Genomic DNA, 55,862 nt, shown 5'->3' with positions numbered 1-55,862 from the left:
ATAACCAGCCCGAACGCTTGCTCAATTCGCTGCGGCGATCAGCTGCGGCGCTTCGTCGCCGATCAGATCGTAGGCCTTTTCGTACCAGTCGCTGCCGGGATAGTTGCGGCCCAGCACGGCGGCGTATTTTTTCGCTTCCTGCGGCACGCCGAGAGCGAGAGTGGTTTCGACGAGGCGATACAGTGCCTCCGGCGCGTGGCTGGTGGTCTGGTGTTCTTCCACCACGTTCTGGAAAAGCAACTGCGCGGCGAGCCACTTGCCCGAACGCTGGTAATAGCGGCCGATTTCCATTTCCTTGCCCGCGAGGTGATCGTTCACCAGATCGACCTTCAACTTGGCATCGGCGGCGTATTCGGTCGCCGGATAGCGGCGCTGCAGTTCGGTCAGCGCGGTCAGCGCCTGTTCGGTCACGCTCTGGTCACGCTCCACATCGCTGATCTGCTCGTAATAGCTCAGCGCGACGAGGTAGTAAGCGTAAGGCGCATCCTTGTTACCCGGATGGATGGACAGGAAACGCTGGGAGCTCGAGATCGCCTTGTTGTAATCCTTCGCGACGTAATAGCTGAACGCACTCATCAGCTGTGCGCGGCGGGCCCAGGGCGAATAGGGGTGCTGGCGTTCCACCTCGTCGAACAGCGCAGCGGCGAGTTTCGGGTTGCCGGCATCGAGCCGGTCCTTCGCCGTCAGGTAAAGCGTTTCCACGTCGCGCGCGACATAGGCGGTGTCCGAAGGACCGTTCGCTCCCCCGCCGCCGCCCGCACAACCGGCGGTCAGCGAAATGGCTGCCGCGCAAGCGGCAAGGATGGCGGGCCTGACTGGCAGGCGAATGGGAAGCAGAACCATGGCCGAGCCTATAGCCAGCCGTCCGCTGAACGCCAAGTGAAAGGCGCAAGAGGAAGGCCGCTCCTCCACCGCCGCGTTTTAACGCGAAATTGACCTAACTTGGCTAACGCTGTGCCGGTTATTGGTATTGGGGGGTAAGGCCGGTGCGAAAGTTTCTCGAAGCGATCCGCGACGATCAACGCGGCGCTGCCGCCATAGAATACGGTATGCTTGCCGTGCTGATCGGCGTCGGCCTGATGGGTGTGCTGATGTCGACCGGCGACGGCGTAGAAGCCAAGTACGACGACGTGGCGACCAAATACACTGCCGCCAACAACGTCTGATCGCCGTCAGGCGGACCGCAATTCCCCAAGGAAGTCGTCCGTCCAGCGAGCGATGTTCTCCTCACGCACGCTTGTGTTGAGGATTTCCCACCGGCGTTTTCGTTCGTCGAGCGGCATGTCGAGCGCGGTGCGGATCGCATGAACGATATCGTCCGGGCTGTGCGGATTGACCAGCACCGCTTCGCGCAATTGCTGCGCGGCGCCGGCGAATCGCGACAGGATCAGCACGCCGGGATCTTCGGGATCCTGCGCCGCGACATATTCCTTCGCCACCAGGTTCATCCCGTCGCGTAGCGGCGTCACCAGCCCGATCTTGGATGCGCGGTAGATCCCGAACAATTCGGCCATGGAATGGCCCTGATTGACGTAGCGGATCGGCACGAGGTCGATGCGCGAATAGGCACCGTTTATTTGCCCCGTCTTCTGCTCCAGCGTCGCGCGGATCAGCTGGTAACTGCCGATATCCTCGCGGCTCGGCGGTGCAATCTGGACGAAGACGAGATCCTGTACCCGTTCCGGATAGCGATCGAAGAAGCGTGCGATGCCGTCGAGCCGTTCGGGCAGGCCCTTGGAATAGTCGAGCCGGTCGACACCGATCATAGAAACGCGGCGCCGTGTGCTCGACCGCATCCGCTGTTCGGCCTGACGCCCCTCGCCCGTCTCGCCCTGAGCCATGAAGTGCTCGTAGTCGATCCCGATGGGAAACGCCTTGGCCAGCACGGTGCGGTCGCCCAGCGTGATGCGCCCGGTCGCCTCGTCCACCTCGGCCAGCAATTCCTTGCGGCAATAGTGCAGGAAGCTCTCCAGCCACTCGTCGCATTGAAATCCGATGACGTCGTATTCCAGCAGCGTGCGAACCAGCCGCTCGTGATAGGGTAGCGATACCAGCAGGCGGGTCGGCGGCCATGGGATATGCAGGAAGAAGCCGAGCTTGTTTTTCACCCCGCGCGACCGCAGGCGCTCACCCAGCGGAATGAAGTGGTAATCGTGCACCCAGACCAGGTCGTCGTCGCGGATCAGTGGTGCTGCGGCGTCGGCGAACAGGTCGTTCACCCGTTCGTAGCCCTTGCCTGTTTCGCGGCTGTATCGGGTCAGGTCGATGCGGTAGTGGAACAGCGGCCAGAGCGTCGAATTGGCATAGCCGTTGTAATATTCCTCGACGTCCTGATGCGGCAGATCGATCGTAGCGGTGGTGACGCCGTCGGCGGTCTGGACGTCGGGTTCGCCCGGCGTTTCGTTCTCTTCCCCGCTCCACCCGATCCATAGCCCGTCGTTGTTCCGGAGCGCGGCCTGCAAGGCGCCCGCCAATCCCCCCTGAGCACCCGCCGCGCCGCGCGCCTTGGGTACGGCGACGCGATTCGAGATGACGACGAGGCGGCTCATGCAGAGGTCAACGGATCGTGTTCCAGCTTTTCGAAAGGAGTCCGGCGCAATTGATTATACCCACCAGCGAGTAGGTTTGCGGGAAGTTCCCCCACAGTTCCCCGTTCTCGAGGTCGAGATCTTCGGAAAGAAGGCCCGATCGCGTGCGGTGCGACAGCATGGTATTGAAAAGCCCGCGGGCTTCCTCGTCCCGGCCAACGAGGTGCAGCGCCTCGATCAACCAGAAAGTGCAGATGTTGAAGGCTGTTTCCGGTGCACCGAAGTCGTCTTCCGCAGCATAGCGCAGCATGTTCTGGCCGCGCCGCAGCTCCTTTTCGATCTGGGCGAAGGTCGACTGGAACTTGGGATCGTCGGGCGAGACGAAGCGCAGCTCGACCAGTTGCAGCAGGCTGGCATCGAGGTAGTCGCTTTCGAAGGAGGCGGTGAAGTGCCCTTCCCCGCCGTTTTCCTTCCACGCCCTTTTCAGCACGGTTTCGCGGATCATGTGCGCCCGTTCGCTCCAGTATTGCTGCCTGTCCGCCTTGCCGAGATGGCCCGCGACATTGGCGAGCCGGTCGCACGCAGCCCAGCTCATCACGGCAGAATAGGTATGGACTTCCTGCCGCGTGCGGAATTCCCACAATCCCGCATCCGGCTGATCGTGCATCGACCAGGCCATTTCCCCGACCTGTTCGAGACTGGCGAAATCGCCTTCGTCTGCAATCCGCAGAAGGCGCCGGTCGAAGAAGCCCTGGACGGTCGGCAGAACGATCTGGCCGTAGCAATCGTGCTGCACCTGGTGATACGCCGCGTTGCCGACGCGCACCGGCCCCATGCCACGATAGCCGGCGAGGTTTTCCGCGAAGGTTTCCTCAAGCTCGGCGATGCCCATTACCGAATAGAGCGGCTGAATCTGACCACCTGCGGCCTGATCGACAATGTTGCGCAGGTATCCGAGATACTTTTCCAGAACGTCGAGAGCGCCCAGTCGGTTCAGCGCCTGCACCGTGTAGTAGGAATCGCGGATCCAGCAGAAGCGGTAGTCCCAGTTGCGCTGGCTGCCCGGCGCTTCAGGTATGGACGTCGTCAGCGCGGCGACGATCGCGCCAGTTTCCTCGTGCTGGCAGAGCTTCAGCGTGATGGCGCAGCGAATGACCTCGTCCTGCCATTCCAGCGGCGTGGCGAGCCCCCGCGCCCACAGCTGCCAGTATTTGCGCGTGCTCTGTTCCATCGCGCGCACTTCTTCACGCAGATTGCCGGAGAACGGCTCGTCCGGGCCGAGGAAAAAGTGCGTGTCCTCTTCGATGCGGAAAGTCCGCCCTTCTAGGATGTATCCCACCGGCGCATCGGTGGACAGGCGCATCGCCTGATCACCGACGAGGTAGCGGATGTGGTTCGTACCGCTGGTCGTCTCGGCAAGGTGCGCGCCATATTCGCGCATCGGTTTCAGGCGCACGCAAATACGCGGGTTGCCGGATATGGGCCGCACGATCCTCACGAAGGCGATCGGGCGATACATCCGGCCGGACCGTTCGAAGCGCGGGCAGAAATCGAGGATTTCGACCGCGCTGCCGTCCGCTGCTTCCAGCGTGGTGACGAGGTTCGGCGTGTTGCGGATGTATTCCTGCCGCGCGCTGACCTGCCCTTCCAGCTCGAAGCGCCATACCCCGGTGTCTGAGTTCTCCCCGTTCAGCAGGGCGCAGAACACCGGATCGCCATCCACGCGCGGGACGCACCCCCAAACGAGACCGCCGGTTGCGTCGATTAGGCCGGAAACCTGGCAGTTGCCAACCGGGAAGAGTTCGAGGCTGGATCTGGGGGGCAGCATTGCGTTTTCTGGCATTACAGGCCCAGCCAATCGCGGACATCGGCCGGCGTTGCAAGGCGGTAGCGAGCGTTTTGTGTGGGCCGTCCCCCCACTGCGATGGCGAAACCGCCGCGGCGATTGGCGGCAGCGAAGCCGTCTTCATCCGTCACGTCGTCTCCGATAAACACCGGTTTCGCGCCGGAGAACGCGGCCTCTCCCATAAAGGCATCGACCGCCCCGCCCTTGTCTGCACCGGGGCGCACCAGCTCGACCACGAACTTGCCGCGCTTCGTTACCATTCCAGCTTCGTCCGCGACCTTGCGCGCGTGGGCTAGGACCTGCTCCTCCAGCGATGGCGCGGCGCGGTAATGCAGAGCGGCACCGTGAGGCTTGGTTTCGAGCGTGAGTTCGGCATGTCCCCCGACGAATTCCTCCAGCGCGGCGGCGACATCGCCGGGCAGAGCGACCGCCTCGCTGCCTATGCGGGAGCCGTCCGCCAGCCGCCGGTCGATCCCGTGCGATCCGGCCTGCGCCACGGCACAGGGGCCGAGGTGTCCGGCCAGATTGTCGAGAGAACGCCCACTGACGAGCGCCACGCGCCCATCAAGCCGCTGCGACAGCGCCTCCAGCCCTCCGGCCATATCGGGAGGCACCTCGATCGCATCGTGCGTCGGCGCAATGGCAACCAGCGTTCCATCGAAATCGAGGAACAGCGAAAGCGGCCCCTCTGCGGCGAGTTGCTCCAGCGAAGGCGGGGCGGCTAGCGTTTGCGTCATTGCCCGCGATGCTTACTTGTGCACCGCAGCAACGCAAGGGCGGATGCCGTGTTTGTCGCGCAAAGTCGGGCGGTGCAGGCTTATTCTTCGCCCATCCGCAACGCGGCGATGAAGGCTTCCTGCGGGATGCTCACATTGCCGTATTCCCGCATCCGGGCCTTGCCCTTCTTCTGCTTTTCCAGCAGCTTCTTCTTGCGCGAGATGTCGCCGCCGTAGCATTTGGCGGTCACGTCCTTCCTGAGCGCGGCAATGGTTTCGCGGGCGATGACCTTGCCGCCGATGGCGGCCTGGATGGGAATCTTGAACAGGTGGCGCGGGATCAGGTCCTTCAGCCGCTCGCACATTCCCCGGCCACGCTCCTCGGCGACGCCGCGGTGGACGATCAGCGACAGCGCGTCGACAGGCTCGTTGTTCACCAGGATGTTCATCTTCACCAAATCGCCTTCGCGAAGGCCGATCTGCTCGTAATCGAAGCTCGCATAGCCCCGGCTGATGCTCTTGAGACGGTCGTAGAAGTCGAACACCACCTCGTTCAGCGGAAGCTCGTAGGTCACCTGCGCGCGGCCGCCGACATAGGTCAAGTCGGTCTGGATGCCGCGGCGGTCCTGGCACAGCTTGAGGATGGAGCCGAGGTATTCGTCGGGCGTGTAGATGACCGCCTTGATCCACGGTTCCTCGATGATTTCGATGCGGTTCACATCCGGCCAGTCGGCGGGATTGTGGATTTCGATCGTCTTGGCGTCCTCGTTCTTCGTGTGGCCGAGCTGCACGCGGTAGACCACAGACGGCGCCGTGGTGATCAGGTCGAGATCGTATTCGCGCGAAAGGCGCTCCTGAATGATCTCGAGGTGCAGCAGGCCGAGGAAGCCGGCGCGGAAACCAAAGCCCAGCGCGGCGCTGCTTTCCATTTCGTAGGAGAAGGAGGCATCGTTCAGACGCAGCTTGCCGATACTTTCGCGCAGCTTCTCGAAGTCGGCGGCGTCGACGGGGAAAAGACCGCAGAACACCACCGGCTGGACTTCCTTGTAGCCCTTCAGCGGTGCTTCTGCCCCGCCCTTCACCGTGGTGATCGTATCACCCACGCGGGCCTGCTCCACCTCCTTGATCTGCGCGGTGATGAAGCCGATTTCGCCCGGCCCGATCTCCGGCAGGTCGACGCGCTTGGGGGTGAACGCTCCGACCCGGTCGACGAGGTGCTGCGTACCGCCCTGCATGAACCGCACGTGCAGGCCCTTTTTCAGCCAGCCATCGATCACGCGGACGAGGATGACGACGCCGAGATACGGGTCGTACCAGCTATCGACCAGCATGGCCTTCAGCGGCGCGTCGCGATCGCCGGTCGGGGGCGGAATGCGCGCGACCAGGGCTTCGAGCGTTTCCTCGATCCCAATGCCGGACTTGGCGCTGGTCAGCACCGCGTCGCTCGCATCGAGGCCGATGATATCCTCGATCTCCGCCTTCACCTTCTCCGGCTCGGCGGCGGGCAGGTCGATCTTGTTGATGACGGGGACGATCTCGTGGTCATGCTCGATCGACTGGTACACGTTGGCCAGCGTCTGCGCCTCGACCCCTTGCGCTGCATCGACGACCAGCAGCGCGCCTTCGCAAGCGGCAAGGCTGCGGCTGACTTCGTAAGCGAAATCGACATGGCCGGGCGTGTCCATGAGGTTCAGCTCATAGGTCTCGCCATCGCGGGCCGTGTAGTTGAGGCGCACGGTCTGCGCTTTGATGGTGATGCCGCGCTCCTTCTCGATGTCCATGTTGTCGAGCACCTGCTCGGACATCTCGCGCTCGGTCAGGCCACCGCAATGCTGGATCAGACGGTCGGCAAGCGTGGACTTGCCGTGGTCGATATGCGCGATGATGGAGAAATTGCGGATCTTGGAAAGGTCGGTCATTATGCGGCGCGCTTTAGCGATGCCGCGCCGCCCTGTCAGTAGCTAGAATGCGCTCTAGCGCGTGACCTGCACCTGCATGAACTTGGGTTGGGTCTTTGGACCGTCGTTTGCAGGCATCTGGTACTGCCCCGGCGGAAGCTGCGCGAGCGGCATTCCGGCAGCGGCGAGCGCGTATGGCGACACGCGGTGGCGCGTCACCAGCCCGCCCGAACCATCGCTTGTCAGCGGCGTTTCGAACTCGACACCGATCACCGCGTCCTGGCTGCGGGTGACCTGGCACACGGCAAGCTGACCTGCGCCGAGATCGAGCACCAGCGTCGTGTCCTTGGGCACGCCCAGCAACCCTTCGATCCGCGCCCCCGTCTTGGAAAGATCGCGCATGACCGCCTGGTAGCAGTGATCCTCGTGAATGACGCCGATGCGGCGGAACACGCTGCGCCGTTCGGGGCGGTGGCGGTCCGGTCCGTCGGGCTTGATCGAGAACTCGCCCGAAGTGATGCGCTGCTCGACCTGGGCCAGCGGCAGGGGCTTGGAGTAGATGTAGCCCTGGATCAGCTTGCCGCCCTTGGCGCGAACGAGCTCCAGCTGGTCGAATGCCTCGACCCCCTCGATCGTGACTTCCATCTGCAAGGCATTGGCGAGGCCGATGATGGCGGTAATGATCTTGGCGTTCTTGTTGCCCTTTTCCGTGCAGCTTTCCACGAAGCTGCGGTCGACCTTCAGCTTGTCGAAGGGGGCGCTGCGGAGGTAGCCGAGCGAGGAATAGCCGGTCCCGAAGTCGTCGAGCGCGAGGCGCACGCCGAGACCCTTCAGCGTCTTGAAGGTCTCGTCGAGAACTTCGTTGTCGCCCATGAAGACCGTCTCGGTCAGCTCCAGCTCCAGCCGGTCGGGTTCCAGCCCGGACTGCGCCAGCGCGTTCGCGACCACGGTCGGAAATTCCGCATTGGCGAACTGCACGGCGGAAACGTTGACCGCCACGCGCACCGATTTCGGCCACTTGGTGGCATCGTGGCACGCCTTGCGCAGCGCCCATTCGCCCAGCTGGACGATGAGGTTGGATTCCTCGGCCACCGGAATGAACTGGCCGGGGCTGACCATCCCGCGTTCCTCGTGCTCCCAGCGCATCAGCGCCTCGAGACCGACGACCATGGAATCCTCGATCCGCACCACCGGCTGGTAATGGAGATCGAGTTCCCCTTCCTTCAGTGCCTTTCGCAGGTCTTTTTCAAGCGTCTCGCGCTCTTCGGCCTCGTCCTTGAGGTCGGAAGAATAGAAGCGATACTGCCCGCGCCCGCCGTTCTTCGCAGCGTAAAGCGCTAGGTCGGAGCTGTGGATGATGCCTTCGGGATCCAGCCCGTCATAAGGCGCGACGGCTATACCGACGGACGCGCCGATGATCGCACGCTTGCCTTCGATCGTGTAGGGTTGGGACAGCATCTGGATAATCTTGCCGGCCAGTTCCCCCAGCTTTCCGCGGTCGTCCATGTCGGGCAGGATGACCTGGAATTCGTCGCCGCCCAACCGACCCACTTCGCCGCGACCGGACAGCACCTGTTCCAGCCGCTGCGCGACCTGCCGCAGCAGCTCGTCGCCCGCGGGGTGGCCCATCGTATCGTTGACCTGCTTGAACCGGTCGAGGTCCAGCATCAACATGGCGCAGCTGCGCTTGGCCGCCTTGTAGGAGGTCAGGATGGCATCGAGCCGCTGGTTCATGCGGTGGCGATTGGCGAGACCGGTCAGCGAATCGAATTCTGCCAGTTTCGAATCGACCAGCTGGCGCTGGTATTCCACGGTCACGTCATTGGCGGAGCCAGCGTACCCGTTGAAATTGTTCTCCGCATCGAACTGCGGATGGCCCGACATCGACCAGAAGGCATGGCCTCGCGCGCCATCGCCGCGCTTTAGCACGCGCACCACCATGTCATTGATCTTGCCATGCGCGCGCAGCTGGAATTTCAGCGGACGGTCTGACTTTTCGTTGGGATTGTCAGGATCGGTTTCGAACAGGTCGACCAATTGCTGGCCGAGCATGTCCTCGATGCCGACCGACAGCCCCTTCGCCGCGCTTTCGGAAAGGTAGATCAGGCGGCCGTCCGCGTCGGAGGCCCACAGCCACCCGATCCCAGCTTCTTCCACCGCGTCGAGCACGGCGAGGCGCCGCTGCCCGTCATCCCGCGAAATCGCCCCGGCCACGCGCACCGGTTCGGACACGGCAACGGCAGTCTGTGCCTTACTACCGAAGCCCTGAAAGATGCCCATGACTGCCCTTGTCTCCCCTCAGCGGATTGCTGTTCAGACGTCAGCGCAAACTAGGGATATGTGGTTACCGTTGTCTTAAGGCTTGATCAGGATTTGGCGGATTTTCGCTTCATCCGGTCGCTTTCATCCGGCCTTGCGAAGCGGTTCCGGCTGCGGCTTCGTCGTCACCGGTTTTCCCGAGATTGCCGGGATGCTTCCGTCGGCGGCAATCTCGATCGGCTTGGCGAATTCCACGCCCATGCGGTCGCCTTCGGACCAGCGCGTTGTCACCAGCAGAACCACATCCTGTGACAGATACACCTCGAAGATCGTGCCCACGGGGACGTTCCACAGCCCTTCGATCATGGCGCCGTTGCGCGAAATATTGCGGACGACACCGTCGTAATGCTGGCCGCTATGATCCAGCAACACGCGGCGGAACAGCTTGTGGCGTGGCAGGCGGGCGGATTTCGGCCCGCTCGGCGTTGCCTGCAAACCCTTCTGAAGTCGCTCGCTCGCCTTGTCGGCCTGCAATGGCCGTTCGTAGATGTAGCCCTGCACATGGCTGCACCCGGCGCTGCGGACCAGCTCCAGTTCGTCCAGCGTTTCCACGCCCTCGGCAGTCGTATCCATGCCCAGCGAAGCCGCCAGGTTGGCGATAGAAACGATGATCGCGCCGTTGCGGCTGCCCGGCTCTGTGGCCCCGTTGATGAAACCCTTGTCGATCTTGATCTTGTCGAACGGCGCACTCTTCAGATAGCCGAGCGAGGAATAGCCTGTGCCGAAGTCGTCGAGCGCGAGACGCACGCCGATGCCCTTCAACGCGGCGAACATCGCATCGGTCGAGGGATCGTCGTTGAGGAACACGCTCTCCGTAATCTCCAGCTCCAGCCGTGACGGGTCGATCTGGTGCTGCGCGATGGCATTGGTCACCACCGAGGCGAGCTTGGGATTGGCGAACTGCAACGGCGACACGTTTACCGCGATGCGGATTTCCTCCGGCCATTGCGACAGCTGGTAGCAGGCCTGACGCATTGCCCATTCGCCGATCGCTTCGATCAGGCCCGATTCCTCGGCAATGGAAATGAACTTGTCGGGCGAGACGAAGCCATGCTTCGGGTGGTTCCAGCGCATCAGCGCCTCGAAACCGCAGATGCGATCGCTCTCCAGCTTGACGAAGGGCTGGTAGTATAATTCCAGGCCGCCGTTCACCAGCGCCTGACGCAAGTCGTTTTCGAGCGCGAGACGTTCGCGCGCCTGATCGTGCAGGTTCTCCGAATAGAAGTGATACCGCCCGCGTCCGCCATCCTTTGCGGCGTAGAGCGCGAGGTCGGCATTGCGGATCAGTGCCTCGCTGGTGGATCCGTTGTCCGGGGCCATCGAGATGCCGACTGAAGCGCCGATCATCACCTGATGCCCGTCGATCGAGTACGGTTGCGAAAGGTGGTGGATCACCTCCTGCGCCAGATGCGACAGCTTCGCCTTTTCCTGCCGGCCGGGAAGGATGATCTCGAACTCGTCACCGCCAAGACGCCCCACGCGGCCTTGGTCGCCCAGAGTCCGCTCCAGCCGCCGTGCGACCTGTTTCAGCAGGTAATCGCCCGCCGGATGACCCAGCGTATCGTTGACCTGCTTGAAGCGGTCGAGGTCGAGCAGGAAGATCGAACAGGCCCGGTTCTGCTGCTGCGGCGCGGCAAGCAGCTTTTCCAGCTCCTGCGACATCTGCAACCGGTTGGCTAGGCCGGTAAGCGAATCGTACATTGCCAGGCGCGAGGCCTGGTCCTGGGTCCGTTTGCGCTCCGTCAGGTCGGTGCCGGACCCGCGGAAGCCCATGAAATTGTCGAATTCGTCGTAGATCGGGCGACCGCTGACCGACCACCATCGTTCCTCCGCCTCCGCGCCCTCGCCCTCTCCGCCAGCGTTTCGGCCCGCGGCGCGCACGGGCAGTTCGAGGAATGCCGAGCGGGCGGACAGGTGGAACTTGAGCGTTCGCTCGTATTCCACCGAGCTGTCCTTCAGGTCGAACAGCGCCGTCATCGGGCGGCCCATCAGTAGCGATGCGCGAGTGCCGATGGCTGATGCGGCGGATTCCGAGATGTAAGTGAGGATCGCGCGGCGGTCGGTTTCCCAGAACCACCCCTGCCCCGTTTCCTCGTAATCGCGCAGGATGTCTTCGGCGCGGGTGCGGCGCCGTGCCTCATCCAATTCGCGTTCGGCGACTTCCTTTTCCCAAGCAATCTGGCGCCAGCCGAAATAACCCGCGATCAGCAGGCAGCTGACGAGCGAGAGCAGGCTGGCCGCGCGCCCGTCCACTGCTGCGAAACTGCCCCAGCACGCGCCCATGCTGAGCAGCATGGAGTGCGGATTTCGCAGGTGAAGCATCGCAGTGATGACCGAAACGCAGGCGACGACGCCGAAGACTCCGCGCGCGCTTTCCGGCTCGACCGCGATCCACCAGCCCATCGCCGTCCCGAAAAGTGCCATGGCAAGGCCCGGGCTGGCCGCGTAGATTGCGATTCGACGCAGGATGCTCTGCCCCGGCGCGCGTTCGAATTCCGCTGCGCGCGGGCTGGCTATGGAAATGGCACAAGCCCCCGCGACGAGCACGGTAACAAGGCCCGGCGGCAACGCCCAGGCGATAGCTGCCGGAAGGATTAGGCCCAGAGCGAAGATCGGCAGCATGAGGCGAAAATGCCTCGGAATCAGGTATTTGCGTTCGGCCAACTCTGGCGATTGCACCACGCGGGCGCGTTCCTGATTGGTTTTGCGGGCCGCGCGGGAATGCTTCGGGATAGCTCCCGCGTCCTGAGCGGGCACCCCCGCTTCGACCTCCTCCGGCCGAACTTGCTTTGACTGGACCGCACCCATGACGCCCGCCTTCGCACGTGCGGCTTTGAGAAAGGGTAAACCTTCGCCGGAATTCCTCGATGCTTGCCAACACCCGGCGCGCTCGTCACACTCCCCGCAAAACAAGGATAATAATGGAGAGCAGGATGGCCAAGGGACCGACCCTGGAGAACGAGGCCGCGCAGTCGACCACCGCGCTGGGCCCGCTGGTCGGTCTGGCGCGGGAGGATTTCGTCGGCGCTATCGCCCTGCTGCTTCGCGAAACGGCAGGCAATCCCGCCCGCACATTGCGGCACGCGCAGGCGTTTGGCGAAGACGTCGTCCAGATCATGACCGGCAAGTCGGAACTGGAGCCGAACCCGCGCGACAAGCGCTTCATGGACCCGGCCTGGCGTTTCAACCCCTTCTTCCGCGCCGGAGCGCAGTACTATCTCGCCGTGCAGAAGGGTATGCACAGCTGGCTCAACGAGCTGGAGCTAGACGATCTGGAACGCGATCGCGCCCATTTCATCTCCAACATCATCATCGACAGTCTCGCGCCCACCAACACGCTCGCAGGCAACCCGACCGCGCAGAAGCGCCTGATCGACAGCGGCGGCCTCAGCCTCGTGAAGGGGCTGAAGAACGCCTACAGCGACATGGTTCACAACAAGGGCATGGTCAGCCAGGTCGACAAGAAGCCTTTCAGGCTGGGGGAGAATGTCGCCACCTCCAAGGGCAGCGTGGTGCTGCGGACCGAGATGATGGAGCTGATCCAGTATGCGCCGACGACCGAGAAGGTCCGCGCCATACCGCAGCTGACCATCCCGCCGCAGATCAACAAGATGTACATCAACGATCTCTCGCCAGAGAAATCGGTGGTGAAATATCAGCTCGACAACGGCATCCAGACCTTCGTCATCTCCTGGCGCAATCCGACAAGGGAACAGGGTTGCTGGGGCATGGCGGACTACGTCGATTCCTGCCGCGAAGCGATGGAAGCGGTTGCTGCGATCACCGGGGCAAAGAAGGTCAATGTCTCCGCAGGATGCTCGGGCGGGCAGACAGCCGCCGTGCTCGCCAGCAAGCTGACGGCCGATGCGGCGAAAGGCCACAGCCTGCTCGGCGCGCTGACGCTGATGGTATGCGTTCTCCACCCCAAGCAGAACGATATCGAAGCGGGCAGCTTGATAAGCGAGAACGGCATGGCCCTCGCCCGGCGGCGCGCCAGCAAGGCGGGCGTGATCAAGGGCGATGACCTCTCGCGCGGTTTCGCCTGGCTACGTCCGAACGACCTGATCTGGAACTACGTCATCAACAATTACCTGCTGGGCGACGATCCCCCGGCGTTCGACGTGTTGTTCTGGAATGCGGATGCGACCAACCTCTCCGCCTCACTGATGGGCGACTTCCTGACCATCTTCGAAACGCTGGCCTTTACGAAGAAGGGCGAAGTGGACATGGCCGGCCACGGGATCGACCTGTCCAGGGTGACGTCCGACCTGTTCATCCTGGGCGGAGTGACCGACCATATCACGCCCTGGCGCGCGACCTATCGCTCGACGCAGTTGTTCGGATCGAAGGACGTGACCTACGTGCTCAGCCAGTCGGGACACATGCAGGCGATCCTCAACCCGCCCGGCAATCCCAAAGCGAAGTATTTCGTGCAAAAGGACGATGGCGCGCTTCCCGCGACGGCAGAAGAGTGGCTCAAGGGGGCGGAGGAAGTCGCAGGCAGCTGGTGGCCGTTCTGGATCGACTGGTTGCAACAACGCTCGGGCGAGGAGAAAACCGCGCCGAAATCGCTCGGCAGGGGCAGGTTCAAGCCGCTCGATCCGGCGCCGGGCCTCTACGTCGTGGAAGAAGTCTGACAGATACAACAGGTCGCAAGGAATTGTAGTTGGCGAAGAAAACCAGTCCGAGAACCGCTTTCCTGCGCGAGGCGCTGAAAGACGCGACGATCACGATGGAGACGGTCGGCGGACGCACCCTGCGTGTCGCGCGGTGGGGCTTCGAAAAGCCCAGCGATCATCTGCCGATACTGTTCTTCAACGGCATCGGCGCCAATATCGAAGCGGTCGCCCCGCTACCCGAAGCGCTCCACGAACGGCCCTTCATCATGTTCGATATGCCCGGCGTCGGCGGATCGCCCGAGCCGGTGGTTCCGTATAACACTGTCACCATGGCGTGGACGACGACCCAGCTGCTCGACCGCTTCGGCATCGACCGGGTCGACGTGATGGGCGTCAGCTGGGGCGGCGCCATGGCGCAGCACTTCGCCCTCCAGCACGCCAGTCGCACCCGCCGCCTGATCCTGTGCGCCACCAGCGCGGGAATGCTGATGGTGCCGGGCAATCCGGCTGCGCTCAGCAAGATGGCCAATCCACGCCGCTACGTCGACGCTGCGTTCATGGAGAAGCATTTCCAGACGCTTTACGGTGGCGCGCTGGGGCAGGCGGCAGGCAAGGCGGAGCACATCCATCGTCTGAAGCCGCCGACGCGGCGCGGCTATCTCTACCAGCTCATCGCCATGATTGGCTGGACCAGCGCGCCCGCCCTGCCCTTTATGAAGACGCCGACGCTCATCCTGATGGGCGATGACGACCAGATCGTCCCGCTGGCCAACGGGACCATTCTCAACAAGCTGATACCGAACAGCGAACTGGTGGAGCTGAAAGGCGGCGGGCACCTCTTCCTCCTCAGCCATAGCGGGGAATGCGTTGCCCATATCCGCGCGTTCCTCGATCGCGGCGGCGAAACGCGCAAGGCAGCCTGACAGGAGCGGAAATGCGGCATATCGCGATCATCGGCTCCGGCCCGGCCGGATACTACACCGCCGAAGCCGCCCAGAAGCAGTGGGGCGACGATGTGCGGGTAGACATCTTCGACGCCCTGCCCGTTCCTTACGGCCTGATCCGCTTCGGAGTCGCGCCCGATCACCAGTCGATCAAGGGCGTCTCGCGCCGCTACGAGAAGACCGCATTGTCCGAAAACGTCCGCTTCGTCGGCAATGTGCTGGTCGGCAAGGACGTAAGCATCGCTGAACTGGGCGAGCTATACGACGCCATCGTCCTGGCGACCGGCGCGCCGAACGACCGCACACTGGACATTCCCGGCAATGACTTGGGCAATGTGTTCGGCAGCGCGGGCTTCGTGGGCTGGTACAACGGGCACCCGCAATTCGCAGACCTCGACCCCGATCTGTCGGGCAAGTCGGCAGTCGTCATCGGCATGGGCAATGTTGCGCTCGACGTGGCGCGCATCCTCTCGAAGACACCGGCGGAATTCGAAGGCGCCGACATCGTGCGCCACGCGCTTGAAGCGCTGGCCCGGTCCAATCTTCGACAAATCACTATCGTGGGTCGGCGTGGGCCGCACCAGATCGCGATGACGCCCAAGGAACTTGGCGAGCTGATGCATCTTGATCGTGCTTCGCCGCGCGTCGAAAACGCCGATTTGCCCGCCGAGGACGAGGACATGCTGCTCGAACCGGGTCTCAGGAAGTCGGTCACTCACCTTCGCAGCTTCGCCGCCATTCCGGAAAGCGAGCGCGCCGACAAGCCGATCGAAATCGCCTTCGATTTCTTCGCCAGCCCTGTCGGGCTTCATGGCGAAAACGGCCATGTCCGCGAGATCGAAGTGGAGCGCACCGAGGTTATCAAGGGCCGCGCGCAAGGATCGGGCGAGACCTATTGCATTCCCGCCGACCTGGTGGTCAGTTGCATCGGCTATCGCACCTCGCCCATCCCCGACGTTCCGTTCGACGAGCGCATGGGCCGCTTCGCCAATGATCAGGGACGCATCCTGCCAGGCCTTTACGCAGTCGGCTGGGCGCGGCGGGGGCCGACCGGGACCATTGGCACCAACCGGCCCGACGGCTTCGGCGTCGTGGAACTGATCGCAGCCGACATGCAAAGCCGGGCCTGCCGAAGCGGCGGAAAGAACGGGCGCGAAGGCTTCGACGTTCTGGCGCAGGAGCGCGGCCTCGACATCGTGACCTTCCGCGACTGGAAGAAGATCGAAGACGCCGAAACACAAGCGGCGCGCCACGGCGCTCCGCGCGAGAAATTCGTCGATATCGAGAGCATGATTAGGGCGCGCGGCGAGTGACAGAACGGACCTTGGCCGAGCGGCCCACCACCGGCTTCGGCGGCCCGCTCGATCGCACGGGCTTTGCCTGGGCGGTCTTCGAATGGGCGCGCAATCCCTATTACATCCTGATCGTCATCTACATCTTCGCGCCATACTTCGCGCGCGACATCATCGGGGCGGATCTGCTGGCGGGCGGGACGTTGTCCGAACTCTCGCCGGAAGAGGCGCTGGCAACAGCCAATGCGCAGGGGCAGGCGACGATTGCCTCAGTCACCAAATGGGCAGGCATCGTCGCCGCGCTGACCGCGCCGTTCCTCGGTGCGGCGCTCGATCGCGGGGGTCGGCTGAAACCGGTCCTCGCAGTGTTTCTCGGCACGATTGCCGCGTCATCTGCCCTGCTCTGGTTCGCGATCCCCGGCGGGGCGGGCCTGAGCACAGGCGCGATCATGGCGCTGCTTATCGTCGCCTACGTCAGCTACACCTATTCGGAGGTGACGCATAACGCCATGCTGGGCGTAGCGGGCGCGCCGGGGCGGTTGTCGATGATCTCGGGCCTTGGCCTCGGCCTCGGCAATCTGGCTGCCGCGCTGATTTTCATAGCGATGGTGGTGCTGTTCCTGCTGCCTGCCGCCGTCGGCTGGCCATTCGCAGAAGTGCCGTTCGGTATCGACACGGAGCGGTTCGAGCATATCCGGCTGGCTGGACCGATCTGCGCGGTCTGGCTGGTGGTGTTCGCCGTTCCGTTCTTCCGCCACGCCCGCGATCCGGGCATCGCCGGGGCCAGCTGGCCCGCAGCCTTCGTTTCGGGTGCGCGAAGCGTGGCGCGCACATTGCGCGAGGCGGCAAAGTATCGCGAGCTGATGAAATTCCTGATCGCGCGCATGTTCTATGCCGACGGGATGGCGGCGCTGCTGGCGCTTGGCGCGGTCTATGTCGCGCTGTTCCTGGAGTGGAGCTTTCTGGAGATGGTCTGCTACGCCATCTTCTCCAGCATCTGCGCTTTCGGTGGCGGGCTGCTGGGTGGCTGGCTGGAAGGCAAGGTCGGCGTGAAGCAGGCGCTCGTCTTGGAAATCATGGCCATGGTCGCGGCAATGGTCGTGCAGCTCAGCATCACGCAGGAAAGCCTGCTGTTCGGCCTCGTCGCGAATTACCAGGTGTGGGACGGCCTGGTGTTCCAGACCTTGGCCGACCTCACCTATTTCGCGCTCATCAGCGTGGTTGCGATCGCGGTCACGGCGAGCATTTCGGGCAGCCGCACGATGCTCGTCACTCTCGCTCCGCCGGGCCGGAGCGGAGAATTCTTCGGCCTTTATGCCATTGCCGGAACGATCACCGTCTGGATGGGCCCGTTGCTGGTCCAGTACTTCACACTGTGGTTCAACGACCAGCGGATCGGCTTCGCGTCGATCTCGCTACTGTTCACCATCGGGCTGGCGATATTGCTGAGTGTGAAAATGCCCCACCGCCGCGCCGCCTGATCGCGGCAGCGCGGGTGGCAGGGATGGCGGGTCAGACCCGCATCGGCATCAGCACGTAGAGCGCCGGGCTCTTGTCATCCTTGCGGATCAGCGTCGGCGCGCCGGCGTCGGCGAGGTGGAGTTCCACCGTATCGCCTTCGATCTGGCTGAGGATGTCCTTCAGGTAATTGGCGTTGAAGCCGATTTCGAACCCCTCGGCCTTGTATTCCGCAGAGACTTCTTCCGCCGCCGTGCCGTTATCGGGCGATGTGACCGACAGGGTTACCCGGTCGTTGTCGAGCCCCATCTTCACCGCGCGGGTTTTTTCCGTCGCGATGGTCGCCACGCGGTCAACACCGGCGTAGAAGCTCTTGGGATCGAGCTTCAGCAGCTTGTCGTTCCCGGTCGGAATGACGCGGCTGTAATCCGGGAAAGTGCCGTCGATCAGCTTGCTGGTGAGGACGACCCCGCCCTCTCCGCCCAACGTGAAGCGGATCTTGCTGGCGGAAAGGTCCACCTGCACATTGCTGTCGAGCGCTTCTTCGAGCAGCTTGCGAAGCTCGCCCACGGCCTTTCGCGGGACGATGACGTCGGGCATCCCTTCTGCGCCGTCAGGACGGGGCAGCGTGAAGCGCGCGAGGCGGTGACCATCGGTTGCGGCCGCCTTCAGCACCGGCGTATCCTCGTCCGAAACGTGCAGGAAGATGCCGTTGAGGTAGTAGCGCGTTTCCTCGGTCGAGATGGCGAAGCGCGTGCGGTCGATGATCTCGGCCAGCGTCTTTGCCGGAATCTCGAAACTGGTCGGCAGGTCGCCTTCGACGATCACCGGGAAATCGTCGCGCGGCAGGGTGGGCAGCTGGAATCGGCTGCGTCCCGCCTTCACCGTCATCCGGTTGTCGGCGGTTTCAAGGCTGACCTGGCTGCCGTCCGGCAGTTTGCGGGCGATGTCGAACAGCAGGTGTGCGGACACGGTGACCGCGCCGGAATCCTCCACCGACACGGCGGACATGCTTTCCACGACCTGCAGGTCGAGGTCGGTCGCCATGATCTTCAGCGTGCCGTCGCTCGCCGCTTCGATGAGCACGTTCGACAGGATCGGAATGGTGTTGCGGCGTTCGACCACCGACTGGACGTGAGACAGGCAACGCAGCAGCGTCGCGCGTTCGATAGTGGCCTTCATGGTTCCCTTCGGTCCCCCTCAGCGCGCCTCCAAGCGGAATCGCCCGATAGCGCGGGTGAAATCGTCCCCAATCCTTAGCGTTGAGGGCGTATGCGGCAAGGCCAATGGCCGCCCTGCCCGGCGTTTCTGGGGATAAACCCCCGAATATTCCGCCTAACTGATCATCGCCATGCCGCCGTTGACGTGCAGCGTCTGTCCGGTGACGTAAGCCGCCTCGTCGCTGGCGAGATAGGCGACTGCCGCGCCGATTTCCTCGCCCTCGCCCATGCGGCCCATCGGAATGCGCGAATTAATCGCGCTCTTCTGGTCGTCGGTAAGCGCATCGGTCATCGCGGTGCGGATGAAGCCCGGTGCCACGCAATTGACGGTGATGCCGCGGGTGGCAAGTTCCTGCGCGAGGCTCTTGCTCATGCCGGTCAGCCCGGCCTTGGCGGCGGTGTAATTCATCTGCCCCGGATTGCCCGTCGCACCGACCACGCTGGTGATCGAGACGATGCGTCCGTGCCGGGCCTTCATCATCGGGCGGGCGGCGGCGCGCATGAGACGGAAGCTGGCTTCGAGGTTGATGCGGATCACCTCGTCCCACTCCTCGTCCTTCATCCGCATGGCGAGATTGTCGCGCGTGATGCCGGCGTTGTTGACGAGGATGTCCATCTTGCCGAGCGTGTCGACGGTTGCGGGGATCAATTCCTCGACCTGCGTCGTGTTCGACAGGTCGCAGGTGATTTCCACATGGTCATGGCCGAATTCGTCGTTAAGTTCCTCGCGAAACGCGCGCAGCTTGCCTGCGTTGGAGCCGGACAGCGCCAGCCGCGCACCCTGCCGCGCCAGCGCGCGGGCGATCGACGAACCGATCCCGCCGCTGGCGCCGGTGACGAGCGCGGTCTTTCCTTCGAGCAAAAACATCATCCGATCTCCTTCGCCAGCGCTTCGATCTGTTCCATCGTGACCACGCTGGTCGCCGTGGAATCGGGTGCGGTCCGCCCGATCATGGGGCCGAGCACCTTGCCGCCCAGCTCGACATAGTGATGCACGCCGGATTCGGTCATCGCCAGCACGCTTTCGCGCCAGCGCACACGGCCGCAAATCTGGCGCACGAGCAGGTCGCGCTCTTCGTCCGGGTCGGTGACGGCGGCAGCCGTCACGTTGGAATAGAGCGGCAGGTGGAAAGCCTGCGGCGCCGTCCTGCCCAGCGCGTTCTCCATCGCTTCGGCCGCGGGGACCATCAGGTCGCAGTGGAACGGTGCGGAAACCGGCAGCAGCACGCCGCGCTTGATGCCGTGGTCCTTCGCCTTGGCGACCGCGCGCTCGATCGCCTCGCGATGGCCGGAAAGGACGACCTGCGAAGGATCGTTGTCGTTGGCGATCTGGATGATCTGGCCGTCCGCGGCAGCGTCGGCGAGTTCCTGCGCCTTCTCGGTATCCGCGCCAAGCAGCGCGCACATCGCGCCTTCACCCACCGGAACGGCGGCCTGCATCGCCTGGCCGCGCAGCTTGAGCAACCTCGCCGTGTCAGAGAGCGAGAACGCACCGATCGCACAAAGCGCGGTGTATTCTCCGAGGCTGTGCCCCGCGACGCACGCGGCCTTGTCGGTCAGCACGATGCCGCAATCCTTTTCCAGCACCCTAAGCGTCGCGATCGCATTGGCCATGATCGCAGGCTGCGCGTTCTCCGTAAGGGTGAGCTGGTCTTCCGGTCCGTCGCGCATGATCTGCGACAGCTTCTGCCCCAGCGCGTCGTCGACTTCCTCGAAAACTTCGCGCGCAGAGGCGCTTGCTTGCGCCAGATCGGCCCCCATGCCGACCTTCTGGCTGCCCTGACCGGGGAAAACGAATGCGCGCATAAATTCTCTCTGTGACCCGTAAATGCTTCTGCCGCGCGCCTAGGTAGCGGGCGAAGGGCTGGCAAGTCCGAAGGGGACAATCTTGTTGGCCGGATGGTGGCCGATGTCTGCAAAACCGAGGTAGGGTATCCCCGCGCGGTCGCACCAGAATTGCGCCATCTGTTCCGGTTCCTGTCCGAAGTCGCGATCGTTTTCGGGCACGGCGGTGATGCGGCCCAGCCGCAGGCCCGCGATGCGCGGCAGGGTCTGCGTCAGGTGAAACAGCAGGCGGTCGACGGCGTAGTGATGCTCCGACACTTCCTCCACCATCACGACATGGCCGGTCAGGTCGGGCATCAGCGGCGTGTTCATTATCATCGCCAGCGTATATAGGTTGAACGCGACCGCAGGTGTCTTGCCGTCGAGCGACGGTTCCAGCCCGCCCCGATCCCCCGCGAACCAGCCCAGCACCCGTCGCACGCCTTCACGACCGCGCTCGCTGATCGCGCTGACCGGCATCGAGCCATGGACCGGCTGACCGATGCCGTTGCGGTAAAGCGCGCCGAGCAGGTAGCCGCAGTCGGAGAAGCCGACGTAGGTCTTGGCCCGCGCCACCTCGTTCATTCGCGCGATTGCCGCCTCGGCAATGCGGTTGGAGCCATAGCCGCCCTTGGCGAACCACACGGCGTCGAATTCCGGGTTGTTGGCGCATTCCACCAACGCGCCCAGTCGCACGATGTCCTGTCCCGCGAAGTGCCCTTCGCTTTCGAAGCACTGCTCGTGAAACCAGACGGAATGTTGCGGATATTCCTCGGCCACCAGCGCTTCCAGCGCTGCGGCATGGTCGCGCGTGATCGGGGTGGCGGGCGCGCAGATCGCGATACGGGTCATGGACAAGGCTTCTAGCCAGCTTGTGTTCGACTGCACAACTGCATAGCGAAGCCGCCATGCCCGATTCCGTGACCGACCCCACTGCCCGCCCCTGGTTCTTCTGCGGCATCGGCGGCTCTGGAATGTTGCCGCTGGCGACGATCCTGAAGGGTCTGGGCGCGCAGGTCGCCGGGTCGGACCGCAGCTTCGATCAGGGCCGCACGCCGAAGAAATTCGCCTGGCTGGAACGTGCAGGCTTCGAACTCCATCCGCAGGACGGCAGCGGCATCACCAGCGCGGAGCAGGTGCTGGTCGCCAGCGCCGCTATCGAAGACACCGTGCCCGAAGTCGCGCGCGCAAGGGAACTCGGCTGCACGCGAATGACGCGGGCCGATTTGCTTTCGACACTGTTCAACAGCGCGGACCACGGCATCGCCATTGGCGGGACGAGCGGCAAGTCGACGGTCACCGGCATGATCGGCTGGATCATGGAGGCGGTCGGTCGCCAGCCGACCGTGATGAACGGCGCGGTGATGAAGAACTTCGTCTCCCCCGACGTGCCCTTCGCCAGCGCGCGGGTTGGCAGCGGCGGCACCTTCGTGAGCGAGGTGGACGAAAGCGACGGTTCCATCGCGCTCTACCGGCCCGAAGTCGCAGTGCTGCTCAACGTCAGCCTCGACCACAAGAGCATGGACGAATTGCGCGCACTGTTCTCCGGCTTCCTCGCCGCGAGCGAGGTGGCCGCCATCAACGCCGACGATGTCGAGGCGCTGGCCTTGCTGCCCCATGCCAGGCGCGCGCTGACCTTCGGCATCGACCAGCCGCGCGCGCAAATAGGCATTGTCGAAGGCAGCATTGCGGACGGACCGGTGCTTCAGGCGGCGATGGTGATCGACCGCCATGACGACAGCGAGCATCCGCTGACGCTGAACCTGCCGGGTCGGCACAATCTGTCCAATGCGCTGGCCGCGATCGCGGGCGCGGTTGCGGCGGGCGTGCCCACGGCGCAGGCGGTCGCAGCGCTGGCTGGTTTCGAGGGACTGGCGCGGCGCTTCGACATCGTGGGCACATCGCTCGGCGGCGTCACGGTGATCGACGATTTCGGCCACAATCCGGAGAAATGCGCGGCCACTCTACGGACGCTCAAGGCGCATCCGGGACGGGTGATCGCTTTCTTCCAGCCTCACGGTTACGGACCCTTGCGCCAGATGGGCGAAGAGCTCGCCGAAACTTTCGCTCGCGAACTGGGGCCGGATGACGTCACCATCATGTGCGACCCGGTCTATTTCGGCGGAACCGTCGACCGCAGCGAAGGGACGGAGCGCATCGTGAAGCTAATCGAGGATGAAGGCGGGAGAGCCGAACATATCGCGAGCCGCGAGGACTGCGGCGCGCGGATGGTGGAACTGGCGAAGCCCGGCGACCGTATCGTCGTGATGGGCGCGCGCGACGATACCCTCAGCGAGTTTGCAAAGGACGTACTGGCCCGCCTCGCTTAATGCGCGCCGATCTTCAGCACCTTGTGCAGAACGAAGACGATTATCGCGCCGACGATCAGGCCGAACAGGGCTGAAATCCCCGCATAGGTCAGCCAGCCGAGGATGCCGCCGAGGCCGCCGGTCAGCTCCTCGACCCCGTGCTGCAAGCCGTGGCTGAAGTCGGCAATGGAATGCAGGCCGACTTCGTGCAGGCCGTGGATCAATATTCCGCCGCCGACCCACAGCATCGCCACCGTCCCGACGACCGAGAGGATGGTCAGCAGCGTCGGCATTGCCGCCAGCAGGAACCGACCGAAGCTCTGCGCCGTGCTGGAATCGCGCTTGGTCAGGTGCAGGCCGACGTCGTCCATCTTCACGATCAGCGCGACGGCCCCATAGACGACGGCCGTGATGACCACGCCGACGATCGCCAGCACACCTGCGCGGGTCAGCAGCGTTTCCGCGGCGACCTCGTTGAGCGTGATTGCCATGATCTCCGCCGACAGGATCAGATCGGTGCGGATTGCGCCGCTGGTACGTTCTTTCTCGAAAGCGACGGGATCGGTGATCTCGTCGTCCAGGGTCTTGCCGTGGTGCTCCCCGCCAAGCTTCTCCAACACCTTTTCCGCGCCTTCGTAGGACAGGAAGCAGCCGCCCAGCATCAGGATGAAGACGATGGCGACGGGCAGAAATTCACTTAGCACCAGAGCGCCGGGCAGCAGGATCAGCAGCTTGTTCTTCAAGCTGCCCTTGGTGATGTTCCAGATGATCGGCAGTTCGCGCGCCGGAGTCAGGCCGGTAACGTAGTTCGGCGTCACCGCCGCGTCGTCGATCACCACGCCTGCGGCCTTGGATCCGGCGCGGCTGGCGGCGACGGTCACGTCGTCGATGCTGGCAGCGGCGGTGCGTGCGATCACCGCCACGTCGTCGAGCAAGGCAACCAGTCCTGAAGGCAATGCGAATCTCCCTGTTAGCCGGAACAAGCCCTGCCCTAGTCCAACGGTTCCCGCAAACACGCGCACGCCGCGCCATCCTCGCTTGCTTTTCCCCCGCAAAGCGGTATGTGCGCGCCTTCCCCGCCGCTGGCCATGCCACGCGGGGATTTCGAAGAAAGCCGGAGGGGCGGCCTGCGATCCGCGCAGGAAGCCAGCGATCGGCCGGAGTGAAAGGAAGACACGATGGCTCTTTACGAGCACGTGTTGCTTGCGCGCCAGGATCTGAGCCAGGCTCAGGTCGATGCACTGGCTGCCCATGCAACCGAGATTGTCGAGAACGGTCAGGGCAAGGTCACCAAGACCGAAACCTGGGGCCTCAAGAACCTCGCCTACAAGATCGACCGCAACCGCAAGGCGCATTTCGTCATGCTCAACCTCGACGCACCGGGTTCGGTGATCCAGGAACTTGAGCGCCAGAACCGCATGAACGAAGACGTTCTGCGCTGGCTGACGATCCGCGTCGACGAACATGAAGACGGTCCGAGCGTGATGATGCGCAAGAACGACCGCGACCGCAAGAAGCGGGATCGGGGAGACGACTGATGGCACGAGCATTTTTCCGCCGCCGCAAGTCCTGCCCCTTCGCGGGCAAGAACGCGCCGAAGATCGATTACAAGGACGTCCGCCTGCTGCAGGGGTTCATCTCCGAACGTGGCAAGATCGTCCCCAGCCGCATCACCGCGGTGTCCGCCAAGAAGCAGCGCGAACTCGCCAAGGCGATCAAGCGCGCCCGTCACCTGGGCCTGCTGCCCTACATCGTGAAGTAAGAGGAGAGAGACCATGGATATCATCCTCCTCGAACGTATCGAGAAGCTGGGCAGCATTGGCGACGTCGTAACCGTAAAAGACGGCTACGCCCGCAACTACCTGCTGCCCAACAAGAAGGCCCTGCGCGCCAACGACGCGAACAAGAAGGTCTTCGAAGCAAACCGCGACCGCCTCGAAAAGGAAAATGCGGAGAAGCGCAGCGAAGCCGAGAAGGCTGGCGAGAAGATCGACGGCACCGAAATCGTGCTGATCCGCGCTTCGTCGAACGCCGGCCAGCTGTACGGCTCGGTCAACGTTCGCGACATCGTCAACGGCCTCGAAGAAAAGGGCCACACGGTCGACAAGAAGCAGGTCATCATGGGCGCGCCCATCAAGACCATCGGCATGTTCGACGTGAACGTGGCGCTGCACCCGGAAGTCCACATCATCGTGAAGGCGAATGTCGCCCGCTCCGAAGATGAGGCCGAACTGCAGAGCCAGGGCGTCGACGTCATCGCGCAGATGTTCGAAGACGAACAGGCCGAGATCGAAGAAGCCGCGGCTGCCAACACCCGCGACCCGATGCTCGAGCCCGGCGAAATCCCGGCCGAACTGCTGGAAGACGGTGCTGCACCGGCCGACGGCGACGACGCTGGTGCCGAAGAAGGCGATAAGGCCGAGTAAGCCTTCCGCTCCTTCGCGAAACGAAACAGATCAGGCCCTCGCCCTCACCGGCGGGGGCTTTTTCTTTGTCCGGCGCGCCCGATCGCTCGTCGCGCCGCATCGCTGTCTTTGAAATGTCGCGAGAGCCGCGCTATTGGCCCGCGATGCAAACTTCGACACAGATTCTGGAAGAACTGACCAAGCTTCACGACGCAGCCACCAGCCGCCTGCGCGACGACATCGCCGCCTATGTGCGCGACGGCACCCTGCCTCCGCCCGAACGTCGCCGCGACGGCAGCTATTGCTACCCCGCGCTGCACCTGCGTTTCCGCGGAGAAGGCGAGCCGACCGACCGCTCGCGCGCATATGGGCGGCTCGATCGCATCGGCACCTACACCACCACCGTCACGCGCCCGCGCCTGTTCGGCGACTATATCCGCGAACAGCTCGACCTGATCGGCGAGGATTACGAGATCGAACTTTCGGTCGCCCCATCGGATCAGGAAATTCCCTTTCCCTACGTCCTCGACGGACAGCAGGGGGCGGAAATGGCCGGGATCGAGCCGCAGGAGCTTGCGCGCCACTTCCCCGCGACCGACCTCGCCCTGATCGGGGACGAGATCGCTGACGGTTTCGACCTGTCCGGCGAAGGCTCCGGCCTGCCGCTGGCGCTGTTCGACGGACTGCGGACGGACTACTCCCTCGCGCGGCTCGCACACTATACCGGCACCGCGCCGGAGGATTTCCAGCACTTCATCCTGTTCACCAACTATCACCGCTATGTCGATGAATTCGTTGACTGGGGCGCGCGCCAGATCGGCAAGGGGTTCTACACCGGTCTCGCGGGAGCGGGCGGCCTGAGGATCGAGGCAGCGACCACCACCGCCCGCGATCAGCTTTCCGACACGGCGTGGCGGCGGCACCAGATGCCGGCCTATCACCTGATGGCGGGCGACCGCATGGGCATCACGCTGGTGAATATCGGCGTCGGGCCGTCCAATGCGAAGACGATCTGCGACCACCTCGCCGTGCTGCGGCCGGAAAGCTGGCTGATGATCGGCCACTGCGGCGGTTTGCGCGCCAGCCAGAAGATCGGCGATTTCGTGCTCGCCCATGCATATTTGCGCGACGACCACGTGCTCGACAGCGTGCTGCCGCCCGAAATTCCCATACCGCCGATTGCCGAGGTTCAGCAGGCATTGGCCGGCGCGGCGCAGGAAGTGTCGGGCGAACAGGGGCCGGACCTCAAGAAGCGGATGCGCACCGGCACCGTCGTCACCACCGACGACCGCAACTGGGAGCTGCTCTACTCGCAATCGGCCAAGCGCTTCTCGCAGAGCCGCGCCATCGCCATTGAGATGGAAAGCGCCACCATCGCCGCCCAGGGTTACCGCTTCCGCGTCCCCTACGGCACGCTGCTATGCGTCAGCGACAAGCCGCTCCACGGCGAGATCAAGCTGCCGGGACAGGCGAACCAGTTCTACGAACAGGCCATTGCCGCCCACCTCCAGATCGGCATCAAGGCCTGCGAACGCCTGCGCGCCGAGGGCGAGCGGCTGCATTCGCGCAAGCTACGGGCCTTCAACGAGCCGCCGTTCAGGTAGTGGACTAAGGCGCAACCGGTGGTGGGCTGTTGCCGCACTCAGTTTCCGGTCACGAGGTAATGGTTGTAAAAGTAGACTTCGCGAAGAAGGAAGCCGGCTTTCGCTTGCCACGATCGGTAACGACTGGTTGGCGTGGGTGCCGAGGACGCGTCCATGCCCAGATCCTCCGCCATCTTGAGCGCTCTCTTCAGGTGCAACGGATCGCTCACGACCAGTGCAGTCTTTAGCTTGTGTTTCCGCAACAGGCGGCGGGCCTCGACGAGGTTTTGCCGAGTGGTGCGGGACACGGTTTCGGTCAGGATCGCATTTGCAGGCACGCCCTGCTCGAGCGCGTAGCGCTTCGCGACGAGCGATTCCGCGACCTTTGCACCTTCGCCATATCCGCCAGTGAAAAGCAGCCTGCGCACTCTTCCGGCGTGGTAGAGAGCAATCCCATGCTTGATACGCTCTTCGAACACAGGCGAGGGCCCCGTCGGATAGGCCGCCGCGCCGAGGACGATCGCAACATCGGCATCGCGCTCGCTGTTCTGATTCCCCGCCGCCACAATCTACGTCGCAAGTACGATCAGCCAGACGACGGCAATCAGGCCAGCGCCGATGAGCACCTGCGAACGTTTCACTAGCTGACCTGCAAGACCATCGATCTCGTTCCCGCTTCCGCTATCGGGCCACAAGGGAACTTGGATTTTTCCCTAACGTCTAACCCTTGCCCTTCGTCTTCGTCTTCCCCGCCTTCGCATTGGCCGCCGTGAACTCGATGATCAGTCCGGCGACATCCTTGCCGGTCGCCTTCTCGATGCCTTCGAGACCCGGCGAACTGTTCACTTCCATGATCACCGGGCCGTGGTTGGAGCGCAGCATATCGACGCCGCAGACGTTGAGACCCATGTGCTTGGCCGCGCGCACGGCGGTTGAGCGTTCTTCGGGCGTGATCTTGATCACCTCCGCGCTGCCGCCGCGGTGGAGATTGCTGCGGAAATCGTCCGCCGCGCCGGTGCGCTTCATCGCCGCGACGACCTTGCCGCCGACGACCAGCGCGCGGATGTCCGTGCCGCCGGCTTCCTTGATGAACTCCTGCACCAGGATGTTGACGTTGGCGCCGCGGAACGCCTCGATCACCGACTTGGCACTGCTCATCGTTTCGGCGAGCACGACGCCGATGCCCTGCGTGCCTTCGAGCAGCTTGATGACGACCGGCGGCCCCTTGACCGCCTTGATGATCTCTTCCGCCTGCTTGGGATCGTTGGCGTAGGCGGTCAGTGGCAGGCCGAGGCCATACTTGGCGAGAATCTGCATGGAACGCAGCTTGTCGCGGCTGCGCCCGATGGCGACGCTCTCGTTCAGCGGCCACACCCCCGACATCTCGAACTGGCGCAGGATGGCGAGGCCGTAATTGGTGATGCTCGCCCCGATACGCGGGATCACCGCGTCGTACCCCTTCACCGTATCGCCATTGTAGGTGATGGTCGGGCGGTGGCTGGCGATGTTCACCGTGCAGCGCGTGGTATTGAGAATGTCGAGTGTATGGTCGCGCGCCTCTGCCGCCTCCTTCAGTCGCTGGTGCGAATAGAGGTCGGGATTGCGCGCCAACATGGCGATCTTCATCGGGGGATCCTTAGGGTTTGTGGCCTTTTACGGGGGTGCGGCCGGGGGTCTGGAGCCAGCTGTGGCCCGAATCGACGAGGAACCGGCGGCGCAGAGAACTGCGGCCGATCAGCATCGGGAATTGCATGTCGCTGCGGTCGGCAAGGCTGATCTCCGCGCGGAACGTCAGGTCACCGATGGTGAGCGGGGTCTTGATGACGTAGCGCCGCTGCGTCTCGCCGTTGGAACTGGTGATGCCGCGAATGTCTACGTGTACCGCTTCGCATACCTGCCGCACGTGCTGGCGGGCGAAATCGACGGCGAAGCGGACGTATTGCTGCCCGTCGCGGGTAAATTCCTCCAGCACCTCGCCGTGAAGCGAGGATGTGCGCGCGCCGCTGTCGATCTTCGCCGGGATACCGGAGAGACCCAGTTCGGGCAGCTGCACCAGCTCGCGCCAGCCGACCACGGCGAGCGGTTTCTTATCCGCCATTCCCGCCCTCCCCGATCAGCGCGAGGCCATCGCCCTGCCGCCCCACGGCGAACCGCCGGCGCACCTTGCCGCTGGCGTAATCGATCTCGGCCACCGTGTCGGTGCCGGTTTCGGCAGCATAGATGCGCTCGCCGTCCGCAGACCACAGGATGGTCACCTGAAAGCGTCGCTCGGCGTCGTCACGGCCCGATACCGGGATCGTGCGCAGCACTTGTGCGGTGTCGAGGTCGATGACGCTCAGCGCGCCGTCCTCCATATCCGAAGTCACCGCGACGTCGCCCTGGGGACGAATGATCAGCCGCAGCGGATAAGCGCCCACGGGAACGGTGCGGCGCTTTTCCAGCGTGCGCGGATCCAGCTCGACAACGGAATTGGCGGCGCGCGCGGATATCCACAGCGCATCGCCGTCTGGCGACACGGCAATACCCTCGGGCTCGCCTTCCAGCGGCACGCTCTTCAGCGCTTTCGCCTCGTCGAGGTCGAGCAGCGAGACCGTGTGGTTCATCATGTTGGCCGTCCAGCCGCGCGTGCGATCGGGCGAGACTGCCACCATGTGCGAGCCGCCCCGCCCGGTCTTGATTTCGGTCAGCTGCGGGCGTGCGCCGAGCGGGTCGGAGATGACCATCAGCGCCTCGCGCCCTTCCGCTGTCACGTAGATGCGATCGCCCTGCCCATCCGCCTCGGCAAGCCAGGCGATGCCGTGCGGCTTCACCGCTCCGCCCAGTTCGATGGAGGCGACCTGCGCCAGATCGCTCGCGCGGAAGATCGCGACGGTCGTGCCGCCATAGCAGGCGAGCGCCACGTGAGCGCCGCCGGGGGAGGCTGCCATTTCATGCGGGTCTTCGCAGCTGTCGACACGCTGCGCTTCCTTCCCGGTACCGAGATCGATCTTCGACAGTGTGCCGTCACCCTTGTTGGTGACGAACAGGAACTGCCCGGCAAGCGCGGGGTCGGGTACGATGGGTGGCGGATCGGCCTTCGCGCCGCAGGCGGCGAGCGCGAGAAAAGCCGGGAGAGCATATCGCATCATCCCGGCCCCTCTATCATTGCTCTGGCGCATTGGAAACGCGCTCTGCTGCGTCAGACGATCACCAGCCTTCGGTCTGGCCTTCGTTCTGTTCTTCCAGCCAGTCCATCAGCGGCTTGAAGTATTCGACCATCGCCTTGCCGCTCATCTGGCGCGTGCCGGTGAACGCTTCCAGCGCGTCGGGCCAGGGCTTGCTCGCGCCCATTTCAAGCATGGCGTTGAGGTTCTTTCCGACTTCCTCGTTGCCGTAGAACGAGCAGCGATGAAGCGGTCCTTCCCAACCGGCCTGATCGCAGGCCGCCTTGTAGAACTGGAACTGCAGGATGCGAGCCAGGAAGTATCGCGTGTAGGGCGTATTGCCCGGAATGTGATACTTCGCGCCCGGATCGAAGGCGTCCGCAGGCCGCTCGACCGGCGGAGTGATGCCCTGATACTCCAGCTTCAGATCGTGCCACGCCTTGTTGTAGGTTGCAGGGGTGATCGAACCGTCGAACACGCCCCAGCGCCACTTGTCGACCAGCAGGCCGAACGGCAGGAACGCGACCTTGTCCATCGCCTGACGCAGCAGCAGGCCGATGTCCTTGTCGGCACCCGGTACCTCCGAGCGATCGAGCATGTCGATCTGCACGAGATACTCCGGCGTGATCGACAGCGCGATCATGTCGCCAATCGCCTCGTGGAAACCGTCGTTCGCGCCGTTGAGGTAGAGGTAGGGCTGCTCCTTGTAGGCCCGTTGGTAATAGTTGTGACCGAGTTCGTGGTGGATGGTCACGAAGTCGTCCGCATTCTTCTTGATGCACATCTTGATGCGGATGTCGTCCTTGTTGTCGAGATCCCACGCGCTGGCGTGGCAGACGACTTCGCGGTCGGCAGGCTTCACGAACATGGAGCGGTTCCAGAACGTCTCCGGCAGCGGGTCGAAGCCGAGCGAGGAGAAGAACTGCTCGCCCACCTTGACCATGTCGCGTTCGGAATAGCCCTTCGCCGTGATCAGGTCGGTGAGGTCGTACCCGATGTCGCCAGCCCCTTCGGGCGCGACGAGCGGGTAGATGTTGCCCCATTCCTGCGCCCACATATTGCCGACCAGGTCGGCCCGGATCGCGCCGGTCGCGGGCTGGACGTCATCGCCGTACTTCTGGTTCAGCTTGGTACGGACATAGGTGTGCAGCGCCTTGTAGAGCGGCTCCACCTCGGTCCACATCCGTTCCAGTTCCGCGCTGAATTCCTCGGGCGGCATGTCGTAACCAGAACGCCACATGGCGCCGGTGTTGTCGAAACCCAGCTCCTTCGCGCCGGCGTTGGCGATTTCAACCATGCGGGCGTAATCGTTCTTCATCGGGGTACCGACATTGGTGTGCCAGCTGGCCCACATCTCCGCCAGTTCGGCGGGTGTCCGCTCGATATTGCCCATTTCGGCCTCGATGTCGGAGCCGTTGATTTCCTTGCCGTTCAGAACGCCCTTGCCCTTGCCGTATTGCGACTGGAGGCTCGTGGCGATCTCGTTCAGTTCGGTCGCGGCACCGGCAGTCGTGGGTGCCGGCAGGACGATGCCATTGCGCAGGATGTCGAGCTTGCGCGCGGTCTCCGCATCGAGGCCCGGGACGTTGGCGTATTTCGCGGCTTCGAGCGCGTAGGCGACGGACTTCTCCGTGCCCGTCGCGCCGACCTGCGCGGCGAGCGCGTCCGTATCGTCAGTGATGTAGGTCGCGTTGATCCAGTAAACCTTGCTGGCTTCGAGCGAGTAATCGAACAGGTCCTTCTCGGCAGCGGCGATAAAGGCTTCGGCATCTTCTGCGGTCGCGGCCTGGGTGTCCTGTGCCTGCGCAGGCGCGGCAAGAGCGACGGCGAGCGTGAACAGCGGCGCGGCGAGCGCGGTCTTGGCGAATTTCATGGGTAAGCGATCCTCGTCTTCGTGATTGTTCTGTTTCGATTGATACCAGTTTGAACCTGTGACGCGGCTTAATCAAGCGGACAGGAAGGCAACCAGCTCATCGCCCAGCGCGCCCTCGGTCACGGAGCTCATGTGCGTGCCGGGAATGGTTGCTAGCGTCGCGTTTGGCAGGGCGTCGACCAACGCCTGCGGGTCGCCATTGTCGCGATCCTTGTCGCCGCAGAGAACTAGTGTGGGCATGGCGATGGCCTGCAATTCGTCAGCATCGGTATCCTCGACAGAGAGCAACAGCAGCCTTGCGGCGTCGCGGTCGACATCCATGGTCTTCATGAAGCTGACCGCCATGAAAGCGGGATCGCCGCGCTTCACGTCGTCGAACCGGTCGATCGCGTCGATGAAGAAAGCGGAGCGGTTGTGCCAGCCGGAAAGGCCCTGCAAGCCCATGCCGGATAGCACCAGCCGGCGCGGCGTGACCCCGTCGATCACGGCGCGCGCGGAGGTTCGCGAACCGAGCGAGAAGCCGACAAGGTCGAAGTCTTCCAGTTCCAGCGCGGCGACCAGCGCCTGAACGTCTCGCGACAGCACACCGGGCGGGTAATGCAGCGGATCGCGCGGCTTGTCGCTGTCACCATGCGCGCGCAGATCGGGCATGATGACGTCGCAGCCCGCTTCGACAAGCTTCGCCGCGTGACCGAAGCGAACCCAGTTCATCTCGGCACTGGAAAACAGGCCGTGAAGCATCAGGACCTTACGCCGGGTGTTTCCTTCGCCCATGCGATGCACGGCGAGTTCCGTGCCATCGAAACTGGCGATGCGGGTGGTTTGCAGATCTTTCATGGTCAAATCCCCTAACGGCAAAATCAGCCCAGGACACCCGCCCTGTTGCAGATAGTAAGCACCCTTATTATATCGACGCGCATGATTTCCAACATCGGATACAAACTCGCCGACAATTCCCGCTTACTCCGTCGGCGGTTCGACGAGCGGGTTCGCGGGCTTGGCCTGACCGCCGTACAGGCCCGCCTGCTCCTCTCGCTGGAAAAGCACCCCTGCCAGAACCAGGCTTTCTATGCGGAGCGGCTGGAAGTCGAACCGATCACTCTCACCCGCATTGCCGACCGCATGGAAGAATCGGGCTGGCTGGAACGTTTGCCCGATCCGCAGGACCGACGCGCGCGTATCCTGCACCTTACCGACAAGAGCCGCGAAATCGTCGACCCACTTCGCCTCGCGGTGGACGGTCTCGTGGACGATATGCTGGTCGGACTGGACGCATCCGAACAAGCGGCGTTCTCGCGCCTGTTGCAGATCGTGTCCGACAATCTCGAAGCCGCCGGGCTGAAGGAGGCCGCCAATGGCTGACGCGGGCGCACAGGCAATGCCCGATGCAGAGAACGGGGCGCCCGCCGCGCGGCCCGCGCGGCGCTGGGGGCGGCTGGCCCTCATGCTTGCCGTGCCGCTGGTGCTGGCCGCGGCGGGCCTGTTCTACTGGCTGAGTCTGCAAGGGCAGGTCAGCACGGACAATGCCTATCTCCAGCAGGACAAGGTCAGCGTCAGCGCGCAGGTCGGCGGCGAAATCACAGAAGTGCTGGTGCGCGAAGGCGACGAGATTGCCCAAGGCCAATTGCTCTTCCGCATCGATCCTGAACCCTACCGCCTCGAAATTGCGCAAGCCGATGCGGCGATCGCGACCGCGCAGGCCGATCTTACCGCACGCGCCAACGATGCTGACCTCTCCAACGCCGCGATCGACGGTGCGCGCGAGGACATCGGCTTCGCGCAGGCCAAGTACGAACGTGTCCGAGCGCTGTGGGAACGTGGCTTCAGCACCAAGGCCGATTACGAGGCTGCGCAGCACGCCGTGTCGCAGGCGCGCGAAAGCCTGCGGCTGGCCGAGGCGCGGCAGCAGGCTGCGCGCGCACAACTTGCCACCGGAGCCGCCGTGCCGGGCGAGAACCCGCGCATCGCCTCTGCCGAGGCGCAGAAGGAAAGCGCTGCCCTGTCGCTGCGACGGACCGAAGTCCGCGCACCGATGGCGGGCCGGGTCGCACAGGCGGATCGCTTGCAGGTCGGCCAGCAGGTCGCCTCCGGCCTGCCCATCGTCACGCTGGTCGCGGACGGCACCAGCTACGTCGAGGCCAATTTCAAGGAAACCGACCTCGACGACATGCGCGAAGGCCAACGGGCGGAAATCCATTTCGACGCCTACCCGGACCTGAAGCTGGAGGGCCGCGTCGCCTTCATCGGCGCTGGCACGGGGTCGGAGTTCTCCGTCCTCCCCGCCCAGAACGCGACCGGCAACTGGGTGAAAGTGACGCAGCGCGTGCCGGTGCGGATCGCGATCACGACGAAAAGCCCGCGCCGCCTGATTGCCGGGCTTTCCGCCGAAGTCACGGTCTTCACGGACGAATAGCGCATGGCGAGCGCCGCCAGACCAGCCGCCCCGACCAGCCGACCGGGCGCTCCGCCACAGCCACTCGCCGACGAGGCGCAGCTGCCGGTGCGCAATCACATGCTGCTGATCGTCGGGATCATGGCCGCGTCCCTGCTGCAGGTGCTCGACACAACGATCGCCAATGTCGCCATCCCGCATATGCAGAGCGCGCTTGGCGCGACGGCGGAATCAGTTACCTGGGTCCTGACCAGCTACATCATCACCTCCGCCGTCGCCCTGCCCGTCACCGGCTGGCTGGCGGACCGGATCGGTGCGCGGCGGCTGTTCATCTTCTCGGTCGCGGGATTTGTCGGCACTTCGATGCTGTGCGGGCTGGCGCAGAACCTCGAAGAAATGGTGATTTTCCGCGCGATGCAGGGGATTGCGGGCGCTTTCATCGCACCGCTCAGCCAGAGCTTCATGCTCGATACCACCAAGCCCAGCCGCCACCCGCAGATGATGGCAATCTGGGGCATGGGCATCATGATCGGCCCCATTCTCGGCCCGGTGCTGGGCGGCTGGCTGACCGAGAACTGGAACTGGCGCTGGGTCTTCTACGTCAACCTGCCCATCGGCATCCTCAGCCTCGCGATACTGATGGCGAACCTGCCTCAGCGCGAGCAGCGGACGCGCAAGTTCGACATCGCCGGCTTTGCGATGATCGCCGTGGCGCTGTGCAGCTTCCAGCTCATGCTCGATCGCGGCCAGCAGGCCGACTGGTTCGAGAGCATGGAAATCTGGCTCTACCTGATCCTTTGTCTTTCCGCCGCCTGGATGGCGATCATCCACCTGACCACTGCGCGAAACGGCCTGTTCGACCGTGCGCTGTTCGCGGATCGCAATTTCGTCATCGCGATGACTTTCATGTGCGTGGTCGGTGCCGTGCTGTTCAGCGTCATGGCGCTTATGCCCCCGATGTTGCAGGGCCTGTTCGGGTACGATGTGATCGACACCGGCCTCGTCCTGATGCCGCGTGGCATCGGCGTGCTGCTGTCGATGCAGATCGCGGGTTTCCTGATGCGCAAGGGCTTCGACGCGCGACCCGTGGTGGCGATGGGGTTCCTGATCTGCGGCATCTCCCTGTTCGAGATGAGCCATTGGTCGCTCGCGGTCGACCGCTACAATATCGTGTTCTCCGGCCTCGTGCAGGGGCTCGGCATCGGGCTGGTGTTCATTCCCCTCAACGTCAGCGCGTTCGCCACCCTGCCCCCCAGCCTGCGGACTGACGGGTCGGGCCTGCTCAACCTGACCCGATCCCTCGGCGCGTCGGCCGGGATTTCGATGATGACGGTGCTGCTTGCCCGCAATATCCAGACCAGCCACGCCGATCTGGCCAGCGATGTCACGAGCAGCACGATCAGCGCCATCGATGTATCGGCTGTCGACCGCTTTCAAAGCTTCGGCGATGTCGCGATGCGGCTGGTCGATGCGGAGATCAACCGGCAGGCGGCGATGATCGCCTATATCGACGACTTCTACCTGATGATGTGGATCAGCTTCGCGGCAATTCCGCTGGCGTTCCTGATGCGCCGCAACCAGGCGCCGGGCGGCCCGCCCCCTCCCCCGTCGGAATGATCAGTCCGGCTGGCGGCCTTCGGCCTTCACCCACTTGTCGACCAGCGGCTTGTGTTCTTCCGTGCGGATGCACGGCAATGCGGAGGTTTCTAGCCAGCTTTCGTGGATCATGCTTTCCGCGCCGAAGTGATGCGCGGGCCGGAAATCGGCAGGATCGTCGAAACTGCCGACCGTGAGGTCCATCTTGGTGGCATCTTCGGTGAAACGGAAACCCAGCGGCGTGCCGCACTCCGCGCAAAACGGGCGCTGCGCGATGGGTGAGCTGTCGTACCAGTCGGCCTCACGCTCCCACGCCATCGTGTCGAGCGGAACGGAGACGAAGCTCGCCGCAAAACCGCCGGTCGCGCGCTGGCACATTCGGCAGTGGCACAGATACGCCTCCTGCGGGTCGACCATTGCGCGGTAGCGAACGCGGCCACACTGACAGCCGCCGGACATTTCCCGCGCGCTCATCGGAAGAAACAGTTCACGCCAGCATTCAGCGACGCGACGTTGCCCTGCGCATCGACGAAGCCGCCGATGTCCGCCCCGTCGGCGGAGGCGTAGCTGAACTCTCCGTCGAGCGTGGTGTCTTCCACCATCGCTGCCTGCCGTTCGCCCTGCAACTGGGTGAAGGGGACGCCGGTGGCGATACCGTCGACCGTTACGATATTGTCAGAGCCTTCGGCGAACCAGCCGACGAGCCTGTCGTCCTGGTAATTCAGCGTTAGCCCGTCAAAGGTGCTGAACTGCACCGGACCGGCGCCGCACTCCGCGTTCTCACCCCGCTCGCCAGGCTCGCCCAGCACCGCCGCGACTGCGCTGTCGACCTCGCTGCGTCCGGCGTTGAAGCGGAAGCTCTCGGAGCCCGCGGCAACGCCGTCTGCGCTCAGGACCACCTTGCCCTGTGCCACAGGTTCGCTGGGCGCCGGCGCTTCGGCAGGGGCTTCCTCCTGCGCGCCGCCGCCGCTGGCATCGCAGCCGGCAAGAGCGAGACTGGCGATCAGGCTGACGGCGATGGCGCGCATGGACTTATCCCTTCTTCAGATGGCGGCGGCCGAGCAATTCGGCGATCTGGACAGCGTTGAGCGCGGCGCCCTTGCGCAGATTGTCGGAAACGCACCACAGGGTCAGGCCGTTCTCGATCGTCGGATCCTCTCGCACGCGGCTGACGTAGGTCGCGCCGTCGCCAGCACTTTCCACGGGCGTAACGTATCCACCATCCTCGCGCTTGTCGACGAGCATGATGCCCGGTGCTTCGCGCAGGATGTCCATTGCCTGCTGCGCCGTGATTTCATTCTCGAACTCGATGTTCACCGCCTCGGAATGGCCGACGAACACGGGCACGCGGACGCAGGTGGCGTTGAGCTTGATCTTCGGATCGAGGATCTTCTTGGTTTCGACCACCATCTTCCACTCTTCCTTGGTGGAGCCGTCGTCCATGAACACGTCGATGTGCGGGATGACGTTGAAGGCGATTTGCTTGGTGAACTTGCGCGGTTCGACCGCGTCACCGACGAAGATCGCGCGGCTCTGCTCGAACAGTTCGTCCATCCCTTCCTTACCGGCGCCGGAAACGGACTGGTATGTGCTCACCACGACGCGCTTGATCGTCGCGACATCGTGCAGAGGCTTCAGCGCCACGACAAGCTGCGCGGTGGAGCAATTGGGGTTGGCGATGATGTTGCGCTTGGAATAGCCGTCGATCGCGTCGGGGTTCACTTCCGGCACGATCAGCGGAACGTCGGGGTCCATGCGGTAGAGCGAGGAATTGTCGATGACGACGCAGCCTGCGGCCGCGGCCTTCGGCGCATATTCCTTCGCCGGGCCGCTTCCGGCAGCGAACAGGGCGATGTCCCAGCCGGTGAAATCGAAATGCTCGATGTTCTTGCACTTCAGCATCTTACCGGTGTCGCCGAACTCGACTTCGCTTCCGACCGACCGGCTGGAGGCGACCGCCGCGACTTCGTCGCAGGGGAACTCGCGCTCGGCGAGGATTGCCATCATCTCGCGGCCCACGTTCCCGGTCGCGCCGACGACTGCTACCCGATAACCCATTGTTCGATTACTCCATCATGCAAGGCGCGCGGACATAGCGCGATAGCACCGCGCCGCAAAACAATTCGCCTTGTTCGCGGACAAGCGGGACTGCCCTATTCGGGCGGCGTGATCCCGTGCCGGTTGAGGAAGGCAAAGATCGTGTTCCACAGGTGCGGGCTGATGTTCTCCCCACTGACGCGGTGCGTGTAACCGGGATACAGCATCATCTCGAACGGGCGGTTGGCTTCCTGCAGCGCCGCGATCAGCTCGCTGGAGTTCTCGAACACGACGTTGTCGTCGGCCATGCCGTGGATCAGCAGCAGCGGATCGGCGATCTTGCCTGCGTCGGGAATGGCGCTGGCGGTCGCATAATTCTCAGGCCCGTTCGCCGGGTCGCCCGCGAACCGCTGGGTCGAGGGATCGCCCATGTAGCGCTCGGTATAATGGGTGTCGTAAAGCTCCCACTTGGTGACCGGCGCGCCGGAAATGCCGGCTGCGTAGAGGCCGGGGTCGGCCTCCTGCTGCTTCAGCGTCATGTATCCGCCGTAGGACCAGCCATAGAGAGCAATCTTGTCGGGATCGACGAAGGGCAGCGTCTTGAGATATTCCGCCCCCGTCTTCTGGTCTGTCACTTCGACCCCGCCCATAGCGCGCCAGATCGGCTGTTCGAAGGCGACGCCGCGGTTGGCGCTGCCGCGGTTGTCGATCTCGAACCAGATGTAGCCCGCATCGACCACCGCTTGCTGCAGCGCGCCGTCCCAGCCGTGCGTCACGACCTGCACGTGCGGGCCGCCGTAGTGGTGGAAGAACACGGGATAACGCTTACCTGTCTCCATCTCGGGCGTGACCATCTTCCAGTAGAGGTCGGTCGTCCCGTCCGCTGCCTTGACCGTGCCGTATTGCGCCGGCCGGTGGCTCGGCAAATAGGGCGCGTAGGGGTGATCGGGGCCGAGCGCATTCTCCTCCACCCACGCGAGGCGCTTGCCGGTCGCATCGGCAAGGTAGGTCTGCGGCGGCTGGTCATGGCTTGAGCGGCTGATGAGCAGCGTCTTGCCGTCCTTGTCCATGCTGGCGGTGTGCGTGAAGCCAGCCTCCGTCAGGCGACCCGGCTTATCCGCACTGCCGATGGTGAAACCGTAGACGTGCTGTTCGAGCGGATTGTCCTCGCTCGTCGCGGTGAAGAATACCCGCCCCGCCTCCTGATCGATTCCGACCAGCTTCGTGACTGCGTACTGTCCCTTGGTGAGCTGCCGGTATCCGCGCCAGCCCTCTTCTGCGAGATACTGGTAGATATGGCCGAAGCCATCACGCTCGCTCCACCACAGAAGCGAACCGTCTTTCAGGAAGCGATAGTCGTCGGACAGGTTGACCCAGTATTCTTCCGAGCCTGTGGCGGCGGTCTGCGCCGCTTCTTCCTGCACCACCACTTCGCTTGCCCCGGTCGCGGGATCGACGCGCAGCAGGTCGAGCCAGGTCTGTGCGCGGTTCTGGCGCTGGACGTAGAGATTGCCATCGGGCGCCCAGTCCACGCGGGCGAGATAGAAGTCCGTCGGATCGGCGGCATTGTAATAGGGCGCGCGCTGGTTGGAGGTCAGATCCACTTTCACGCGGTTCTGCCCGTCCGGGTCCATGATGTAGAGTTCGACGATGGCGTTGGCGCTGCCCGCGACGGGGTAGCGCTGATCGAATACCCTTGTGCCCGTCGCGCCGATGGCTGCGCGGGTGACGACGCCGACCGGGCTTTCGTCGGTGCGCTGCACGGCGATGCGGCTGTCGTCGGGCGACCACCAGAAGCCGGTCATCCGCCCCATTTCTTCCTGCGCGACGAATTCCGCCTCGCCCCAGCGGATGGTGTCGGCTTCCCTGGGCGTGATCGGTCGCGCTTCCTCGCCGACCTTGCCGGTCCAGACCTGCCGGTCGCGCACGAAGGCGAGCCATGTGCCGGTGTCGCTGAGCTTGGGATTGAGTTCGCTTTCCTCCGTATCGGTCAGCCCCGTCACCGTCCCGTCGAGCCGCGCGAGGTAGAGGTCGCCGTCGAGCGGGACCAGCACGCCCTCGCCATCATCGGCCCACTGGTAGGTGATGATGCCCTTGAGGTTGCCGACGCGCGCGCGCTCACGCTGCATCTTCTCGTCTTCCGACAGTTCGCGGCCCGTGCCGAGCTTCTCGCTGTCGACCAGCATCCGCCATTCGCCGTTCTCGCGGTCGTAGCCCCACAGGTCGTAGCGTTCACGGTCGTCCGCGCGGTTCCGCAGCAAGGTAAGGTACCGCCCATCCGGTGACAGCTTCATCTGCCGCGGGCTCGCCCCGTCGAGCGGTGGTGAGGCGAACACCCGTTCGAACGTCAGGTCCGGCCCATCCTGGCTCACTTCGCGATCCTGCGCATGGACAGGCCCGGAAACAGGCACGGCAAGAGCGAGCGCGACGAGCGCGGGCAGGAGTGTTCGCATGGCAAGGCTTTCATGTTCCCGGAAAGAAAAAGGGCGCCCCGGTTCTAGCCCGGAGCGCCCTCTTTGCAACTGTTGCCCCCGCGCTCTGCGGGGATGAAAGCGAACCGCGCTTACGCGTCGGCCTTCACGGTCACCTTGCGCTCGGCGATACGAGCGCGCTTGCCGGTGCGGCCGCGCAGGTAATACAGCTTGGCGCGACGCACGACGCCGCGACGCACCACGGTGATGCTGTCGACGATCGGCGAATAGAGCGGGAATACGCGTTCCACGCCCTCGCCGAAGCTCATCTTGCGCACGGTGAAATTGCTGCCCATGCCGCGGTTCTGGCGCGCGATTACGACGCCTTCGAAATTCTGCACACGCTCACGCGTGCCTTCCACGACCTTCACGCCGACGCGAACGGTGTCGCCCGGGCGGAATTCGGGGATGTCCTTGCCAAGGTTCGCAATTGCCTCGGCTTCGAGTTCCTGGATAAGGCCCATGCCTTGTCACCTTCTTTTATGCCTGCGCGCCAGAGGCAGGTCAGTCCCGAGCGTTCCTGTAACGCTCCCAAAGGTCTGGCCTGCGTGACCGTGTATCAGCCTCGGCCATGGACTTGCGCCATGCCGCGACCTTCGCATGATCCCCCGATCGCAGCACTTCAGGGATCGTGCGCCCTTCCCATTCCTGAGGTCGGGTAAACTGCGGGTATTCGAGCAAGCCGTCTTCGAACGACTCTTCATGCCCGCTGTCGGGGGCGCCCATTACGCCGGGGAGCAGGCGAATGCAAGCATCCAGTATGGCAAGCGCGGCCGGTTCTCCGCCCGAAAGGACGACGTCGCCAAGACTGACCTGCTCGATCTGCGGGCGGGCTTCGAACAGGCGCTCGTCGAACCCTTCGAACCGGCCGCACAGGATGGTGACCCCCGGCCCCGCCGCCAGAGCTCGAATGCGCGACTGATCGATGGGCCGTCCGCGCGGCGTCATGGCGAGCACGGGTCGCGTATCGGCCACACTGTCGAGCGCAGAGGCGAGCACATCGGGTTTCAGCACCATCCCCGCCCCGCCGCCTGCGGGCGTATCGTCAACGGTGCGATGCTTGTCGGTGGCGAAGTCGCGGATTTGCACCGTCTGGCAGGACCAGTCCCCCCGCTCCAGCGCCCGCCCCGCCAGCGACACGCCAAGCGGCCCGGGAAACATCTCGGGGTAAAGGGTGAGGATGGTTGCGGCGAAGGTCATGGCTTGTGAATTTTCCTGAGCATGAATACGGTTATCATTGCGACCACCGAATAGACGAGAGCCGGCGCAAACTCAAAATAGACCGCTTCGACAAATGAGAGTGGGCCGGGGTCTGCCAGCTCGTAATCTGCAGCCGCCTGCCATTGTTCGGGCGAAAGTCTGATCGGCCAGAACAACCGCGCGGCGCCCATGGCTGTAAGCAGGAATGCCGGAGCAGCCATTACGAAGCGACGAAATCGCGGAGTACGACCCTTCGACGTCGCCAGCAGACCGAGATGTATAGCCGCGACGAGTAGCGCGGAGGCCCCACTGACAATGAGGATATAGAGCATCGCGCTTCCACCAAGCTAACTGCTTGCCCCGCCCCTAACCCGCCGCGCAACCCAATGCCATCCCGTGCGTTGGCTGAGGAATGGACGAAATCGACGACTGCATCATTATCGGCGCCGGACCTGCGGGATTGACCGCGGCAATCTATCTCGCGCGCTATCATCTCAACATACGCCTGTTCGACAGCGGGACGAGCCGGGCGGCGTGGATACCCTGCACGCATAATCACGCGGGCTATCCGGATGGGATCGCGGGCAAGGAACTGCTCAAGCGCATGCACGCGCAGGCCAGAAAATACGGCGCACTGCTCGAACGCACGCGGGTGGAGCATCTGGCAAAGACGGGCGACCACTTCACCGTCGGCACGGAAAGCGGCACACATACCGCGCGCAGCGTGCTGCTGGCGACGGGCGTGATCAATCGGCGACCCGATGCCCTGGAAGACGATGTTCACGATGCCGCATTGGCAGGCGGGATGCTGCGCTATTGCCCCGTTTGCGACGGATATGAAGTCACGGACAAGAAAGTTGCCGTCATCGGAACAGGGGATCACGGCACTGCCGAGGCGCTGTTCCTGCGCGGATTTACCGCTGACCTCACGCTAGTCTGCCCTCATGGCGACCACGATCTCGACGGAGATTGCCCGGCCAGGCTCGACGATGCGGGGATCGCGCGTGTTGCCGGGCCATGCGGCGGTTTCGCGATTGAGGGGCAGCAGCTGGGCTTCGACACGGCGAAGGGGCGCATGACGTTCGACAGCGTCTATCCCGCCCTCGGATCACACATCCGCTCCGAACTGGCGGAGGCAGCGGGCGCCGCGACGACCGAGGAAGGATGCATTCTCGTCGACGATCATCTGGAAACGAACGTCCCGGGCCTGTTCGCTGCCGGCGACGTGGTAAAGGGACTCGACCAGATCAGTCATGCGATGGGTCAGGCGGGCGTTGCGGCGACCACCATTCGCAACCACTTGGCGAAGAAACGTCCGATCCGGCGCTAGTCCTCGACGAAGTTGGCGCTGACGATCAGCTGCTGATCGTCCCAACTAGGCACCGCCTGAGCCGTCAGGGGGACCATGAACTTGCGCCCATCGGGCCGTTCGATCTCCACAATGTCGGTCGCGCCGAAGTTCTCGACCGCGTGAACCGTGCCGATTGCTACGCCACCGTCGGTTACGACGGCGAGCCCGACCAGGTCGGCGTGGTAGAACTCCCCTTCCTCCAGCGGAGGCAGCGTATCGCGCGGGACGGATAGCGTGGTTCCGCGCAGCTTTTCTGCGGCGGTACGATCCGCCACCTGGTCGAAGCGGGCGATTGCCCCGCCCTTGCCGTCGTCGCGCAGCTTGGTGAGGATCAGGACGCCGCCGTCGACATCGGCCTCGAACCGCTTGTGCGATTTCAGAGCGGCCAGACCATCACCCAGCAGCTTGAGACGGACTTCGCCCGTCACGCCGTGCGCACCGGTAATGGCGGCAAGAGTGACGGGCGTATCCGGCATCGGAGCGATTACTCGCCCTTGTCTTCGGCAGCGTCTGCAGCCGGAGCTTCATCCGCCGTAGCAGTGTCGTCGGCCTGCTCGTTCGTCGGGCCGCCTTCGGCGATTTCCTCGGCGATCGCGGCCTTGTCTTCGGCGGTGTCGCCGTCCTTGGTTTCGCCTTCGGCAGCGTCGGCGACCGCTTCGGCGGTCTCTTCGCTCTTCACCGAACCCGTGGCGTCGTTTTCGGCCGAAGCCTCTTCCTCGGCGGCCTTTGCAGCTTCTTCGGCTTCAGCAGCCTTGGCCGCCTTTTCCTCAGCGCGTTCCTTGGCCTTCTCGCCGGGCTCTGCCTTATTCGGGTTGTTGCGTGCTGCGCGTTCCTGAATACCGGCAGCGTCGAGGAAGCGGGCGACGCGGTCGCTCGGCTGTGCGCCGACGCCGAGCCAGTAACGCACGCGGTCTTCGTTCATCTGGACGCGCTTCTCGTCGTCCTTGGCCAGCAGCGGGTTGTAGGTGCCCAGCTGCTCGAGATACTTGCCGTCGCGCGACCGGCGGCTGTCGGCAGCCACGATGCGATAGTAGGGACGCTTCTTCGCGCCACCGCGCGACAGACGGATTGCAATTGCCATTGTTCGTTACCTTTCCAAATCAAATCACTGAATAAAAATCATTTCTTGCGGAGCATGTCCTGAAGATCAGGGGGCAGCGTATCCATGTCGACGCCCGGACCCTTGCCACCAAGGCCTCCCATGCCGCCCGGCATTCCGCCGCCCATTCCACCAAGACCGGGCATGGCGGCGCCCATGCCACCCTTGCCGAACAGCGCGCCGAGGCCCTTGAGGCCACCCATCTTCTTGATCTGCTTCATCGCGCGGCCCATTTCCTGATGCATTTTCAGCACCTTGTTGACCTCTTGTACAGAAGTGCCCGAACCTGCCGCGACGCGCTTCTTGCGCTTGGCATTCATCAATTCGGGGCGTGCGCGTTCCTTTTCCGTCATCGAACCAATGATCGCGTCCATGTGGACCAGAACCTTGTCGTCCGTGCCGCTCGCCGCCATCGCGGCCTTGGCCTTCTTGAGACCCGGCAACATCCCGGCGAGCATCCCCAGCCCGCCCATCGACTGCATCTGCCGCAACTGGGTACGCAGGTCGTTGAGGTCGAACTGCCCCTTCGCCATGCGCTTCGCCAGCGCTTCGGCATCTTCTTCCTTGATCGTCTGCGCGGCTTTTTCGACCAGGCTGACGACATCGCCCATGCCGAGGATGCGACCCGCGACGCGCGAGGGATTGAAAGCCTCCAGTGCGTCGAGCTTCTCGCCGGTGCCGGCAAACTTGATCGGCTTGCCGGTGACATAGCGCATGGAAAGCGCCGCACCGCCGCGCGCATCGCCGTCCATCCGCGTGAGGACGACGCCGGTAAGGTCGACTTCGCCGGAGAAATTCTGCGCGACGTTGACGGCATCCTGGCCGGTCAGGCTGTCGACCACCAGCAGCACTTCGGTGGGCGCGGAGACAGCGGCGACGGCCTTCATCTCCTCCATCAGCGCGGCATCGACGTGCAGACGGCCTGCGGTGTCGAGCAGCAGAACGTCGGTGTTCTGCAGGCGCGCCGCTTCCATCGCGCGCTTCGCGATGTCGACCGGCGCCTGGCCGACGATGATCGGCAGGGTCGCGACATCGACCTGCTCGCCGAGCACCTTGAGCTGTTCCTGTGCCGCCGGACGGTTGACGTCGAGCGAGGCCATCATCGGCTTCTTGCCGTGCTTTTCGCGGATGAACTTGGCGAGTTTCGCCGTGGTGGTCGTCTTGCCCGAACCCTGCAGGCCGACCATCATGATCACGACCGGCGGTCTGGCTTCCAGCACCAGCGGGGCCGTGCCTTCGCCGCCGAGCATCTCGACCAGCTCGTCATTGACGATCTTGACCACCTGCTGGCCCGGCGTGACCGAGCGCAGGACTTCCTGGCCGATCGCCTTCTCGGTGACCGCGTCGACGAAGCGGCGAACGACCGGCAGCGCGACATCGGCTTCGAGCAGCGCGATCCGCACCTCGCGCATCGCGTCGCGCACGTCCTGTTCGCCCAACGCACCGCGACCGCGCAGCTTGTCGAAGACATTGCCGAGCCGGTCTGACAGGCTGTCGAACATGGCGCTCACCTACTCCTAATTTCGGACCACGGCCCGAAAACGCGAAAAACGCCGGCGGACGAAACCTCGTCGGCCAGCGTTGCGGATTTCCCGAATGAAATCCGACTTATATGAGCGAATGGTGGAGCCTAGCGGGATCGAACCGCTGACCTCTACAATGCCATTGTAGCGCTCTCCCAGCTGAGCTAAGGCCCCGTGCCATTCATTTCCGGTGCGCCACTGGTGTACGGCGCCCCGGCCCTTGCGGGAGGCAGCCCTTTATTCAAGGCCTGCCCCCAGCGCAAGCATCAATTTCCGTTCAGTTATCGCCCGATCAATTTTCGGCCGCGTCGTCATCGTCGCCCTTGGTCTTGGTTTCGACACCGAGATCGTCGTCACCGCCGAGATCGACTTCGTTGTCCGGCGAATCCGAATCCTCGTCGATATCCTCCAGATCGTCATCCGCCAGATCGCTGTCGGATTCCTGTTCCTTCTTCTTCTTCTCTTCCTCGAACGGGATCGGCTGCTTGGCCTTGAGCACAGGCTCAGGCGTCCAGCTGTTGCCGCATTCGACGCAGGTCGCCGGGTCCTCGTTGCCGAGATCGTAGAACCGCTCCCCGCATTTCGGGCAGGTCCGCTTCGTGCCCCATTCCGGTTTGACCATTGCAATATCCTTTGTGCACCCGGACCATGCATTTACGGCCCGGCGAAAATCTCTCGAATGTGATGGTGGTGACGCGGGCCGAAATCAAGGCCGCAGATATGTCACGAATCACAGGCGGGCGCGCCTTGCCATAGGGCCGGTGCGCTGTCAAAAGCCGCCCGCCCTTCAACGCGAGCCGATATGACCAGCCCTCACCGTTTCTTTCCGTCCCAGCCGCTGACCGGCACGATCCGCGTGCCGGGCGACAAATCGATCAGCCATCGGTCGCTGATGCTGGGGGCGCTGGCGGTGGGCGAAACACGGGTGACCGGACTGCTGGAAGGCGAAGATGTCCTCGCCACTGCCGCCGCGATGGAGGCAATGGGCGCGTCGATCGAGAAATCGGGCGCGGAGTGGCGGATCCACGGCGTCGGCGTCGGCGGTCTGCTTCAACCGCGCGGCGCGCTGGACATGGGCAATTCGGGCACCAGCACGCGCCTGCTGATGGGCATCGTGGCGAGCCATGGAATCACCGCGACCTTTACCGGCGACGCCAGCCTGTCCAAGCGCCCGATGGGCCGGGTGACGGAGCCACTGTCGCGCATGGGGGCAAGCTTCACTGCCTCTCCCGGTGGCACTCTGCCCCTGACAATGCACGGCGCCTATCCCGCCGTGCCGATCGAATACCGCCTGCCGGTCGCAAGCGCACAGGTGAAGAGCGCCGTGCTGCTTGCAGGCTTGAACACCGCTGGCATCACCCGCGTCATCGAGCCGGTGCCGACGCGTGATCATTCCGAACGGATGCTGCGCGGCTTCGGCGCGAATCTGCGGGTCGAGGAGGTCGATGGCGAGCGGGTCATCGAAATTCACGGCGAGGCCGATCTGCGCCCGCAGGTGATCGAGGTGCCGGGCGATCCGTCCTCCGCTGCCTTTTTCATCGTCGCTGCGCTGCTGGTTCCCGGCAGCGACCTCACCATCGAAAACGTCGGCCTCAATCCCACGCGCGCTGGTCTCGTCCAGGTTCTGCGCGACATGGGCGGAGACATCGCCGAACTGAACCCGCGCGAAGTCGGGGGAGAGCCGGTCGCCGACCTGCGCGTGCGCTACTCGCAACTCACCGGGATCGACGTCTACTCGGCGATTGCCCCTGCCATGATCGACGAGTTTCCGGTGCTGTTCGTCGCCGCGGCGCTCGCCAGCGGAACGACCACCACCAGCGGTCTCGACGAATTGCGCGTGAAGGAAAGCGACCGCCTTACCGCCATGGCCGACGCTCTGACGGCGATCGGCGCGAGGGTAGAGGAAAGCGAGGATGGCCTCACCATCCAGGGCAGCGGTGGCGAACCGCTGCGCGGCAGTGCCAATGCGCCGATCGTCACCCATCTCGATCACCGCATCGCCATGAGCATGGCCGTTGCCGGTCTGGCCAGCCGCGATGGCGTCGAGGTCGACGACACCGCCCCGATCCGCACCAGCTTCCCGAACTTCATGCCGTTGCTTGAAAGCGCGGCGGGATGAGCTTCGATGTCTATACCATGGTCGGCTTCGTCGGCATGGCCTGCATCATCGCAGCCTATGCCTACCTTACGTGGAAGGACGCGCCGAACCCCTATATCCTGCATGGCACCAATCTGGCTGGCGCAGCGCTGCTGACGGTCTCGCTGCTTGTCCACACCAACTGGCCCAGCCTCGTGCTCGAAGGGTTCTGGGCCGCCATTGCCCTGTGGGGCCTGACCAAGGCATTGCGGGAACGGCGTGCGCGTCGCCCATCGGAAGAAACGGCGTGATCATCGCCGTCGATGGCCCGACGGCTTCGGGCAAGGGCACCATCGCCAAGGCGCTCGCTGCGCACTTCGGCCTCCCGCACCTCGACACCGGACTGCTCTACCGCGCGGTCGGGCGACAAGTGGAACTGGCCGGCGGCGACCCTGACGACCCGGCGGACGCAATCGCGGCAACCGACTTCCGTGCTGGGCTGCTGGCCGATCCCGTGCTCCGAAGCGAAGCTACGGGTGGGCTGGCGAGCCGCGTCTCGGTCCATCCCGGAGTTCGTGAGCGCCTGCGCGAGCGACAGCTTCAATTTGCGCGCCAGCCCGGCGGCGCCCTGCTGGACGGGCGTGACATCGGAACGGTCATCGTGCCGGACGCCGACTTTAAGCTGTTCGTTGTCGCCAGCGTGGCAGCGCGGGCCCGGCGGCGTTTCCTGGAGATGCAGGCTCGCGGAGAAACCGTGACGCTGGATAGCATCGAAGCAGACCTTGCCGAACGCGACCGCCGCGACCGCGAGCGCGCGCATTCCCCGCTCGTAGCGGCCGAAGACGCCATCACGCTCGACACCTCGGAGCTGGACCGCGACGCTGCCATTGCCGCCGCCATCGCCATCGTCGAGGCGAAACTGGCCCTTTAGGGCGAGCCATCGCCGCCGCAATTTGCTTGCCTTTTTGGTCGATCCGACCTAGGCGCGCGTCCGTTCTCGACATCCCTCGATAGACGGAACCTTCGCGGCGGCATCCGGCCTCGCGGAGACACTCGGCCCTCTTGCCCCGTTGGCCCCAGCAATAGTGCGGGAGACGGGTAAAGACCCCGGTAAAACCGGTGGCCGGAAATGACAGTACAGGACTCTAAAAATATGGCCTCTTCGGCTAACCCGAGCCGCGACGATTTCGCGGCAATGCTCGACGAACAGCTTGGTGGTGCGGATGATGGCGGCTTCGAAGGCCGCGTCGTGCACGGCACCGTCACCGCAATCGAAAACGGCATGGCGATCATTGACGTCGGCCTAAAAAGCGAAGGCCGCGTCGACCTCAAGGAATTCCAGCGTGGCGAAGGCGACGAAGCCCCCAAGGTGGGTGACGAAGTCGAAGTGTTCGTCGACCGCATCGAAAACGCCGACGGCGAGGCCATGCTGTCGCGCGACCGCGCTCGCCGCGAAGCTGCCTGGGACAAGCTGGAAAGCGAGTTCGGCGAAGGCAAGCGCGTCGAAGGCCGCATCTTCGGCCGCGTGAAGGGCGGCTTCACCGTCGATCTCGACGGCGCCGTGGCCTTCCTGCCCGGTTCGCAGGTCGACATCCGCCCCGTGCGCGACGTCACCCCGCTGATGGACATGCCGCAGCCGTTCCAGATCCTGAAGATGGACCGCCGTCGCGGTAACATCGTCGTTTCGCGCCGCGCAGTTCTCGAAGAAACGCGCGCCGAACAGCGCAGCGAACTGATCGACCAGCTGACCGAAGGCCAGGTGATCGACGGTGTCGTCAAGAACATCACCGATTACGGCGCCTTCGTCGACCTCGGCGGTATCGACGGCCTGCTGCACGTCACCGACATGAGCTACAAGCGCATCAACCACCCCACCGAGATGATCGAGATCGGTCAGACGGTCACGGTGCAGATCGTGCGCATCAACCCCGAAACGCAGCGCATTTCGCTGGGCATGAAGCAGCTCGAAAGCGATCCGTGGGACGGCGTCAGCCAGAAGTATCCGGTCGGTGCCAAGATGAGCGGTACGGTCACGAACATCACCGAATACGGTGCCTTCGTTGAGCTGGAGCCGGGCATCGAAGGTCTCGTCCACGTTTCCGAAATGAGCTGGACGAAGAAGAACGTCCACCCTGGCAAGATCGTCTCGACCTCGCAGGAAGTCGAAGTGATGGTGCTGGAAGTCGACAGCGAGAAGCGCCGCATTTCGCTCGGCCTCAAGCAGGCCCAGCGCAATCCGTGGGAAGAATTCGCCGAAGCGCATCCGGTTGGCAGCAAGGTTTCGGGCGAAGTCAAGAACGCGACCGAATTCGGCCTGTTCATCGGCCTCGACGGCGACGTCGACGGCATGGTCCACATGTCGGACATCGCATGGGGCATCTCCGGCGAAGACGCTCTGGCCCTGCACCGCAAGGGCGAGCAGGTCGAAGCCATCGTGCTCGACGTCGACACCGACAAGGAACGCATCAGCCTCGGCATGAAGCAGCTTGAAAAGGGTGCTCCGACCGAAGCCGGTGCGGGCGACTCGCTGCGCCGCAACCAGGTCGTCACCGTCACCGTGCTCGAAGTGCGCGACGGCGGCCTCGAAGTTCAGGTTGGCGACGATGGCGCGACCGGCTTTATCAAGCGCTCCGACCTCGGCCGCGACCGCGACGAACAGCGTCCGGATCGCTTCCAGACCGGCCAGAAGGTCGACGCCATGGTCATCGGTTTCGACCGTTCGAAGAAGCCGAACTTCTCGATCAAGGCGCGTCAGATCGCTGAAGAGAAGGAAGCGGTGCAGCAGTTCGGTTCGTCCGACAGCGGCGCGTCGCTTGGCGACATCCTCGGCGAAGCGCTGAAGAAGGGCGAATAATCGTCTTTCCCTTCGACGGGATTTCGAAAGGCCCGCTTGCTCACCCGAGCAGGCGGGCCTTTTCTATTGATGTGACGCGGCGTAGGCTGGACCGATGACCCTGATCGTCCACCAGTTCCCCTGCCTTTCCGACAACTACGGATACCTCCTCCGCGACCCTGACAGTGGAGAGACTGCCGCTATCGATACCCCCGACGGTGCCGAATATCTCCGGCAGGCGGAGGCCAAGGGCTGGCGGATCACGCAGATCTGGAACACCCACTGGCACCCCGACCATGCGGGCGGCAATGCGGCCATAGTCGATGCGACCGGCGCGACAGTGGTCGCCCCCCGTGAGGTTGAGCGGATCGCCCTCATCGACCGCGTGGTCAGCGATGGCGACGAAGTGTCGCTGGGCAGCTTCGTTGCCAAGGTGATCGACGTATCGGGCCACACCAACGGCCACATCGCCTTCCACCTTCCGCTGGCCGACATGGCCTTCGTCGGTGACAGTGTCTTCGCGCTCGGTTGCGGGCGTATGTTCGAAGGGCAGCCGGAGCAGTTCTGGAACAGCCTTCAGCGGATCAAGGCACTGCCGGACGATACGACCCTCTACTGCGCGCATGAATATACGGCTGCCAATGCCAAATTCGCGCTTCACGCCGATCCGGACAATGCGGCGCTGCAGGACTACGCAAGCGAGATCGAAGCCAAGCGCGCGAGAGGGGAGCCGACCGTCCCCACTCTCCTGCGCCGCGAACTGGCAACCAACCCTTTCCTGCGCGCCGACGACCCCGCATTGATGGCGAAGTGGGGCGGAGAGGCTCCGCACGAGACGTTTGCCGCCCTGCGCACCGCGAAGGACAATTTCTAGGCTGATGAAGGCTGTACTGGTCAGCACGCTGTCGGACGATTTCTCCGGCGTGGAACTGACCGAGGTCCCGATGCCGCGCCGAAACGCCGGCGAAATCCTTGTCCGCATCCGCGCGGCCGCACTCAATTTTCCCGACCTGTTGATGACGCGCGGGGCGTATCAGTTCAAACCTGACCTGCCCTTCGTGCTCGGCATGGAATGGGCAGGCGAAGTGGTAGAGGCCGACCCATCCAGCGATTTTGCGCCCGGCGACAGGGTGAGCGGCAGCGCGAAGACCGGCGCTTTTGCCGAATACGCTTGCCTTCCCGCGCACGCATTGCGCAGCGTACCGGAAGGGCTGACCTTCGCGCAGGCGGCTTCGCTCGGCGCAGCATACACGACCGCCTGGACGGGACTGATGGAACTGGGCCGGCTGGAGGCCGGGCAATGGGTCTTCGTGACGGGAGCAAGCGGAGGCGTCGGCCTGGCTGCCTGCGACCTTCCCGCGCAATGGGCGCGCGGGTCATCGCCGGGACGGGTGTCGCGGTGAAGATCGATGCGATTCGTGACGCAGTTTCACCCGACGCTGTGGTGCTGACCGAGGGGCGCTTTCGCGAACAGGTCCGCGAGATTACTAAAGGCGCGCTGTGCGATATCGCATTCGACCTCGTCGGCGGCGATGTGTTCGACGAATGCACCCGCTGCGTGGCTTTTGGCGGACAGCTTCAGGTCGTCGGCTTCACCAGCGGGCGTATTGCCGAGATCGCCACCAATATCCCGCTCATAAAGGGGTTCTCCGTCGTTGGCCTTCGCGCGGGGGAATATGCGCGACGTCGGCCTGATCGCGGGCGGGCCATTGCGGAGGCGGTGCATAGGCTTGCCGAAGCGGGCAGGATTGCTCCGATTATTGACCGTGCACTCCCGCTGGAGCGATGGCGCGAGGGGCTGGCCGCCATGGCCAATCGCGAACTGGTCGGGAAGCTCGTTTTCGAACCCTGACCATAACCGGAAAGCCCCAGCGAAGGCTGAGGCTTCCGGCCTGTTCGGCTCTTCTATCGAATGGACTCCCTGCCTGCGCAGGGAACGGGCGGATCAGAGACCGGCAATCGCCTGGTCGACCAGCAAGCTATCGTCGGCGGCGCCGTGCTTCTCGGCGATCAGTTTGCGCGATGCCCTGGCAGCGGCGTTGACGGCGGTTGCACGGACTTCGTCGACTGCTTCGCGTTCCGCGGCACCGATCTTGTCTTCGGCCATCTTCTTGCGACGCTCGACCATTGCGGTGCTGTCGACTTCGGCCTTCGCAACGAGAGCGTCGGCTTCGTGGCGGGCGTTCGCCAGCATTGCCTCGGCGTCTTTTTCCGCGTTGGCGATCTTGGCCGAATACTCGTTCCGCAGGGCTTCCGCTTCAGCTCGCAGCTGCTTGGCTTCGTCGAGCTGAGTCCGGATCGCGGCGATCTTGTTGTCGAGGCCGCCGGTGATCAGCGCAGGCACTTTCTTCCAGATGAAGATGAGGATCAGGAAGATCATGGCCACCGAGACCCACTGATACGGCTCCAGCCCCAGGGCCACCGGATCGGCGTGCGCGACGGTTTCGCCGTGCCCCTCGGCCACATAGGCCTCGGCGCTCTCGGTCTCGATCAATGCGGGTGCATTAGCCATGGATCATCGCCTCCTTCACGGCGGCGCGGGCGCTGGCCACGGCCACCTTCGCCCCGGCCACGCGCTGGACGATGTCCTGCGTGGCTTCGGCAGCGACGTCTTCGATTTCAGCCAGCGCAGCCGACTTCGACGCGGCGATGCGGGTTTCCGCCTCCGCCAGCTTCTTGTCGAGCCGCGTCTGCGCCGCCTTCAGCTTCTTTTCCGACTTGGCCGCGGCATCCGCCTTGGCTTCGGCCACGAGAGCCTGCGCACGGGCGCGGTTCTCGTTCTCGCGAGTGCGCCATGCCTCTTCCTCGGCATCGGCGGCGTCACGCGCTGCCTGCGCCGCGGCGAGATCGTCGGCGATCACCTTGTCGCGCCCTTCGATCGTATTCATCACGCGAGGGATCATCCCGTGACCGATCACGAAGAATACGAGCCCGAAAAACACCAGCAACCAGAAGACCTGGCTGGAGTATGTCTCGGCAAGCTGCGCTATCTGGGGCATTGGATAAAGGTCCCGCGAAACAGAATTGGGTCAGGCAGGCGCGGCAGGACGCAACGCGCCCTGCCCCGACCTGTCAATTTCGTCGATCAGGCGACGAAGATCAGGATCATCGAAACGACGAACGCCAGCAGGCCGAGAAGCTCGGCAGCGGCGAAGCCGATGAACAGACGGCCCTGCTGGCCGTCGGCAGCGCCCGGATTGCGCAGTGCGCTTTCGAGGAACGAGCCGAACACGTTACCCACACCGATGGCGGCCATGCCGGCACCGATCGCCGCGAGGCCCGCACCGACGAGCTTTGCTGCTTCTACGTCCATGATAAACTCCTTTGAATAAATCGAATTGATTGAAGAAATCGGGTTTTGAAAACTCAGTGCAGATGCTCGGCGTCGTTGATGTACAGCGACGTGAGCAGTGCGAAGACATAGGCCTGGATCCCGGCCACCAGGATTTCCAGTGCCGAGATACCGATCATCAGCACGAAGCTGGGCACGCTGACGAGCAGGCTGAAACCGGCGCCGGCATTGATACCGCCGATCACGAAGCTCGACAGAACCTTGAGCAGGACGTGGCCCGCCATCATGGCAACGAACAGTCGCAGCGCGAGGCTGAACGGGCGGACCATGAAGCTGATGAATTCGATCGGCGCGATGACCGGAACCATGGGGAGCGGCGTGCCGTGCGGCACGAACAGTGTGAAGAACTTCAGCCCGTGCTTCCAGAAACCCACGATCAGGACGATCGAGAACGAGATGATCGCCAGCACACCCGTGACGGTGAAGTGGCTGGTGAAGGTGAACGGGTGCAGGCCGAAAATGCCGATCGGCAGCAGGCCCAGCAGGTTCGCGAACAGGATGAACATGAACAGGCTGAAGATATAGGGCACGTATTTGCGCCCTTCCTTGCCGATGTTCGCTTCAAGCATGTCGTCGATGAAGGTGGTGAACGTCTCGACCATCATCTGCCAGCGACCGGGCACGGTTTCGCCCTTCAGGCCGCCCCATACGAACAGCCACAGGATCACCGTGGTGATCGCCATCCACAACGCGCTGTTGGTGAACGCGATGTTGACCCCGGCCACTTCCCAGCCCTGCGAGCCGAACAACGGCTCGATGGTGAACTGGTGCATCGGGTCAACTTTGCCCTCTTCGGCTGCCACTTCGATGTGATCCCTGTCTCGTTGACGGCCCCCGCATGGGAAGCCGGCGAATTGGTCAGTCGGGGCGCGTGTTAGACGCCTTGATGATGTTCCTGAAGGCGACGACTATTCCCATGAACAGCATCCCCAACAGGCCCCAGGGCGATGTTCCGGCAAAGTAGTCTATGACCCAGCCGATCACCGCACCGCCGAGAATCCCGCCAAGCAAGTCCGCAAGCACACGATTGCCGCTGCGATAATTCGCATCGGCGCCTGTGGCCCGTGGCCGGTTGCGCTGTTCTTCACGCTCGCGTGCGGCCTTGAGCCGCGCTTCGAGCGCGTCGATCCGCGCATCCTCGGCAATGGGTTCCCGTGCGGGCTTCTCTTCGCTCATGCCAGCCTCCTTACTTGGAAAACATACGGCACGGGCTAGAGGTGCCCGCCGAGGGCGCCGACCCCTTAGGCGGGGGGCATTTTCAAGTCAACAGCAGCGGCTTGGGATTGGCGCGAGCGATATATCCCGCGAAGCGCGGATAACCGCCTCTTTCCGAACCAGTTGCAGGAATGCCAAGCACCCTTGCAGTATTTGCGCCCTTATCGCCCCGTCAGCTTACGGACAGCGCGGATCGCGTTGCGGAGCGCCGGTGCCGCGGGTCGCCCATGCACCGCCGGGTGCCTGGTATTTTTCCCCCGGCGCGGTGCGCGCGATCTGGAGGCAACCAGCGGTGAACGCATATTCTTCCAGCGTCGCATTGGCTGCCTGCGCCTTCTGGGCGTAAACCGCCCGCCGCTTGATATTGATGTCGTCGACCACGCGGCGCAGGGCAGGCGTTTCTGCACCGACGATGCCGAGATAACCGTCCATCTTCTCGCCCACCTGGCCGGCTGCGCGGGCCGCGTCATAGGCCGGATCGCGCTGGGCCAGAGCGGGCACGGCCATGCCGGCTGCGATCAGGGCCGCGCCGACACCGGCAAGAGCGAAGTTCAGGGTCTTTTTCATCTTTTCCATTTCCAGCCACCTTTCGGTTGCCCACAAGTTAGAAGATATCGGCATTCTCGTCGATCGTGTTGCCGGCATCTTCCGCCAGTCTGTAAATCACTTCCTGCGTGATATTGATGTTCAGCTCTATCACGATCGGCTTGTCCGGCGCCTCAAGAGTGACGCAGCCGCC

The 55,862-nt window shown here is 63.9% G+C and carries 56 protein-coding genes, 1 tRNA gene and 1 pseudogene (1 of these 58 running past the window's edge); 21 read left to right on the top strand and 37 right to left on the bottom strand.

The window, feature by feature from the left end; translation table 11 throughout:
• Positions 1-21: 21 nt before the first annotated feature.
• Positions 22-843: an outer membrane protein assembly factor BamD gene (locus ACXYN8_RS05975; RefSeq protein WP_458888403.1), complete on the bottom strand. Its 822-nt coding sequence runs from the start codon at positions 841-843 to the stop codon at positions 22-24.
• Positions 844-986: 143 nt separating this feature from the next.
• Here ACXYN8_RS05975 and ACXYN8_RS05970 point away from each other — a divergent pair, with 143 nt between their 5' ends.
• Positions 987-1,166, top strand: coding sequence for a Flp family type IVb pilin (locus ACXYN8_RS05970; protein WP_458888402.1), 180 nt, complete (start codon positions 987-989; stop codon positions 1,164-1,166).
• Positions 1,167-1,172: 6 nt separating this feature from the next.
• Here the strand turns inward: ACXYN8_RS05970 and ACXYN8_RS05965 are convergent, their stop codons facing one another.
• The 6 genes from ACXYN8_RS05965 to ACXYN8_RS05940 all read right to left on the bottom strand — a co-directional run bounded on the left by ACXYN8_RS05965 (position 1,173) and on the right by ACXYN8_RS05940 (position 11,971).
• A complete protein-coding gene (locus tag ACXYN8_RS05965) occupies positions 1,173-2,549 on the bottom strand; it encodes an alpha,alpha-trehalose-phosphate synthase (UDP-forming) (RefSeq protein WP_458888401.1) in 1,377 nt (458 codons plus the stop codon).
• Between the two features lie 7 nt (positions 2,550-2,556).
• Complete coding sequence (locus ACXYN8_RS05960; protein WP_458888399.1) at positions 2,557-4,356, bottom strand: glycoside hydrolase family 15 protein; 1,800 nt, start codon at positions 4,354-4,356, stop codon at positions 2,557-2,559.
• 14 nt (positions 4,357-4,370) lie between these two features.
• A complete protein-coding gene (otsB, locus tag ACXYN8_RS05955; protein WP_458888398.1) occupies positions 4,371-5,111 on the bottom strand; it encodes a trehalose-phosphatase in 741 nt (246 codons plus the stop codon).
• Between the two features lie 80 nt (positions 5,112-5,191).
• On the bottom strand, positions 5,192-7,009 hold the full coding sequence (gene lepA, locus ACXYN8_RS05950; RefSeq protein WP_458888397.1) for a translation elongation factor 4: 1,818 nt from the start codon (positions 7,007-7,009) through the stop codon (positions 5,192-5,194).
• A 54-nt stretch (positions 7,010-7,063) separates the two neighbouring features.
• Positions 7,064-9,268, bottom strand: a complete 2,205-nt coding sequence (locus ACXYN8_RS05945) for a putative bifunctional diguanylate cyclase/phosphodiesterase (protein WP_458888396.1) — start codon at positions 9,266-9,268, stop codon at positions 7,064-7,066.
• Between the two features lie 123 nt (positions 9,269-9,391).
• On the bottom strand, positions 9,392-11,971 hold the full coding sequence (locus ACXYN8_RS05940) for an EAL domain-containing protein (RefSeq protein ID WP_458888395.1): 2,580 nt from the start codon (positions 11,969-11,971) through the stop codon (positions 9,392-9,394).
• A 269-nt stretch (positions 11,972-12,240) separates the two neighbouring features.
• Between ACXYN8_RS05940 and ACXYN8_RS05935 the strand changes: the two genes are divergently transcribed.
• The 4 genes from ACXYN8_RS05935 to ACXYN8_RS05920 are packed head-to-tail and all read left to right on the top strand — an operon-like array spanning position 12,241 to position 17,643.
• Positions 12,241-13,944, top strand: a complete 1,704-nt coding sequence (locus tag ACXYN8_RS05935; protein WP_458888394.1) for a PHA/PHB synthase family protein — start codon at positions 12,241-12,243, stop codon at positions 13,942-13,944.
• 29 nt (positions 13,945-13,973) lie between these two features.
• A complete protein-coding gene (locus ACXYN8_RS05930) occupies positions 13,974-14,849 on the top strand; it encodes an alpha/beta fold hydrolase (RefSeq protein ID WP_458888393.1) in 876 nt (291 codons plus the stop codon).
• Between the two features lie 11 nt (positions 14,850-14,860).
• Positions 14,861-16,183, top strand: coding sequence for an FAD-dependent oxidoreductase (locus ACXYN8_RS05925; protein ID WP_458888392.1), 1,323 nt, complete (start codon positions 14,861-14,863; stop codon positions 16,181-16,183).
• On the top strand, positions 16,180-17,643 hold the full coding sequence (locus ACXYN8_RS05920; protein ID WP_458888391.1) for an MFS transporter: 1,464 nt from the start codon (positions 16,180-16,182) through the stop codon (positions 17,641-17,643). Before ACXYN8_RS05925 ends, ACXYN8_RS05920 begins: the two co-directional genes overlap by 4 nt.
• Before the next feature lie 31 nt (positions 17,644-17,674).
• Here the strand turns inward: ACXYN8_RS05920 and dnaN are convergent, their stop codons facing one another.
• The 4 genes from dnaN to ACXYN8_RS05900 all read right to left on the bottom strand — a co-directional run bounded on the left by dnaN (position 17,675) and on the right by ACXYN8_RS05900 (position 21,516).
• On the bottom strand, positions 17,675-18,802 hold the full coding sequence (gene dnaN, locus ACXYN8_RS05915) for a DNA polymerase III subunit beta (protein ID WP_458888390.1): 1,128 nt from the start codon (positions 18,800-18,802) through the stop codon (positions 17,675-17,677).
• Between the two features lie 153 nt (positions 18,803-18,955).
• The gene (gene fabG, locus ACXYN8_RS05910) at positions 18,956-19,708 is read right to left on the bottom strand and encodes a 3-oxoacyl-[acyl-carrier-protein] reductase (protein WP_458888917.1); all 753 of its coding nucleotides are present in this window, start codon (positions 19,706-19,708) and stop codon (positions 18,956-18,958) included.
• Positions 19,708-20,646, bottom strand: coding sequence for an ACP S-malonyltransferase (fabD, locus tag ACXYN8_RS05905; RefSeq protein ID WP_458888389.1), 939 nt, complete (start codon positions 20,644-20,646; stop codon positions 19,708-19,710). Before fabD ends, fabG begins: the two co-directional genes overlap by 1 nt.
• Positions 20,647-20,685: 39 nt before the next feature.
• Entirely contained in the window at positions 20,686-21,516 is an 831-nt protein-coding gene (locus ACXYN8_RS05900; RefSeq protein ID WP_458888388.1) for an LD-carboxypeptidase, read from the bottom strand.
• 56 nt (positions 21,517-21,572) lie between these two features.
• Here ACXYN8_RS05900 and ACXYN8_RS05895 point away from each other — a divergent pair, with 56 nt between their 5' ends.
• Positions 21,573-22,994 carry a glutamate ligase domain-containing protein gene (locus tag ACXYN8_RS05895; RefSeq protein WP_458888387.1) on the top strand — a complete coding sequence of 474 codons (1,422 nt, stop codon included), beginning with the start codon at positions 21,573-21,575 and terminating at the stop codon, positions 22,992-22,994.
• Here ACXYN8_RS05895 and ACXYN8_RS05890 read toward each other — a convergent pair.
• Positions 22,991-23,929 carry a DUF808 domain-containing protein gene (locus tag ACXYN8_RS05890; RefSeq protein ID WP_458888386.1) on the bottom strand — a complete coding sequence of 313 codons (939 nt, stop codon included), beginning with the start codon at positions 23,927-23,929 and terminating at the stop codon, positions 22,991-22,993. The genes ACXYN8_RS05895 and ACXYN8_RS05890 overlap by 4 nt on opposite strands.
• Before the next feature lie 222 nt (positions 23,930-24,151).
• Between ACXYN8_RS05890 and rpsF the strand changes: the two genes are divergently transcribed.
• The 4 genes from rpsF (at position 24,152) to ACXYN8_RS05870 (ending at position 26,982) form a co-directional block, all read left to right on the top strand.
• Positions 24,152-24,511, top strand: coding sequence for a 30S ribosomal protein S6 (gene rpsF, locus ACXYN8_RS05885; RefSeq protein WP_458888385.1), 360 nt, complete (start codon positions 24,152-24,154; stop codon positions 24,509-24,511).
• A complete protein-coding gene (gene rpsR / locus ACXYN8_RS05880; RefSeq protein WP_458888384.1) occupies positions 24,511-24,735 on the top strand; it encodes a 30S ribosomal protein S18 in 225 nt (74 codons plus the stop codon). Before rpsF ends, rpsR begins: the two co-directional genes overlap by 1 nt.
• 13 nt (positions 24,736-24,748) lie before the next feature.
• Positions 24,749-25,399: a 50S ribosomal protein L9 gene (gene rplI, locus ACXYN8_RS05875; protein ID WP_458888383.1), complete on the top strand. Its 651-nt coding sequence runs from the start codon at positions 24,749-24,751 to the stop codon at positions 25,397-25,399.
• 143 nt (positions 25,400-25,542) lie between these two features.
• Entirely contained in the window at positions 25,543-26,982 is a 1,440-nt protein-coding gene (locus tag ACXYN8_RS05870) for an AMP nucleosidase (protein WP_458888382.1), read from the top strand.
• Between the two features lie 38 nt (positions 26,983-27,020).
• On the opposite strand, the gene ACXYN8_RS05865 is transcribed toward ACXYN8_RS05870, so the two are convergent.
• From ACXYN8_RS05865 to ACXYN8_RS05840, 6 genes are all read right to left on the bottom strand, one after another.
• Complete coding sequence (locus ACXYN8_RS05865) at positions 27,021-27,527, bottom strand: YdcF family protein (RefSeq protein ID WP_458888381.1); 507 nt, start codon at positions 27,525-27,527, stop codon at positions 27,021-27,023.
• 154 nt (positions 27,528-27,681) lie between these two features.
• Complete coding sequence (rimK, locus tag ACXYN8_RS05860) at positions 27,682-28,587, bottom strand: 30S ribosomal protein S6--L-glutamate ligase (RefSeq protein WP_458888380.1); 906 nt, start codon at positions 28,585-28,587, stop codon at positions 27,682-27,684.
• A gap of 10 nt (positions 28,588-28,597) precedes the next feature.
• The gene (locus tag ACXYN8_RS05855; protein ID WP_458888379.1) at positions 28,598-29,059 is read right to left on the bottom strand and encodes an ATP-dependent zinc protease family protein; all 462 of its coding nucleotides are present in this window, start codon (positions 29,057-29,059) and stop codon (positions 28,598-28,600) included.
• Positions 29,049-30,089, bottom strand: coding sequence for a YncE family protein (locus ACXYN8_RS05850; protein ID WP_458888378.1), 1,041 nt, complete (start codon positions 30,087-30,089; stop codon positions 29,049-29,051). Before ACXYN8_RS05850 ends, ACXYN8_RS05855 begins: the two co-directional genes overlap by 11 nt.
• A 58-nt stretch (positions 30,090-30,147) precedes the next feature.
• Positions 30,148-31,977, bottom strand: coding sequence for a M2 family metallopeptidase (locus ACXYN8_RS05845; RefSeq protein WP_458888377.1), 1,830 nt, complete (start codon positions 31,975-31,977; stop codon positions 30,148-30,150).
• Positions 31,978-32,049: 72 nt separating this feature from the next.
• Complete coding sequence (locus ACXYN8_RS05840) at positions 32,050-32,814, bottom strand: alpha/beta fold hydrolase (RefSeq protein ID WP_458888376.1); 765 nt, start codon at positions 32,812-32,814, stop codon at positions 32,050-32,052.
• An 81-nt stretch (positions 32,815-32,895) separates the two neighbouring features.
• On the opposite strand from ACXYN8_RS05840, the gene ACXYN8_RS05835 reads away from it, so the two are divergent.
• From ACXYN8_RS05835 to ACXYN8_RS05825, 3 genes are read left to right on the top strand one after another with little or no spacing between them, the layout of a single operon-like run.
• Positions 32,896-33,339 carry a MarR family winged helix-turn-helix transcriptional regulator gene (locus ACXYN8_RS05835; RefSeq protein ID WP_458888375.1) on the top strand — a complete coding sequence of 148 codons (444 nt, stop codon included), beginning with the start codon at positions 32,896-32,898 and terminating at the stop codon, positions 33,337-33,339.
• Positions 33,332-34,390 carry an HlyD family secretion protein gene (locus tag ACXYN8_RS05830; protein ID WP_458888374.1) on the top strand — a complete coding sequence of 353 codons (1,059 nt, stop codon included), beginning with the start codon at positions 33,332-33,334 and terminating at the stop codon, positions 34,388-34,390. Before ACXYN8_RS05835 ends, ACXYN8_RS05830 begins: the two co-directional genes overlap by 8 nt.
• 3 nt (positions 34,391-34,393) lie before the next feature.
• The gene (locus ACXYN8_RS05825) at positions 34,394-35,986 is read left to right on the top strand and encodes a DHA2 family efflux MFS transporter permease subunit (RefSeq protein WP_458888373.1); all 1,593 of its coding nucleotides are present in this window, start codon (positions 34,394-34,396) and stop codon (positions 35,984-35,986) included.
• Here the strand turns inward: ACXYN8_RS05825 and ACXYN8_RS05820 are convergent, their stop codons facing one another.
• From ACXYN8_RS05820 to ACXYN8_RS05790, 7 genes are all read right to left on the bottom strand, one after another.
• Positions 35,987-36,439: a GFA family protein gene (locus ACXYN8_RS05820; RefSeq protein WP_458888372.1), complete on the bottom strand. Its 453-nt coding sequence runs from the start codon at positions 36,437-36,439 to the stop codon at positions 35,987-35,989.
• Entirely contained in the window at positions 36,436-36,993 is a 558-nt protein-coding gene (locus tag ACXYN8_RS05815) for an aspartate-semialdehyde dehydrogenase (RefSeq protein ID WP_458888371.1), read from the bottom strand. The genes ACXYN8_RS05820 and ACXYN8_RS05815 overlap by 4 nt, the downstream gene beginning before the upstream one ends.
• Before the next feature lie 4 nt (positions 36,994-36,997).
• Positions 36,998-38,023, bottom strand: coding sequence for an aspartate-semialdehyde dehydrogenase (locus ACXYN8_RS05810; protein WP_458888370.1), 1,026 nt, complete (start codon positions 38,021-38,023; stop codon positions 36,998-37,000).
• A gap of 95 nt (positions 38,024-38,118) precedes the next feature.
• Positions 38,119-40,455: a S9 family peptidase gene (locus ACXYN8_RS05805; RefSeq protein WP_458888369.1), complete on the bottom strand. Its 2,337-nt coding sequence runs from the start codon at positions 40,453-40,455 to the stop codon at positions 38,119-38,121.
• Positions 40,456-40,565: 110 nt separating this feature from the next.
• Positions 40,566-40,937 carry a 50S ribosomal protein L19 gene (rplS, locus tag ACXYN8_RS05800; RefSeq protein WP_458888368.1) on the bottom strand — a complete coding sequence of 124 codons (372 nt, stop codon included), beginning with the start codon at positions 40,935-40,937 and terminating at the stop codon, positions 40,566-40,568.
• A gap of 40 nt (positions 40,938-40,977) precedes the next feature.
• Positions 40,978-41,673: a tRNA (guanosine(37)-N1)-methyltransferase TrmD gene (gene trmD / locus ACXYN8_RS05795; RefSeq protein ID WP_458888367.1), complete on the bottom strand. Its 696-nt coding sequence runs from the start codon at positions 41,671-41,673 to the stop codon at positions 40,978-40,980.
• A complete protein-coding gene (locus ACXYN8_RS05790) occupies positions 41,670-42,005 on the bottom strand; it encodes a hypothetical protein (protein WP_458888366.1) in 336 nt (111 codons plus the stop codon). The genes trmD and ACXYN8_RS05790 overlap by 4 nt, the downstream gene beginning before the upstream one ends.
• Positions 42,006-42,085: 80 nt before the next feature.
• Here ACXYN8_RS05790 and ACXYN8_RS05785 point away from each other — a divergent pair, with 80 nt between their 5' ends.
• Positions 42,086-43,003, top strand: a complete 918-nt coding sequence (locus ACXYN8_RS05785; RefSeq protein WP_458888365.1) for an NAD(P)/FAD-dependent oxidoreductase — start codon at positions 42,086-42,088, stop codon at positions 43,001-43,003.
• On the opposite strand, the gene rimM is transcribed toward ACXYN8_RS05785, so the two are convergent.
• From rimM to ACXYN8_RS05760, 5 genes and pseudogenes are all read right to left on the bottom strand, one after another.
• Positions 43,000-43,500: a ribosome maturation factor RimM gene (gene rimM, locus ACXYN8_RS05780; protein WP_458888364.1), complete on the bottom strand. Its 501-nt coding sequence runs from the start codon at positions 43,498-43,500 to the stop codon at positions 43,000-43,002. The genes ACXYN8_RS05785 and rimM overlap by 4 nt on opposite strands.
• Before the next feature lie 152 nt (positions 43,501-43,652).
• Positions 43,653-44,105: pseudogene (gene rpsP / locus ACXYN8_RS05775) on the bottom strand (30S ribosomal protein S16); the annotation flags it as partial.
• A 38-nt stretch (positions 44,106-44,143) separates the two neighbouring features.
• Positions 44,144-45,625: a signal recognition particle protein gene (gene ffh, locus ACXYN8_RS05770; protein WP_458888916.1), complete on the bottom strand. Its 1,482-nt coding sequence runs from the start codon at positions 45,623-45,625 to the stop codon at positions 44,144-44,146.
• 119 nt (positions 45,626-45,744) lie between these two features.
• A tRNA-Ala gene (locus tag ACXYN8_RS05765) sits at positions 45,745-45,820 on the bottom strand.
• Positions 45,821-45,938: 118 nt separating this feature from the next.
• The gene (locus ACXYN8_RS05760) at positions 45,939-46,268 is read right to left on the bottom strand and encodes a TIGR02300 family protein (protein ID WP_458888363.1); all 330 of its coding nucleotides are present in this window, start codon (positions 46,266-46,268) and stop codon (positions 45,939-45,941) included.
• 180 nt (positions 46,269-46,448) lie between these two features.
• Between ACXYN8_RS05760 and aroA the strand changes: the two genes are divergently transcribed.
• The 7 genes from aroA to ACXYN8_RS05725 all read left to right on the top strand — a co-directional run bounded on the left by aroA (position 46,449) and on the right by ACXYN8_RS05725 (position 52,408).
• Positions 46,449-47,765, top strand: a complete 1,317-nt coding sequence (gene aroA, locus ACXYN8_RS05755) for a 3-phosphoshikimate 1-carboxyvinyltransferase (protein ID WP_458888361.1) — start codon at positions 46,449-46,451, stop codon at positions 47,763-47,765.
• The gene (locus ACXYN8_RS05750; protein WP_458888360.1) at positions 47,762-48,034 is read left to right on the top strand and encodes a CBU_0592 family membrane protein; all 273 of its coding nucleotides are present in this window, start codon (positions 47,762-47,764) and stop codon (positions 48,032-48,034) included. Before aroA ends, ACXYN8_RS05750 begins: the two co-directional genes overlap by 4 nt.
• A complete protein-coding gene (locus ACXYN8_RS05745; protein WP_458888359.1) occupies positions 48,031-48,654 on the top strand; it encodes a (d)CMP kinase in 624 nt (207 codons plus the stop codon). The genes ACXYN8_RS05750 and ACXYN8_RS05745 overlap by 4 nt, the downstream gene beginning before the upstream one ends.
• Before the next feature lie 222 nt (positions 48,655-48,876).
• Positions 48,877-50,577, top strand: coding sequence for a 30S ribosomal protein S1 (gene rpsA / locus ACXYN8_RS05740; protein ID WP_458888358.1), 1,701 nt, complete (start codon positions 48,877-48,879; stop codon positions 50,575-50,577).
• A gap of 94 nt (positions 50,578-50,671) precedes the next feature.
• Positions 50,672-51,430, top strand: coding sequence for a hydroxyacylglutathione hydrolase (gene gloB, locus ACXYN8_RS05735; protein ID WP_458888357.1), 759 nt, complete (start codon positions 50,672-50,674; stop codon positions 51,428-51,430).
• 4 nt (positions 51,431-51,434) lie between these two features.
• Positions 51,435-51,959, top strand: a complete 525-nt coding sequence (locus ACXYN8_RS05730) for an alcohol dehydrogenase catalytic domain-containing protein (protein WP_458888356.1) — start codon at positions 51,435-51,437, stop codon at positions 51,957-51,959.
• Complete coding sequence (locus tag ACXYN8_RS05725; protein ID WP_458888355.1) at positions 51,920-52,408, top strand: zinc-binding dehydrogenase; 489 nt, start codon at positions 51,920-51,922, stop codon at positions 52,406-52,408. The genes ACXYN8_RS05730 and ACXYN8_RS05725 overlap by 40 nt, the downstream gene beginning before the upstream one ends.
• Positions 52,409-52,501: 93 nt before the next feature.
• On the opposite strand, the gene ACXYN8_RS05720 is transcribed toward ACXYN8_RS05725, so the two are convergent.
• From ACXYN8_RS05720 to ACXYN8_RS05690, 7 genes are all read right to left on the bottom strand, one after another.
• Entirely contained in the window at positions 52,502-53,068 is a 567-nt protein-coding gene (locus tag ACXYN8_RS05720; protein ID WP_458888354.1) for a F0F1 ATP synthase subunit B family protein, read from the bottom strand.
• Entirely contained in the window at positions 53,061-53,555 is a 495-nt protein-coding gene (locus tag ACXYN8_RS05715) for a F0F1 ATP synthase subunit B family protein (RefSeq protein WP_458888352.1), read from the bottom strand. Before ACXYN8_RS05715 ends, ACXYN8_RS05720 begins: the two co-directional genes overlap by 8 nt.
• An 86-nt stretch (positions 53,556-53,641) precedes the next feature.
• Complete coding sequence (locus ACXYN8_RS05710; RefSeq protein ID WP_458888351.1) at positions 53,642-53,869, bottom strand: F0F1 ATP synthase subunit C; 228 nt, start codon at positions 53,867-53,869, stop codon at positions 53,642-53,644.
• A gap of 53 nt (positions 53,870-53,922) precedes the next feature.
• The gene (locus ACXYN8_RS05705) at positions 53,923-54,681 is read right to left on the bottom strand and encodes a F0F1 ATP synthase subunit A (protein ID WP_458888915.1); all 759 of its coding nucleotides are present in this window, start codon (positions 54,679-54,681) and stop codon (positions 53,923-53,925) included.
• Positions 54,682-54,766: 85 nt separating this feature from the next.
• Complete coding sequence (locus ACXYN8_RS05700) at positions 54,767-55,084, bottom strand: AtpZ/AtpI family protein (protein WP_458888349.1); 318 nt, start codon at positions 55,082-55,084, stop codon at positions 54,767-54,769.
• A 216-nt stretch (positions 55,085-55,300) separates the two neighbouring features.
• On the bottom strand, positions 55,301-55,699 hold the full coding sequence (locus tag ACXYN8_RS05695) for a YdbL family probable chaperone protein (RefSeq protein WP_458888348.1): 399 nt from the start codon (positions 55,697-55,699) through the stop codon (positions 55,301-55,303).
• Between the two features lie 28 nt (positions 55,700-55,727).
• On the bottom strand, positions 55,728-55,862 hold the 3' portion of the coding sequence (locus ACXYN8_RS05690) for a YnbE family lipoprotein (RefSeq protein WP_458888914.1). 21 nt of this gene lie beyond the right edge of the window; only the last 135 of its 156 coding nucleotides appear in the window; its start codon lies beyond the right edge, outside the window; its stop codon occupies positions 55,728-55,730.

Source organism: Altererythrobacter sp. CAU 1778, from assembly GCF_054482795.1.
The sequence above is the reverse complement of the archived record's forward strand: the minus strand, read 5'-3'. Positions and strand labels throughout refer to the sequence as shown.

Coding starts and splice junctions, on each gene's coding strand:
- ACXYN8_RS05975 (WP_458888403.1), bottom strand. CDS start 843: ATGGTTCTGCTTCCCATTCGCCTGCCAGTCAGGCCCGCCATCCTTGCC.
- ACXYN8_RS05965 (WP_458888401.1), bottom strand. CDS start 2,549: ATGAGCCGCCTCGTCGTCATCTCGAATCGCGTCGCCGTACCCAAGGCG.
- ACXYN8_RS05960 (WP_458888399.1), bottom strand. CDS start 4,356: ATGCTGCCCCCCAGATCCAGCCTCGAACTCTTCCCGGTTGGCAACTGC.
- otsB (WP_458888398.1), bottom strand. CDS start 5,111: ATGACGCAAACGCTAGCCGCCCCGCCTTCGCTGGAGCAACTCGCCGCA.
- lepA (WP_458888397.1), bottom strand. CDS start 7,009: ATGACCGACCTTTCCAAGATCCGCAATTTCTCCATCATCGCGCATATC.
- ACXYN8_RS05945 (WP_458888396.1), bottom strand. CDS start 9,268: ATGGGCATCTTTCAGGGCTTCGGTAGTAAGGCACAGACTGCCGTTGCC.
- ACXYN8_RS05935 (WP_458888394.1), top strand. CDS start 12,241: ATGGCCAAGGGACCGACCCTGGAGAACGAGGCCGCGCAGTCGACCACC.
- ACXYN8_RS05925 (WP_458888392.1), top strand. CDS start 14,861: ATGCGGCATATCGCGATCATCGGCTCCGGCCCGGCCGGATACTACACC.
- dnaN (WP_458888390.1), bottom strand. CDS start 18,802: ATGAAGGCCACTATCGAACGCGCGACGCTGCTGCGTTGCCTGTCTCAC.
- fabG (WP_458888917.1), bottom strand. CDS start 19,708: ATGTTTTTGCTCGAAGGAAAGACCGCGCTCGTCACCGGCGCCAGCGGC.
- fabD (WP_458888389.1), bottom strand. CDS start 20,646: ATGCGCGCATTCGTTTTCCCCGGTCAGGGCAGCCAGAAGGTCGGCATG.
- ACXYN8_RS05900 (WP_458888388.1), bottom strand. CDS start 21,516: ATGACCCGTATCGCGATCTGCGCGCCCGCCACCCCGATCACGCGCGAC.
- ACXYN8_RS05895 (WP_458888387.1), top strand. CDS start 21,573: ATGCCCGATTCCGTGACCGACCCCACTGCCCGCCCCTGGTTCTTCTGC.
- rpsF (WP_458888385.1), top strand. CDS start 24,152: ATGGCTCTTTACGAGCACGTGTTGCTTGCGCGCCAGGATCTGAGCCAG.
- rpsR (WP_458888384.1), top strand. CDS start 24,511: ATGGCACGAGCATTTTTCCGCCGCCGCAAGTCCTGCCCCTTCGCGGGC.
- rplI (WP_458888383.1), top strand. CDS start 24,749: ATGGATATCATCCTCCTCGAACGTATCGAGAAGCTGGGCAGCATTGGC.
- ACXYN8_RS05870 (WP_458888382.1), top strand. CDS start 25,543: ATGCAAACTTCGACACAGATTCTGGAAGAACTGACCAAGCTTCACGAC.
- rimK (WP_458888380.1), bottom strand. CDS start 28,587: ATGAAGATCGCCATGTTGGCGCGCAATCCCGACCTCTATTCGCACCAG.
- ACXYN8_RS05855 (WP_458888379.1), bottom strand. CDS start 29,059: ATGGCGGATAAGAAACCGCTCGCCGTGGTCGGCTGGCGCGAGCTGGTG.
- ACXYN8_RS05850 (WP_458888378.1), bottom strand. CDS start 30,089: ATGATGCGATATGCTCTCCCGGCTTTTCTCGCGCTCGCCGCCTGCGGC.
- ACXYN8_RS05845 (WP_458888377.1), bottom strand. CDS start 31,977: ATGAAATTCGCCAAGACCGCGCTCGCCGCGCCGCTGTTCACGCTCGCC.
- ACXYN8_RS05840 (WP_458888376.1), bottom strand. CDS start 32,814: ATGAAAGATCTGCAAACCACCCGCATCGCCAGTTTCGATGGCACGGAA.
- ACXYN8_RS05835 (WP_458888375.1), top strand. CDS start 32,896: ATGATTTCCAACATCGGATACAAACTCGCCGACAATTCCCGCTTACTC.
- ACXYN8_RS05830 (WP_458888374.1), top strand. CDS start 33,332: ATGGCTGACGCGGGCGCACAGGCAATGCCCGATGCAGAGAACGGGGCG.
- ACXYN8_RS05825 (WP_458888373.1), top strand. CDS start 34,394: ATGGCGAGCGCCGCCAGACCAGCCGCCCCGACCAGCCGACCGGGCGCT.
- ACXYN8_RS05820 (WP_458888372.1), bottom strand. CDS start 36,439: ATGAGCGCGCGGGAAATGTCCGGCGGCTGTCAGTGTGGCCGCGTTCGC.
- ACXYN8_RS05815 (WP_458888371.1), bottom strand. CDS start 36,993: ATGCGCGCCATCGCCGTCAGCCTGATCGCCAGTCTCGCTCTTGCCGGC.
- ACXYN8_RS05810 (WP_458888370.1), bottom strand. CDS start 38,023: ATGGGTTATCGGGTAGCAGTCGTCGGCGCGACCGGGAACGTGGGCCGC.
- ACXYN8_RS05805 (WP_458888369.1), bottom strand. CDS start 40,455: ATGCGAACACTCCTGCCCGCGCTCGTCGCGCTCGCTCTTGCCGTGCCT.
- rplS (WP_458888368.1), bottom strand. CDS start 40,937: ATGGGCCTTATCCAGGAACTCGAAGCCGAGGCAATTGCGAACCTTGGC.
- trmD (WP_458888367.1), bottom strand. CDS start 41,673: ATGACCTTCGCCGCAACCATCCTCACCCTTTACCCCGAGATGTTTCCC.
- ACXYN8_RS05790 (WP_458888366.1), bottom strand. CDS start 42,005: ATGCTCTATATCCTCATTGTCAGTGGGGCCTCCGCGCTACTCGTCGCG.
- ACXYN8_RS05785 (WP_458888365.1), top strand. CDS start 42,086: ATGGACGAAATCGACGACTGCATCATTATCGGCGCCGGACCTGCGGGA.
- rimM (WP_458888364.1), bottom strand. CDS start 43,500: ATGCCGGATACGCCCGTCACTCTTGCCGCCATTACCGGTGCGCACGGC.
- ffh (WP_458888916.1), bottom strand. CDS start 45,625: ATGTTCGACAGCCTGTCAGACCGGCTCGGCAATGTCTTCGACAAGCTG.
- ACXYN8_RS05760 (WP_458888363.1), bottom strand. CDS start 46,268: ATGGTCAAACCGGAATGGGGCACGAAGCGGACCTGCCCGAAATGCGGG.
- aroA (WP_458888361.1), top strand. CDS start 46,449: ATGACCAGCCCTCACCGTTTCTTTCCGTCCCAGCCGCTGACCGGCACG.
- ACXYN8_RS05750 (WP_458888360.1), top strand. CDS start 47,762: ATGAGCTTCGATGTCTATACCATGGTCGGCTTCGTCGGCATGGCCTGC.
- rpsA (WP_458888358.1), top strand. CDS start 48,877: ATGGCCTCTTCGGCTAACCCGAGCCGCGACGATTTCGCGGCAATGCTC.
- gloB (WP_458888357.1), top strand. CDS start 50,672: ATGACCCTGATCGTCCACCAGTTCCCCTGCCTTTCCGACAACTACGGA.
- ACXYN8_RS05730 (WP_458888356.1), top strand. CDS start 51,435: ATGAAGGCTGTACTGGTCAGCACGCTGTCGGACGATTTCTCCGGCGTG.
- ACXYN8_RS05725 (WP_458888355.1), top strand. CDS start 51,920: ATGGGCGCGCGGGTCATCGCCGGGACGGGTGTCGCGGTGAAGATCGAT.
- ACXYN8_RS05720 (WP_458888354.1), bottom strand. CDS start 53,068: ATGGCTAATGCACCCGCATTGATCGAGACCGAGAGCGCCGAGGCCTAT.
- ACXYN8_RS05715 (WP_458888352.1), bottom strand. CDS start 53,555: ATGCCCCAGATAGCGCAGCTTGCCGAGACATACTCCAGCCAGGTCTTC.
- ACXYN8_RS05710 (WP_458888351.1), bottom strand. CDS start 53,869: ATGGACGTAGAAGCAGCAAAGCTCGTCGGTGCGGGCCTCGCGGCGATC.
- ACXYN8_RS05705 (WP_458888915.1), bottom strand. CDS start 54,681: ATGCACCAGTTCACCATCGAGCCGTTGTTCGGCTCGCAGGGCTGGGAA.
- ACXYN8_RS05700 (WP_458888349.1), bottom strand. CDS start 55,084: ATGAGCGAAGAGAAGCCCGCACGGGAACCCATTGCCGAGGATGCGCGG.
- ACXYN8_RS05695 (WP_458888348.1), bottom strand. CDS start 55,699: ATGGAAAAGATGAAAAAGACCCTGAACTTCGCTCTTGCCGGTGTCGGC.